The organism is Micromonospora sp. NPDC006766 (assembly GCF_040636055.1).
Lineage (GTDB): Bacteria > Actinomycetota > Actinomycetes > Mycobacteriales > Micromonosporaceae > Micromonospora.
Genome location: NZ_JBEYIX010000004.1, coordinates 1 through 57671, shown reverse-complemented (window position 1 = coordinate 57671; position 57671 = coordinate 1). Strand labels below are relative to the sequence as shown.

General features: G+C 73.0%; 51 protein-coding genes (1 of these 51 running past the window's edge). 34 read left to right on the top strand and 17 right to left on the bottom strand.

The window, feature by feature from the left end; translation table 11 throughout:
* A protein-coding gene (locus ABZ671_RS07485; protein ID WP_357852794.1) for a discoidin domain-containing protein crosses the window boundary here: on the top strand, positions 1-3194 show its 3' portion. The gene continues 1090 nt to the left of window position 1, outside the view; 3194 of the gene's 4284 nt are visible here — the last part of the coding sequence; the start codon falls outside the window, past its left edge; the stop codon is at positions 3192-3194.
* A 63-nt stretch (positions 3195-3257) separates the two neighbouring features.
* On the opposite strand, the gene ABZ671_RS07480 is transcribed toward ABZ671_RS07485, so the two are convergent.
* The 3 genes from ABZ671_RS07480 to ABZ671_RS07470 form a co-directional block, all read right to left on the bottom strand.
* Complete coding sequence (locus ABZ671_RS07480) at positions 3258-4361, bottom strand: SRPBCC domain-containing protein (protein WP_357852791.1); 1104 nt, start codon at positions 4359-4361, stop codon at positions 3258-3260.
* Positions 4362-4414: 53 nt separating this feature from the next.
* The gene (locus ABZ671_RS07475; RefSeq protein WP_357852788.1) at positions 4415-5740 is read right to left on the bottom strand and encodes a low temperature requirement protein A; all 1326 of its coding nucleotides are present in this window, start codon (positions 5738-5740) and stop codon (positions 4415-4417) included.
* Positions 5741-5826: 86 nt separating this feature from the next.
* Positions 5827-6429 (bottom strand): TetR family transcriptional regulator, encoded by a 603-nt coding sequence (locus tag ABZ671_RS07470; protein ID WP_357852785.1) that lies wholly within the window; start codon positions 6427-6429, stop codon positions 5827-5829.
* A gap of 110 nt (positions 6430-6539) precedes the next feature.
* Between ABZ671_RS07470 and ABZ671_RS07465 the strand changes: the two genes are divergently transcribed.
* Both ABZ671_RS07465 and ABZ671_RS07460 read left to right on the top strand, forming a co-directional pair.
* Positions 6540-7007: a MarR family transcriptional regulator gene (locus ABZ671_RS07465; protein WP_357852782.1), complete on the top strand. Its 468-nt coding sequence runs from the start codon at positions 6540-6542 to the stop codon at positions 7005-7007.
* The gene (locus ABZ671_RS07460; protein ID WP_357852779.1) at positions 7004-8647 is read left to right on the top strand and encodes an MDR family MFS transporter; all 1644 of its coding nucleotides are present in this window, start codon (positions 7004-7006) and stop codon (positions 8645-8647) included. The genes ABZ671_RS07465 and ABZ671_RS07460 overlap by 4 nt, the downstream gene beginning before the upstream one ends.
* Before the next feature lie 57 nt (positions 8648-8704).
* On the opposite strand, the gene ABZ671_RS07455 is transcribed toward ABZ671_RS07460, so the two are convergent.
* Both ABZ671_RS07455 and ABZ671_RS07450 read right to left on the bottom strand, forming a co-directional pair.
* A complete protein-coding gene (locus ABZ671_RS07455) occupies positions 8705-9880 on the bottom strand; it encodes a zinc-dependent alcohol dehydrogenase (RefSeq protein WP_357852776.1) in 1176 nt (391 codons plus the stop codon).
* A gap of 13 nt (positions 9881-9893) precedes the next feature.
* Positions 9894-10877: an SRPBCC family protein gene (locus tag ABZ671_RS07450; RefSeq protein WP_357852773.1), complete on the bottom strand. Its 984-nt coding sequence runs from the start codon at positions 10875-10877 to the stop codon at positions 9894-9896.
* A gap of 327 nt (positions 10878-11204) precedes the next feature.
* Between ABZ671_RS07450 and ABZ671_RS07445 the strand changes: the two genes are divergently transcribed.
* From ABZ671_RS07445 to ABZ671_RS07395, 11 genes are all read left to right on the top strand, one after another.
* Positions 11205-11777 carry an FUSC family protein gene (locus ABZ671_RS07445; protein ID WP_357852770.1) on the top strand — a complete coding sequence of 191 codons (573 nt, stop codon included), beginning with the start codon at positions 11205-11207 and terminating at the stop codon, positions 11775-11777.
* 70 nt (positions 11778-11847) lie between these two features.
* On the top strand, positions 11848-12429 hold the full coding sequence (locus ABZ671_RS07440; RefSeq protein ID WP_357852765.1) for a type 1 glutamine amidotransferase domain-containing protein: 582 nt from the start codon (positions 11848-11850) through the stop codon (positions 12427-12429).
* 186 nt (positions 12430-12615) lie between these two features.
* Positions 12616-13350: a lytic polysaccharide monooxygenase gene (locus ABZ671_RS07435; RefSeq protein ID WP_357852761.1), complete on the top strand. Its 735-nt coding sequence runs from the start codon at positions 12616-12618 to the stop codon at positions 13348-13350.
* An 8-nt stretch (positions 13351-13358) separates the two neighbouring features.
* Positions 13359-13994 (top strand): DUF305 domain-containing protein, encoded by a 636-nt coding sequence (locus ABZ671_RS07430; RefSeq protein WP_357853232.1) that lies wholly within the window; start codon positions 13359-13361, stop codon positions 13992-13994.
* A gap of 186 nt (positions 13995-14180) precedes the next feature.
* Positions 14181-15764, top strand: coding sequence for a DHA2 family efflux MFS transporter permease subunit (locus tag ABZ671_RS07425; RefSeq protein ID WP_357852758.1), 1584 nt, complete (start codon positions 14181-14183; stop codon positions 15762-15764).
* A gap of 193 nt (positions 15765-15957) precedes the next feature.
* Positions 15958-17157 carry a peptidoglycan DD-metalloendopeptidase family protein gene (locus ABZ671_RS07420; RefSeq protein WP_357852755.1) on the top strand — a complete coding sequence of 400 codons (1200 nt, stop codon included), beginning with the start codon at positions 15958-15960 and terminating at the stop codon, positions 17155-17157.
* A gap of 128 nt (positions 17158-17285) precedes the next feature.
* Positions 17286-17465 (top strand): hypothetical protein, encoded by a 180-nt coding sequence (locus ABZ671_RS07415; RefSeq protein WP_357852751.1) that lies wholly within the window; start codon positions 17286-17288, stop codon positions 17463-17465.
* Between the two features lie 224 nt (positions 17466-17689).
* Positions 17690-18787, top strand: a complete 1098-nt coding sequence (locus ABZ671_RS07410; protein WP_357852748.1) for a hypothetical protein — start codon at positions 17690-17692, stop codon at positions 18785-18787.
* A 73-nt stretch (positions 18788-18860) separates the two neighbouring features.
* On the top strand, positions 18861-20357 hold the full coding sequence (gene mptB, locus ABZ671_RS07405) for a polyprenol phosphomannose-dependent alpha 1,6 mannosyltransferase MptB (protein WP_357852745.1): 1497 nt from the start codon (positions 18861-18863) through the stop codon (positions 20355-20357).
* Between the two features lie 35 nt (positions 20358-20392).
* Positions 20393-20839 (top strand): phage holin family protein, encoded by a 447-nt coding sequence (locus tag ABZ671_RS07400; protein WP_357852742.1) that lies wholly within the window; start codon positions 20393-20395, stop codon positions 20837-20839.
* Positions 20840-20942: 103 nt separating this feature from the next.
* Positions 20943-21125 carry a hypothetical protein gene (locus ABZ671_RS07395; protein ID WP_357852739.1) on the top strand — a complete coding sequence of 61 codons (183 nt, stop codon included), beginning with the start codon at positions 20943-20945 and terminating at the stop codon, positions 21123-21125.
* Between the two features lie 12 nt (positions 21126-21137).
* Here ABZ671_RS07395 and ABZ671_RS07390 read toward each other — a convergent pair whose 3' ends face one another.
* The 5 genes from ABZ671_RS07390 to ccsA are packed head-to-tail and all read right to left on the bottom strand — an operon-like array spanning position 21138 to position 25782.
* Positions 21138-22052 (bottom strand): cytochrome c-type biogenesis protein, encoded by a 915-nt coding sequence (locus ABZ671_RS07390; RefSeq protein ID WP_357852736.1) that lies wholly within the window; start codon positions 22050-22052, stop codon positions 21138-21140.
* Positions 22052-22615, bottom strand: coding sequence for a TlpA disulfide reductase family protein (locus tag ABZ671_RS07385; RefSeq protein ID WP_357852733.1), 564 nt, complete (start codon positions 22613-22615; stop codon positions 22052-22054). Before ABZ671_RS07385 ends, ABZ671_RS07390 begins: the two co-directional genes overlap by 1 nt.
* On the bottom strand, positions 22612-24630 hold the full coding sequence (locus tag ABZ671_RS07380) for a cytochrome c-type biogenesis CcmF C-terminal domain-containing protein (protein WP_357852729.1): 2019 nt from the start codon (positions 24628-24630) through the stop codon (positions 22612-22614). Before ABZ671_RS07380 ends, ABZ671_RS07385 begins: the two co-directional genes overlap by 4 nt.
* Positions 24620-25030, bottom strand: coding sequence for a cytochrome c maturation protein CcmE (locus ABZ671_RS07375; RefSeq protein WP_357852726.1), 411 nt, complete (start codon positions 25028-25030; stop codon positions 24620-24622). Before ABZ671_RS07375 ends, ABZ671_RS07380 begins: the two co-directional genes overlap by 11 nt.
* Entirely contained in the window at positions 25027-25782 is a 756-nt protein-coding gene (gene ccsA / locus ABZ671_RS07370) for a cytochrome c biogenesis protein CcsA (RefSeq protein ID WP_357852723.1), read from the bottom strand. The genes ABZ671_RS07375 and ccsA overlap by 4 nt, the downstream gene beginning before the upstream one ends.
* A 138-nt stretch (positions 25783-25920) precedes the next feature.
* Between ccsA and coxB the strand changes: the two genes are divergently transcribed.
* The 13 genes from coxB (at position 25921) to ABZ671_RS07305 (ending at position 41179) form a co-directional block, all read left to right on the top strand.
* Complete coding sequence (coxB, locus tag ABZ671_RS07365; protein WP_357852720.1) at positions 25921-26949, top strand: cytochrome c oxidase subunit II; 1029 nt, start codon at positions 25921-25923, stop codon at positions 26947-26949.
* A gap of 17 nt (positions 26950-26966) precedes the next feature.
* Entirely contained in the window at positions 26967-28886 is a 1920-nt protein-coding gene (gene ctaD, locus ABZ671_RS07360) for a cytochrome c oxidase subunit I (protein WP_357852717.1), read from the top strand.
* Between the two features lie 4 nt (positions 28887-28890).
* Positions 28891-29517: a cytochrome c oxidase subunit 3 gene (locus ABZ671_RS07355; protein WP_357852714.1), complete on the top strand. Its 627-nt coding sequence runs from the start codon at positions 28891-28893 to the stop codon at positions 29515-29517.
* Complete coding sequence (locus ABZ671_RS07350) at positions 29517-29918, top strand: hypothetical protein (protein WP_357852711.1); 402 nt, start codon at positions 29517-29519, stop codon at positions 29916-29918. Before ABZ671_RS07355 ends, ABZ671_RS07350 begins: the two co-directional genes overlap by 1 nt.
* Positions 29906-30796, top strand: coding sequence for a cytochrome c oxidase assembly protein (locus ABZ671_RS07345; RefSeq protein WP_357852708.1), 891 nt, complete (start codon positions 29906-29908; stop codon positions 30794-30796). The genes ABZ671_RS07350 and ABZ671_RS07345 overlap by 13 nt, the downstream gene beginning before the upstream one ends.
* The gene (locus ABZ671_RS07340; RefSeq protein WP_357852705.1) at positions 30796-31179 is read left to right on the top strand and encodes a c-type cytochrome; all 384 of its coding nucleotides are present in this window, start codon (positions 30796-30798) and stop codon (positions 31177-31179) included. The genes ABZ671_RS07345 and ABZ671_RS07340 overlap by 1 nt, the downstream gene beginning before the upstream one ends.
* Before the next feature lie 2 nt (positions 31180-31181).
* Positions 31182-32003, top strand: a complete 822-nt coding sequence (locus tag ABZ671_RS07335) for a c-type cytochrome (protein WP_357852702.1) — start codon at positions 31182-31184, stop codon at positions 32001-32003.
* On the top strand, positions 32000-32863 hold the full coding sequence (locus ABZ671_RS07330; protein WP_357852699.1) for a Rieske (2Fe-2S) protein: 864 nt from the start codon (positions 32000-32002) through the stop codon (positions 32861-32863). Before ABZ671_RS07335 ends, ABZ671_RS07330 begins: the two co-directional genes overlap by 4 nt.
* Positions 32860-34632 carry a cytochrome bc complex cytochrome b subunit gene (locus tag ABZ671_RS07325; RefSeq protein ID WP_357852696.1) on the top strand — a complete coding sequence of 591 codons (1773 nt, stop codon included), beginning with the start codon at positions 32860-32862 and terminating at the stop codon, positions 34630-34632. Before ABZ671_RS07330 ends, ABZ671_RS07325 begins: the two co-directional genes overlap by 4 nt.
* Before the next feature lie 211 nt (positions 34633-34843).
* Entirely contained in the window at positions 34844-36610 is a 1767-nt protein-coding gene (locus ABZ671_RS07320; RefSeq protein WP_357852693.1) for a thiamine pyrophosphate-dependent enzyme, read from the top strand.
* The gene (locus ABZ671_RS07315; RefSeq protein ID WP_357852690.1) at positions 36607-39711 is read left to right on the top strand and encodes an FAD-binding and (Fe-S)-binding domain-containing protein; all 3105 of its coding nucleotides are present in this window, start codon (positions 36607-36609) and stop codon (positions 39709-39711) included. Before ABZ671_RS07320 ends, ABZ671_RS07315 begins: the two co-directional genes overlap by 4 nt.
* 4 nt (positions 39712-39715) lie before the next feature.
* A complete protein-coding gene (locus tag ABZ671_RS07310) occupies positions 39716-40795 on the top strand; it encodes an enolase C-terminal domain-like protein (protein WP_357852687.1) in 1080 nt (359 codons plus the stop codon).
* Between the two features lie 21 nt (positions 40796-40816).
* Positions 40817-41179, top strand: a complete 363-nt coding sequence (locus ABZ671_RS07305; protein ID WP_357852684.1) for a hypothetical protein — start codon at positions 40817-40819, stop codon at positions 41177-41179.
* On the opposite strand, the gene ABZ671_RS07300 is transcribed toward ABZ671_RS07305, so the two are convergent.
* On the bottom strand, positions 41176-42975 hold the full coding sequence (locus ABZ671_RS07300) for a glycoside hydrolase family 15 protein (protein ID WP_357852681.1): 1800 nt from the start codon (positions 42973-42975) through the stop codon (positions 41176-41178). The two genes, ABZ671_RS07305 and ABZ671_RS07300, sit on opposite strands and share 4 nt — an antisense overlap.
* Before the next feature lie 131 nt (positions 42976-43106).
* On the opposite strand from ABZ671_RS07300, the gene ABZ671_RS07295 reads away from it, so the two are divergent.
* Complete coding sequence (locus ABZ671_RS07295; protein ID WP_357852678.1) at positions 43107-44135, top strand: SDR family oxidoreductase; 1029 nt, start codon at positions 43107-43109, stop codon at positions 44133-44135.
* An 11-nt stretch (positions 44136-44146) separates the two neighbouring features.
* On the opposite strand, the gene ABZ671_RS07290 is transcribed toward ABZ671_RS07295, so the two are convergent.
* Together ABZ671_RS07290 and ABZ671_RS07285 are read right to left on the bottom strand one after the other, a co-directional pair.
* Entirely contained in the window at positions 44147-45379 is a 1233-nt protein-coding gene (locus ABZ671_RS07290; protein ID WP_357852675.1) for a hypothetical protein, read from the bottom strand.
* A gap of 79 nt (positions 45380-45458) precedes the next feature.
* Complete coding sequence (locus tag ABZ671_RS07285; protein ID WP_357852672.1) at positions 45459-46169, bottom strand: hypothetical protein; 711 nt, start codon at positions 46167-46169, stop codon at positions 45459-45461.
* 376 nt (positions 46170-46545) lie between these two features.
* Between ABZ671_RS07285 and ABZ671_RS07280 the strand changes: the two genes are divergently transcribed.
* Positions 46546-47766, top strand: coding sequence for an LCP family protein (locus tag ABZ671_RS07280; protein ID WP_357852667.1), 1221 nt, complete (start codon positions 46546-46548; stop codon positions 47764-47766).
* A 125-nt stretch (positions 47767-47891) separates the two neighbouring features.
* On the opposite strand, the gene ABZ671_RS07275 is transcribed toward ABZ671_RS07280, so the two are convergent.
* The 3 genes from ABZ671_RS07275 to ABZ671_RS07265 all read right to left on the bottom strand — a co-directional run bounded on the left by ABZ671_RS07275 (position 47892) and on the right by ABZ671_RS07265 (position 52078).
* On the bottom strand, positions 47892-50042 hold the full coding sequence (locus tag ABZ671_RS07275; protein ID WP_357852664.1) for a S8 family serine peptidase: 2151 nt from the start codon (positions 50040-50042) through the stop codon (positions 47892-47894).
* A gap of 238 nt (positions 50043-50280) precedes the next feature.
* A complete protein-coding gene (locus ABZ671_RS07270) occupies positions 50281-50757 on the bottom strand; it encodes a hypothetical protein (RefSeq protein ID WP_357852661.1) in 477 nt (158 codons plus the stop codon).
* Positions 50750-52078, bottom strand: coding sequence for a molybdopterin-dependent oxidoreductase (locus tag ABZ671_RS07265; RefSeq protein WP_357852658.1), 1329 nt, complete (start codon positions 52076-52078; stop codon positions 50750-50752). The genes ABZ671_RS07270 and ABZ671_RS07265 overlap by 8 nt, the downstream gene beginning before the upstream one ends.
* A gap of 144 nt (positions 52079-52222) precedes the next feature.
* On the opposite strand from ABZ671_RS07265, the gene ABZ671_RS07260 reads away from it, so the two are divergent.
* On the top strand, positions 52223-53284 hold the full coding sequence (locus ABZ671_RS07260) for an NAD-dependent epimerase/dehydratase family protein (RefSeq protein ID WP_357852655.1): 1062 nt from the start codon (positions 52223-52225) through the stop codon (positions 53282-53284).
* A 102-nt stretch (positions 53285-53386) separates the two neighbouring features.
* Here the strand turns inward: ABZ671_RS07260 and ABZ671_RS07255 are convergent, their stop codons facing one another.
* A complete protein-coding gene (locus ABZ671_RS07255; protein WP_357852652.1) occupies positions 53387-54781 on the bottom strand; it encodes a hypothetical protein in 1395 nt (464 codons plus the stop codon).
* 135 nt (positions 54782-54916) lie between these two features.
* Between ABZ671_RS07255 and ABZ671_RS07250 the strand changes: the two genes are divergently transcribed.
* From ABZ671_RS07250 to ABZ671_RS07235, 4 genes are all read left to right on the top strand, one after another.
* Positions 54917-55591: a glycosyltransferase family 2 protein gene (locus tag ABZ671_RS07250; RefSeq protein WP_357852649.1), complete on the top strand. Its 675-nt coding sequence runs from the start codon at positions 54917-54919 to the stop codon at positions 55589-55591.
* Complete coding sequence (locus ABZ671_RS07245) at positions 55588-56268, top strand: DUF2064 domain-containing protein (RefSeq protein ID WP_357852646.1); 681 nt, start codon at positions 55588-55590, stop codon at positions 56266-56268. The genes ABZ671_RS07250 and ABZ671_RS07245 overlap by 4 nt, the downstream gene beginning before the upstream one ends.
* 98 nt (positions 56269-56366) lie before the next feature.
* Entirely contained in the window at positions 56367-56969 is a 603-nt protein-coding gene (locus tag ABZ671_RS07240; RefSeq protein ID WP_357853229.1) for a class I SAM-dependent methyltransferase, read from the top strand.
* A 346-nt stretch (positions 56970-57315) separates the two neighbouring features.
* Positions 57316-57636: a TraR/DksA C4-type zinc finger protein gene (locus ABZ671_RS07235; RefSeq protein WP_357852643.1), complete on the top strand. Its 321-nt coding sequence runs from the start codon at positions 57316-57318 to the stop codon at positions 57634-57636.
* The last annotated feature ends 35 nt before the right edge of the window (positions 57637-57671 follow it).

Sequence of the window (57671 nt, the reverse complement as noted above, 5' to 3'; positions counted from 1 at the left end):
CCCTGACCTGGACCGACACCCAGCCGGCCGGCACCACCGTCTCCTACTATGTCCGGGCCCGCGACGCCGTCGGCAACCAGTCGGCCAACAGCAACACCGTCACCCGCACCGGGAGCACCGGCGGCACCACCCCGCCCACCGCGCCCGGCAACCTGACGTACACGCAGCCGGGGTCGGGGCAGATCAAACTGACCTGGACGGCGTCGACCGACGACGTCGGGGTCACCGCCTACGACATCTACGCCAACAACGCGCTGCGCGCCACCGTCGGCGGGTCGACCCTGACGTACACCGACAACCAGCCGGACAGCGCCACCGTCTCCTACTACGTCCGCGCCCGGGACGCCGCCGGGAACGTGTCGGCGACCTCCAACACCGTCACCCGGGTCGGCAGCACACCGGCCGGCCGGAACCTGGCCGTCGGCAAGCCGATCACCGCCTCCTCGGTGGTGCACATCTTCAACGCCGTCAACGCCAACGACGACGACGTGACGACCTACTGGGAGGGCGCGCCGGGGGCGTACCCGAGCACGCTCACCGTCGCGCTCGGGGCCAACGCCAACATCAGCGCCGTCGTGGTCAAGCTGAACCCCGATCCGGCCTGGGGACCGCGTACGCAGACCTTCCAGGTGCTCGGCCGGGAGCAGTCCGCGTCGGCGTTCACCACCCTGGTCGGCTCGGCGACGTACTCGTTCAACCCGGCCAGCAGCAACACCGTCACCATCCCGCTCACCGCCACCGCCGCCGACGTGCGGCTGCAGTTCACCGCCAACTCGGGCGCGCCCAACGGGCAGGTGGCCGAGTTCCAGGTGATCGGCACGCCCGCGCCGAACCCGGACCTGACCGTCACCAGCATGTCGGCCACGCCGTCCGCGCCGGTGGAGACCGACCCGATCACCCTGTCCGCCACGGTCCGCAACATCGGCACCGCCGCGTCCACCGCCACCGCGGTCACCTTCTACCTGGGTACGACCAAGGTCGGCACCGCGTCCGTCGGCGCCCTCGCCGCCGGGGCCTCGGCGACCGTCTCCGCGGCCATCGGCGTCCGCGACGCCGGCACCTACGCGATCACCGCCACGGTCGACGAGGCGAACACCGTCATCGAGCAGGACGAGTCGAACAACAGCCTGACCGGCTCGCTGACCGTTCGCCCGGTGGCCAGTTCCGACCTGGTCGCCGGGGCGGTCACCTGGTCGCCGAGCACGCCGAGCGTCGGCGCCACGGTGAGTTTCGCGGTGTCGATCCGCAACCAGGGCACGATCGCCTCGGCCGGCGGCGCACACGGCATCACCCTCACCCTGCTCTCCGACACCGGCGCGGTGGTACGCACCCTCACCGGCTCGTACACCGGCGTCCTCGCGGCCGGGGCGACCAGCCCGCCGGTCGACCTGGGCGGTTGGACGGCGGCCAACGGCAGGTACACCGTTCGGGTGGCCCTCGCCGTCGACGCCAACGAGCTGCCGGTCAAACAGCAGAACAACACCAGCGACCGGTCGCTCTTCGTCGGTCGTGGCGCGAACCTGCCGTACGACATGTACGAGGCCGAGGACGGCCGGACCGGCGGCGGCGCGCAGGTGATCGGGCCGAGCCGCGACATCGGCACCCTGGCCGGTGAGGCGTCCGGCCGCCGCGCGGTCACCTTGAACACCACCGGCGCGTACGTCGAGTGGACCACCCGGGCGGCGACCAACACCCTGGTCACCCGCTTCTCCATCCCGGATTCCGCCGGCGGCGGCGGGATCGACTCGACGTTGAACATCTACGTCAACGGGGTCCTGCACAAGCCGATCAACCTGACCTCGAAGCACAGCTGGCTCTACGGCGCCGAGGCGGGCCCGAGCGACTCGCCGGGCGCGGGCGCCCCCCGCCACCTGTACGACGAGGCCAACGTGATGTTGAACTCGACCGTTCCGGCCGGCAGCACCATCCGGCTGCAGAAGGACGTCGCCAACACCAGCACGTACGCGATCGACTTCATCAACACGGAGCTGGTGTCGCCGCGGCCCAACCCGGACCCGGCCCGCTACAAGGTGCCCAACGGCTTCAGCCACTCCGACGTGCAGAACGCCCTCGACGCCGTCCGGATGGACACCACCGGCACCCTGGTCGGGGTCTACCTGCCGCCCGGCACCTACGACACCGCCCAGAAGTTCCAGGTGTACGGCAAGGCGGTCAAGGTGGTCGGGGCCGGCATGTGGTACACCCGCTTCCAGACGCCGCCGTCGCAGCAGAACACCGACGCCGGCTTCCGGGTGGAGCCCACGGCCAGCGGGTCCACCTTCGCCCACCTGTCCTTCTTCGGCAACTACACCAACCGGATCGACGGGCCGGGCAAGGTCTGGGGCGAACTGAAGGACGTCAACAACCTCACCCTCGACAGCGTCTGGGTGGAGCACACCGTCTGCGCGTACTGGGGGGTCCACGTCAGCGGGCTGACCATCCGGGACAGCCGGTTCCGCGACACCTTCGCCGACGGGGTGAACATGACCAACGGCAGCACCGGCAACCTGGTCACCAACACCGAGGGGCGGTCCAACGGGGACGACGCGTTCGCGTTGTTCTCCGCGACCGACCAGGGCGCGTCGGCCGGCAACCACGGCAACGTGTTCGAGAACCTGACCGCCATGCTGACGTGGCGGGCGGCCGGGCTGGCCGTGTACGGCGGGTATGACAACACCTTCCGCAACCTGCACATCGCGGACATGTTGACGTACTCCGGCATCACCATCAGCTCGCTGGACTTCGGCTATCCGTTCATCGGGTTCGGGGCCAGCCCGCCGACCCAGTTCCAGAACATCTCGCTGGTCCGGGCGGGCGGCCACTTCTGGGGCGCGCAGACCTTCCCGGCGATCTGGGTGTTCTCCGCGTCCAAGGAGTTCCGCGGCATCCGGGTGTCCGACGTCGACATCGTCGATCCCACGTACTCGGGGATCATGTTCCAGACCAAGTACACCGGCAGCCAGCCGGAGAACCCGATCACCGACACGGTGTTCACCAACGTGTCGATCTCCGGGGCGAAGCGCAGCGGTGACGCCTTCGACGCCAAGTCCGGCTTCGGGATCTGGGTCAACGAGATGCCCGAGTCCGGGCAGGGGCCGGCCGTCGGCTCCGCCACCTTCGTCAACCTCCGACTGTCCGGCAACTACCAGGACATCCGGAACACGACCAGCACCTTCACCATCAACCGGAGCTGACCGGCTCGGGGCCGGGTGGCGCCGCCGGGAGGACGACCTGTCCCGGCGGCGTCCGCGCTCCCGCTACTGCACCGAGCAGGGGGAGTCGTCGACGGTGCACGCCTCGGGTGCCTTGGTCCCGCGCAGATCCCGATTCCGCACGTCGAACCGGAACGTCGTCGACCCTTCGGCTGGCACGACCGGCCCGGTGAACGTGACGACCTGCCCGTCCTGCTGCCACTCGGCCCCGCTGACGCCGCTGATCGTGGCCCCCGCGCCCAGCGTCACCACCACCGCCCAGCCCGACTTCTCCGTGCCGTCCGGGTTGCTCACCACCACCTCGCCCCGGTAGCCGAACATCCGGTCGACGACGGTCTGGTAGCGGGCGGCCAGGGGAACGGTCGGCGTGGGGCTCCCGCTGGGCTCGGTAGTCGGCGTGGGGGGCGGGGTCGAAGACGAGGACGGGGAGGGGGACGGGGACGGCGCGTCGCTGCTGCGGGCGGCGGCCGGCGCGGTGCGCGACGGGGTGCTGCGGGGGGTGGGGCTGGTGGCGGTCGGCAGCAGAAGCGGAGTCGACTGCGGTGCGGCCTCCGGGATCCGCGGCGCCGGCCGGGTCAGCCACACCGCCGCCCCGGCGGCCAGGGCGAGGCACGCCAGGCATCCGCCGATCACTCCCGCCCGCCGGCGTCCGGTCCGGGTACGGACATCGCCGAGCAACCGGACCACGGGCAGTTCGGCGGTCAGCCCGCCCTCGGCGCGTCGCAGGTCGACGCGCTGGAACGCCAGCCAGTCGAGGATCGCCGGCAACCGCACGGTCACCGCCTGCTGGTGGTGCTCGGTGCGGCGAGCCTGCCGTTCGGCGTCCCACTCGCCGTCCACCAGCACCTCGTGCACGCGCAGCCGGCAGCCGTGGCCGGTCGGGACGATGCCGAGGGTCAGCCGGGTACGCGTGGCGCCCTCCCGGCAGTCCAGCACGGACAGCGCCGGCGCCCGCCGCTCCACCACGGTCGCCTCGACGTCGGCGTCGAACCCGGGCAGTCCTGCCGTACGCAGCAGCAGTCGATCGGGTTGGTCCGCCTGCGGCGTGCCCTCGGCGAACCACTTGGCGAGCAGCGCGGGGTCCGTCACCGCGCGCCACACCATTTCGGCGGGGTGGAACAGGTCGACGTCGATGCCGATCTCAATCACGCGCAGACTCTACGGCCGACGCGCGCGGCCGTTCCGGGCGGGCGATCCCCGCGTCACTGCGCCGGCTGTCCCGGGTTGTCGTCGTGCCAACGAGCGCGCCACGCGGCCTCGCCCGTCTCGTATCTGACCTTCTCCTCGTACACGGCGCGGCGCAGCGCGTCGCGGGAGTCGGCGAGGACCACCATCTCGACGACGACGAGCGCGACGCAGGTGACGGTCAGCAGGCTGAGCGCGCCGAGCGCCGGCAGCAGCCGGCCGGTGACAAGTCCGACCGCGAGCGCGACGAGCACACCCACCCGGGTCCACGTCACGGTCCCCAACGTGCGCAGTTGGAACGCCAGGTCGGCGGCGAAATAGACCATCACGCCGCCGAACAACAGCGGCACCGACTCCGCGCGGCCCGGCTCGACCAGCCCGCCCACCGGATCGACGATCGTGGCCACCAACTCCTCCGCGCCGACCGCGAACCCGATCAAGCCGGCGATCATCGGCAGGTAGAGGTAGGCGTACGCGTCACGGGCCATCGTCACCCGCGGCACGCCCTGCGCGGCGTGCAGCGCGATCCGGGAGGCCGGGCCGATCATGTCGAAGTGCGCCCACCACAGCGCCGCCGTGGCGAGGACGCCCAACATCGCCGCCACGATGCCCGGCCAGCTCACCGGCTTGCCGAGCAGGTTGCCGCCGACACCGACGGAGATGACGGACTCGCCCAGCGCGATGATGAGGATGAAGTCGTAGCGCTCCGTCCAGTGTTCGGCGGAGGTGACATCCCAGCGCTGGATGCCGCCCAGCAGCCCGCTGGCGTACTGGACGACGACGACGGCGATCCACAGCCCGTCCCGGAGCCACTCCGCGAGCTGCGGATCGGCGATCCTGGTCGGCAGCAGCGCCGCGAGCAGCAGCAGCAGGGTCGTGATCGCCACCTCGGGCAGCATCAGCTGGCCCGGGACCTTCCGTTGGCCTCGAGCGACGTACGCGTACGGCACCAGGTGGACGGCGCGGAACACCAGATAGCTGATCGTGACCAGCACCGGCCCGCCGACACCCAGGTGGCCGGTGCCGAAGGTCTGCGGCACGGCCAGCGAGAAGGTGAACAGCGCGAGCATGCCGGCCACCATCAGCACCGGGACGAAGCCCTCGCCGAGCCTCAGCCGGGCGGCGACCATGCTGTGTACCACCCAGCACCACCAGAGCACGGCGAACACCAGCACGGCGTGCAGCAGTTGCCGTCCGGTCACGTTGGTGGCGGTGGCCCGGGTGATGATGAAGAACGAGACGACGAAGACGAGGTCGAAGAAGAGCTCGAACTTGTCCACCCGGGCGGCCGGGGCGACCGGGATTGCTGGCCCCAGCCCCCCGCGCCTCCGATCGTCGTCCACCGGACGAGTCTTTCAGCGGCGGGGCCCGTGGCGGGCCGGAATCGACGCCTCCCCGGCTGCGCCTCAGCCGCCCGCCGAACGCAGGGTCAGCTCGTGGCTTCGGGGGCCGGGGTCGCGTGGGCGAGCGCGGCCCGGAGCGTGGCGACCATCGGGGTGTCGGGGTGCTCGATCCAGTGCTGGGTGGCGACCCGCACGGTGGCCAGGAAGGTCGCCGCCATGATCCGGGCACGCAGCGCCCGGTCCGGGTCGGTGAGCCGCTGGGCGAGTTCGCCGGCCAGCTCACGTTCGAATGCGGCGTACGCGGCGGCCTGGTGGGCGAGCAGGCCCGGGTGCCCGCGCAGCCGTCGGCGGCGCTCCAGCCAGGCCAGGACCTCGCCGTCGTCGTACATCTCGGCCGTCAGGTGCAGGGCGGCCCGGCTCAGCGCGACCCATGGCGACTCGTCGGGGGGTTGCGCGCGCAGCAGGTCCAGCAACCGGCGTAGCCGTCTGGTGTCGCCGTAGAAGAGGGCCTCCTCCTTGCTGGAGAAGTAGTTGGAGAATGTCCGTCGGGAGACGTTCGCGCCGTCGGCGATCGCCTCGACGGTGACCCGGTCCGGCCCCTGCTCGGCGGCGAGGCGTAACGCCGCCTCGTGCAGGGCGAGGCGGGTTGCCGCCTTCTTGCGTTCCCGCAGCCCCGCCCCCTCGTCCATGGCCCCAGCCTAAGCGAGACGTGATTCAGTTCTCAACGAGCAAACTTGCCTGGCGGGCAAGATTCCCCGATGCTTGCTTGAGGCAACCAATGTTGGGTCGGAGGACAAGAGTGGACACCGCCATCCGAGAACTCGGTACGCGGCTGCGCGACCTGTTGACCGGCGTGCGGCTGCTCAGACAGCGGCGCGAAGACGAGCGGCCGGCCGTGCCGTCCGGCCTGGTGGGCCTGCTCATGCTCCTCGACCGTCGCGCCGGCGGCTGCCATGCCCGGGAGCTCGCCGAGTGGGGCCGGCTCGACCCGTCGACCGTCAGCCGAGCCGTCGCGGCCCTCGTCGCGCACGGCCTGGTGCAACGGCGGACCGACCCGACCGACCGGCGGGCCAGCCAACTGACCATCACCCCCGCCGGCCGGGACGCTCTGACCGAGACGGACGACTGGTACGAGCAGGTCTTCACCCGAGCACTCGCCGGCTGGACACCCGGCGAGGTGGCGGCGCTGTCCACCGCGCTCGACCGCTTCACCCGCGACCTTGAGGTCGCCCTCGCACACCACGACAACCGGAAGGACGCGCGATGAGCGCACCCACCGCAACGGCCGAAGCCGCACCGATGAGTCGGCGGCAGACGCTCGAAGCACTGAGCGGCCTGCTGCTGGTGCTCTTCGTCGCGATGCTCAGCAGCACCGTGGTCTCGATCGCGCTGCCGAAGATCATCGGCGCGCTGAACGGCTCCCAGACCCAGTACACCTGGGTGGTCACCGCGACCCTGCTCACCGCCACCGCCACTACCCCGATCTGGGGCAAGCTGGCCGACCTGTTCAACAAGAAGCTGCTCATCCAGGTCGCCATCGTGGTGTTCCTGGTCGGCTCGATCGTCGCCGGGTTCGCGCAGACCGCCGGGCAGCTCATCGCCGCCCGCGCCTTCCAGGGCATCGGCGTCGGTGGGCTTCAGGCCCTGGTCCAGGTCGCCATCGCGGCGATGATCCCGCCGCGCGAGCGGGGCCGCTACAACGGTTACCTGGGCGGCGTCATGGCCCTCGCGACGGTTGGTGGCCCGCTGCTGGGCGGCCTGATCGTCGACACGTCCTGGCTCGGCTGGCGCTGGTGCTTCTTCGTGGGCGTGCCGGTCGCCGTCGTCGCGCTGATCCTGCTCCAGGCCACCCTGCACCTGCCCACCGCGCGCCGGGACAACGTGAAGATCGACTACCTCGGCGCGAGCCTGATCGCCGCCGGCGTCAGCGTGCTGCTGATCTGGATCTCGTTCGTCGACTCCTCCTTCGCCTGGCTCTCCTGGCAGACCGCCGCGATGGTCGGCGGCGCGCTGCTCCTGCTCGCCCTGGCGACCTGGACCGAGTCGCGGGCCGCGGAGCCGGTCGTCCCGTTGAAGATCATCCGCGAGCGCACCACCGCGCTGGCCATCCTCGGCAGCCTCGCGGTCGGCATGGCGATGTTCGGCGGTTCCGTCTTCCTCGGCCAGTACTTCCAGATCGGTCGCGGCTACACCCCCACGGAGGCCGGCCTGCTGACCATCCCGATGATGGCCGGCGTCCTGCTGTCGTCGATCGTCGCCGGGCGGCTGATCACCCGCAGCGGACGGATCAAGCCCTACATCGTGGCCGGCTCGATCATCCTGGTCGCCGGGTTCGCCCTGCTCGGCACCATCGACCACGAGACCTCGCTGCTCGTGCTCGGCACCGCCATGTTCGTCGTCGGCGTCGGCGTCGGCATGACCATGCAGAACCTCGTGCTCGCCGTGCAGAACACCGTCCCGCTCAGGGACATCGGCGCGGCCAGCTCCAGCGTCGCGTTCTTCCGCTCCCTCGGCGGCACCATCGGGGTCTCCGTGCTCGGCGCCATCCTCGCCCGCCGGGTCACCGAGCGGATCACCCACGACCTCGCCGCCGCCGGCATCCCGACCTCCGGCAGCAGCGGCGGTGGCAGCCTGCTCAACCTGGGGGCGCTGCCGGCGCCGGTCCAGCACATCGTCCGCGCCGCGTACGGCGACGCGACCGGGCACATCTTCTTCATCTCCGCGGCCATCGCGGTCGTCGGTGTCATCGCCGCGCTGCTGCTCAAGCCGGTCACCCTGCGCTCCAGCCTCGACCTTCCCGACCCCGCGCGGTCGGCCGCCGTCGCGGCGGACGCGGTCGACGGCGCGCCCGCCTTCGACCAGGTGGCCGTCGATGCCGCGGGTCCGGAGCAGCCCGTCCGTCGCTGACCCCGTTTCCCGGTCGCGGGCCGCCGCCGGTGACGGCGACGGCCCCGCGACCGCGATCTAGGGCTTGAGCACCACCTTGACGCACTCCTCCTGCTTGTTCTTGAAGATGTCGTAGCCCTGGGGCGCGTCCTCCAGCCGCATGGTGTGCGTGATGATGAAGCTCGGGTCGATCTCGCCGTTGCGGATCCGTTCCAACAGCGGTCGCATGTAGCGCTGCACGTGGGCCTGGCCGGAGCGCATCGTCAGCGAGCGGTTCATGAACGAGCCCATCGGGAACTTGTCGATGAATCCGCCGTACGCGCCGATGGCCGAGATGGTGCCGCCGTTGCGGCAGCTGAGGATCGCCTCACGCAGCGCGTGCGGCCGGTCGGTCTCCGCCTTGACCGCCTGCTTCGCCCGGTCGTACGCGTGCAGGGCTGCCGACGCGTGGTGGCCCTCCATCCCGACCGCGTCGATGCAGGCGTCCGGGCCCCGGCCGGCGGTCAGCTCCCGCAGCGTGTCCAGGACGTCGGTCTCCTCGTAGTTGATGGTCTCCGCGCCGACCCGGTCCCGGGCCATCAGCAGCCGGTACGGGAATCGGTCGATGACGATCACGCTGCCGGCGCCGAGCAGGTAGGCGCTGGCGGCGGCGAACTGCCCCACCGGCCCGGCGCCCCACACCGCGACGGTGTCGCCGGGCTTGATGTCGCACAGTTCCGCGGCCATGTAGCCGGTGGGCAGCACGTCGGACAGGAACAGCACCTGCTCGTCGGGCAGGTCGTCGGTGATCTTCAGGGCCCCGACGTCGGCGTACGGCACCCGCACGTACTGGGCCTGCCCACCCGCGTACCCGCCCATCATGTGCGAGTAGCCGAAGATGCCGGCGGGGGTGTGCCCCATGGCCAGTTCGGCCATCGCCGCGTTCGGGTTGGAGTTCTCGCAGACGGAATAGAGGCCGCGCTGGCAGGAGCTGCAGCCACCGCAGGCGATGGGGAAGCCGACGACGACCCGGTCGCCGACCCGCAGCCCGTCCCGTACGCCCTCGCCGAGCTCGACGATCTCGCCCATGAACTCGTGCCCGAGGATGTCGCCGCGTTTCATGGTCGGGACGAAGCCGTCCAGCAGGTGCAGGTCGGATCCGCAGATCGCCGACGAGGTCACCCGGACGACGGCGTCGCGGGGATTGAGGATCTGTGGATCCGGTACCTCCTCGACCGCGACCCGGTTCGGGGCGATCCAGCAGTTCGCCTTCATGGTGGCCTCTCCCTCACACGCTGCGGTGCGTCGCCAGCGGTCGCGCGGGACGCTGCTTCACCTGGCTCCGGACGCTCGGGCCGTCCGGCGTGCCGTCCGAACGGGTGATCTCACCGGTCTCGATCACCTGCTTGAACCGCCGCAGGTCGTCGGAGATCTGCTGCTGCGGGTTTTCGCCGAACGCCCGGGCCACCAGCGCGCCCAGGACGCGGCCCGGCGGGGCGTACTCCAGTTCCACCCGCACCTCGGTGGCCTTGCCGCCGGCGACCGGGGTGAAACGCACGACTCCGGAGTTCGGCACGCGCGCGCCGTCGACGGACCGCCACCGGATCAGTTGGTTCGGCCGATCCTCGATGATTTCTGCCTGCCACTGCACGCTCCGGCCGCCGGGGGCCTTCGCGATCCACTGCGACCGCCGGTCATCCGTGATCCGCACGGACTGCAGGTGGTACATGAACCGGGGCAGATTCTCGAAGTCGTGCCAGAAGCCGTACGCCTGCTCCGGGGCGCGGTTGATCGTCACCGAGCCGTACGCCCGGCCGGTGCCCGTCATGCCCCGGCGACGCAGTGTCGCGCGCACCGAGACGTACAGGTCGACCGCGGTGATTCCGGCGAGCGCGGTCATGACGTACGTCAGCCGGCGCTGGCGGTCGCCGCGGCGGTGGCGCAACGCCTGGCCGGTCGCGGCCAGGTCCATGATGTCGCCGGCCACCCGGGTCCACGCGCCCAGCCCGGGCCGGCGCGGAACCAGCAGCGCCGCGGCGTGGCCCAGCTCGCGGACCCCGGCGGCCCGCAGCACCACCGGGGCGGTACGGGAGTCGTCGACGCCGGTCATTCTGCTCAGCCGGGACCCCGCGGCGAGCGCGGTCACGCCCAGACCGAGGCTGAACCAGCCGAGGAGGCGGGCCAGACCCTCGGTGCCACGATCCTGGGTCGCGCGCTCGATCCCGAGCGCGTCGGTCGCCGAGCGGACTCCCATGGTCGTCCTGCGTGTCATGCCTCGTCTCACCCCGTGTTTCGAGTCGTTCGTGGCGGCTGCACCGCTCGGCGCCGCATCCCAACCGTCGGCTGCCATTCCCGTTAATCCCGGCCGCACACCTGTGGTCCCCATCGGCCGTGACCGCGGCCGCCGGCGCTGTTGTGCCCGATATGCTCCATCCGGGAACCCGGCCGGACGGGGGGCGGGATGGCCGAGCAGCCAGGGCCCAGGGACGGAGGCCGGTCCTGGGCTGACGCGGTAGCCGGTCGCGCCGGTTCGGCGGTGGCCATGGCTCCGCAGCACGCCGAGCGTGCCGGCCGGCTTCGGACGCGGCAGCTGGGGGTCATGGCGCTGATCTCAATCCAGGCGGGCCTGGCGGCCGCGCTGTCCTGGGTGATCGCCCGCGACCTGCTACACAACCCGAGTCCGGTGTTCGCCCCCAGTGCGGCGGTGGGCACGATCGTCTCCGCGATCGGGCAGCGCGGACGCCGCACCGCGGAGACCATGCTCGGCGTCGGGCTGGGCATCGTGGTCGGCGACGCGGTCCTGCTCAAGATCGGGTACGGGCCGTGGCAAGTCGGCTTCGTGGTGGCGGTGGCACTCCTCGCCGCTTTCGTGCTCGTCGGGCGCAGCGGCGCTCTGGTTGCCCAGGCCGGTGGCACCGCGGTGCTGCTTGCCACCCTCGCACCTGTCACACCCAACCTCGAGTGGCCCCGGATCGTGCAGGCCAGCGTCGGCGGCCTGGTGGGGCTGGCGGTGTGGTGCACGAGGCGGCGACGGGGCACCCACGGTCGGACCGGTAAGGCTGCGGCCGCCCACCCTCGACGTGCCGATCGGCGGCGGATCCAGCCGAATTATCCCCTTGCGGGGCGGCCGTGCGGACCGGTTTGGTCACACCAGCCTCGGGAACGCGAATGAGGAGGAGCACGCCGCCTTGAAAAAGCAGGAGCGCGCCGCCGAAGGGGGCGCCGCGAAGGGAGTTCGCATCATGACCAACGCCCAGCAGCCGTTGCGCGGCAAACGAGTCGCCTTTCTCGCCGCCGACGGGGTCGAGGACATCGAATACACGCAGTCCCGGGCCGCCGCCGAGCAGGCGGGTGCCGAGGCGCATCTGATCTCGATCAAGTCCGGCGAGATCCAGTCGATGGACCACGACATCAAGCCGGCAAGCCGATATCGGGTGGACCGGACGGTCGATCAGGCGGATCCCGCCGACTACGACGCCCTGGTGCTGCCCGGCGGGACGGTCAACCCCGACCGGCTCCGGATGAACCCGGCCGCGATGAACTTCGTCCGGGCGTTCTTTCAGCAGGCCAAGCCGGTGGCGGCGATCTGCCACGGCCCGTGGTCGCTGGTCGAGACCGGGCTCGTCAAGGGGCGGACCGTCACCTCGTATCCCAGCCTGCGCACCGACATCGTCAATGCCGGTGGGAACTGGGTGGACCAGCAGGTGCAGGTGGACAGCGGGCTGGTCACCAGCCGCAACCCCGGCGACCTGCCGGCCTTCTGCGCCAAGATGGTCGAGGAGTTCGCCGAGGGCCGGCATGCGCGCCAGATGGCGACCGCCTGACCCGGCAGCGACGCCGGGCCGGGACCCGAGCCCGGCCCGGCGTGGCGTTTCCGGGCGGTGTGGGCGGACGGCCGGTGGTGACGAGCAGGTGCCACCTGGATTTATAGACAAGAGTCTTTACTGTTAACAAGGTTTAATTTATGTTCGTGGCAGCTCCACGTGTCGTCCCCCGAAGGAGTTGCCGTCATGCGTCGAAGAATCACCCTCCCGCTTCTCACCACGGGCGCCGTCGCCGCCACCCTGGCCGTCGCCGTGCCTGCCCAGGCCCACGGTTACGTCTCCTCGCCGCCCAGCCGCCAGGCGCTCTGCGCGCAGAACAAGGTGCCGGACTGCGGCCAGATCAAGTACGAGCCGCAGAGCGTCGAAGGGCCCAAGGGCCTCCGTACCTGTCACGCCGGGATCGCCCAGTTCGCCGTCCTGAACGACGACAGCCGCAACTGGCCCGCCACCTCGGTCGGCAGCTCGGTCACCTTCACCTGGATCAACACCGCCCGGCACGCCACCAGCAACTGGGAGTACTGGATCGGCAACACCCGCGTCGCCGTCGTCGACGGCGGCGGCCGCCAGCCCGACGCCACCGTGTCGCACACGGTCAACCTCGGCGGCTTCTCCGGCCGGCAGAAGCTGCTCGCGGTGTGGAACATCGCCGACACCGCCAATGCCTTCTACTCCTGCGTGGACCTGCAAATCGGTGGCGGCGGGGGCACCCCGTCGCCCAGCCCGAGCCCGTCGCCGACGCCCCGCCCGACCGCGAGCCCGACCAGCTCACCCGCCCCCGGCGGCACCTGGACCGCCGGGCGGGCCTACCAGGTCGGGGACCAGGTCACCTACAACGGCCTGACCTACCGCTGCCGCCAGGCGCACACCGCCATCCCCGGTTGGGAACCGCCCAACACCCCGGCCCTGTGGCTGCAGGTCTGACCGTACGGGTGCGGCCACGCCCGTCGTGTGCCGGACCCCGGGCCGATCGCCGCCCCGGCGTCCGGCAGGCGCTCACCGCCGGCCTGGTGGCGGTCCTGCTGGCCGCCACCGGCTGTACGCGGCCGTCGGGGTCGCCCGCCGCGCGGGCGACCCCGTCCGGGGCGGTCGCCGACGCCTCGGCCAGCGGCATCGACGTGCTGTTCCTGGCCATGATGGTGGCGCACACCGAGCAGACCCTGCAGCTCGTCCGGGTCGGGCTCGAGCGCACCGCGGACCCGGAGATCCGGACGCTGATCGCCGCCATCGAGGCCACCGAGACCGACGAACTGTCCACCATGCGCGGCTGGCTGCGCGACGCCGGCCCTTCGGCGGTGGCCGCCGCCGCCCGGCACGACCACTCCGGGCACAGCGACGCCGCCGCCGGGCTGGCCCGGCTGCGGGCCGCCCCGGCCGCGCAGGCGGACCGGGTGCTGCTCGACGTGCTCGCCGCGCATCAGGCGACGGCGGCGCGGCTCGCCCGCGCGCAGTCGGACGCCGGCACCAGCGCCCAGGTGCGTGAGTTGGCCCGGCGGATCGAACAGTCGCGGACCGCGGAGGTCGCGCTGATGGCGAAGCTCGCCGCCGCGCCACCGTCCGGGCGGTGACGAGGCGCCGGCCGCGACGCAGATCACGTCGCGGTGCCGACCCGGCGGGCGGTAATCCGACGCGAAGTGTCGGTGGTCATCGGTAGGCTCCCGTGCGTTGCCCCTCGCCGCATGCGGCACCCGCACGCGTGACACGCGTGGTGCCGCCACCGGCCCCCGCAGCCAACGGATTTCAGGAGACCTTTTGTGACCCAGCAACCTGTCGCGACATCGAACAAGCTCGACGCCGCGGTGCTCAAGGTGGCGGGAGTGGTCGTGCTCGGCGCGATCATGTCGATCCTCGACGTGACGGTCGTCAGCGTCGCGCTGCCGAAGTTCATGCAGGAGTTCGACGCGTCCTACGCCCGGGTGGCCTGGACGATGACCGGTTACACCCTCGCGCTGGCCACGGTGATTCCGCTGAGCGGTTGGGCGGCGGACCGGTTCGGCACCAAGCGCCTCTACATGACCGCCCTGGCGCTGTTCACCATCGGGTCCGGGCTGTGCGCCACCGCCGACACGATCGGTGAGTTGATCGCCTTCCGCGTCCTGCAGGGCCTCGGTGGCGGCATGCTCATGCCCCTGGGCATGACGATCATGACCCGGGCGGCCGGTCCGCAGCGGATCGGCCGGCTGATGGCCGTGCTCGGCATCCCGATGCTGCTCGGGCCGATCTGCGGTCCGATCCTCGGCGGCTGGCTGATCGACACGGCGAGCTGGCACTGGATCTTCCTGATCAACCTGCCGATCGGCGTCATCGCGCTCGGCTACGCCCTGCTGGCGCTGCCGAAGGACAACCCCGAGCCGTCGGAGTCGTTCGACTTCCTCGGCATGCTGATGCTCTCGCCGGGGCTGGCCCTGTTCCTCTACGGCATCTCGTCGCTGCCCGAGGCCGGTACGATCGCCGAGACCAAGGTGTGGCTGCCCATGCTGGTCGGCGGCGCGCTCGTGGTGAGCTTCGTCCTCTACTCGTTCCGGCCCCGGCACCCGCTGGTCGACCTGCGGCTGTTCGCCAACCGCAACCTGACCATCGCGACGATCACCCTGGTCGTGTTCATCGTCGCGTTCATGGGTGCCGGCCTGCTGTTCCCGAGCTACTTCCTGCAGGTTCGCGGCGAGTCGACGATGACCGCGGGCCTGCTGATGGCACCGCAGGGCATCGGCGCGATGCTCACCATGCCGATCGCCGGGATGCTGGCCGACCGGGTGCCGGTCGGCCGGACGGTGCCGTTCGCGCTGGTGCTCATCGCCGCCGGGTTCTTCACCTTCACCCAGCTCGACGCGCACACCTCATACTGGCTGCTCTGCGGCTCGCTGTTCGTGATGGGCCTGGGCATGGGTGCCACGATGATGCCGATCATGACCTCGGCGCTGAAGACCCTGCATGCGCAGGAGGTGGCCCGCGGCTCCACGCTGGTCAACATCCTCCAACAGATCGGCGGTTCGGTCGGCGCCGCGGTGATGTCGGTGCTGCTCACCAGCAAGCTGAACGGCTCCCAGCTGATTCCCGGCGTGACCGATCCGAGTGGCAAGCCGGTCACCGAGGCGGGGCTGGCGATCGCGGCTCAGCAGCAGCCGGAACTCACCCAGCAGTTCCCGGTGCCGCAGGCGCTCATCGATCGCGGCCTCGACTTCGCGGCCAACTCCTTCGCCGGGGTGTTCCTGGTGGCCTTCGTGCTCGTGCTGGTCACGTTCATCCCGGCCGCGTTCCTGCCGCGCCGGAGTAAGCCGTCCGACCTGCTCGACGGCCAGCAGGGGGAGCAGCCGCCGACCCCCGTGGCCATCCACTGAGTTGCCGGTCGGGCCGTCAGGTGCGCCCTGGCGGCCCGACCCTCGTCCCGGACATCCCTCGGGGGCGGCGATCTTCGGATCGTCGCCCCCGAGCCGTTGGCGTGATCAGTTCTTCAATAGACAAATCTCGATGCTGTCGGTACTGTTCCCACACCTCGGTTGCAATGATGCATAGCCATATCCGGAGGTGCGTGTGTTCAGAAGTCTCACTCGAGGTCGGGTCGGCGTCGCCGCGCTGGCCGCAGGGATCGTTATCGCCGTCCCCGCCGCCGCCGGTGCCGCCCCCGGTGCGGCCGCACCGGCGGACGGCGGCGCCACGGCGGCGGTGACCGCCCGGCTGCTCGACCATGCGGCGAACGCCAGCGACGCGGGACTGCGGTCCGCCGGCGCCGACGACACCCGGGTCACCGTCACCCGCCGCCAGGGTCAGGCGTGGGCGTTCGGGACGGCCGTCATCGTCGCCCCGCACCAGGAGGGCGCCTACCCGGCGGGCTGGGTGTTCCTGGCACACCGGGAACGCGCCAGCTGGCAGGTCGCCTTCGACGGTGAGGCCGGCTTCGGCACCCTCGCCGACCGCGCGCCGGCCACCGTGGTGTCGTCGAGGGAACGTGGCCTGTTCACCGATGTCCACCCGATGTACGCCGGGGGCGACTACCGCACCGGCATGCGCCTGCCGTACGCGCTGGGCCAGTCCTGGTACTTCACCGGCGGGCCGCACGGCTGGGGCGGCAGCGAAACGCCGTGGAGCTCGATCGACCTCGCCGGCGGGGACCAGCGGGTCCTCGCGGCGCGCGGCGGCACCGCGTACACCATGTGCCGGGGCTGGATTCGGGTGTACCACGACCGTGGCTACGCCACCGACTACTACCACCTGTGGAACAACATCAGCGTCAACGGGGCGAGCGTGGGCGAGGGCGCCTACCTCGGCGACACCGGCACCGACGTCACCTGCGGCGGCGCGGCCAGCGGCCGGCACGTGCACTTCGCCCTCCGGCAGAACGACGCGTACGTGCCGATGGTCGGGCACAACCTCGGCAAATGGGTCGTGATGGGTGGCGGCGGGACCTACCAGGGCTACGCGCTGCACGGCTCGGCGCAGGTGAACGTCGGTGGGGCGCTCTACAACCACGGCGCGCTCGGGCTGAACCAGGGGATCATTGACGCCAACGGCGGCGGCACGGTCAACCGGCGCACCGGCCCCGGCACCGGGTACGCGGTCGCCGGCTCGATCGCCGACGGCGCCACGGTGACGGTGGCCTGCTCAGCCAACGGCACCTCGCACAGCGGCCGGTGGGGCACCACCGCGCTGTGGAACAAGCTGACCGACGGCACCTGGGTCAGCGACGCCTTCATGTGGACCGGCTCGGCCGGCACGATCAACGGCTGGTGCTGAGCGACCGGCCCGCGTGTCGGCACGGCGCGAGACTCCCGGCGCAGCGGCGGTCGCCGATGACCGTCCCGGACGGGGAGCCTCGTCGCCTCCGCCCGGCGCTCCCCGAACCGTTCGTACACTGACGCCGGTTGCACCTCCGCCGGCCGCTCCGGGTCCCGCCGGATCCCCGCCGGCCGAGGGGTCGGAAACCGTGGGCCGTCGTCAACGCGCTCGTCGCGGGTAGGGATATGACCGGGCGGGACGGGCACCGCGTACCCGGGCTGCCGCACGCCCGCGTGGCCGAGCTGCTCCGCGCCGCCGCCGAGTGACGCCCCGGCGGCCGGGGCGGGTGGTGGCCATGCGGCGGCCGGCGGCCCGGACGCGACGCTGGCCCGTCATCCACGCCCCCGACGCCCCCTGAGGTCGTTAGAGTGACCCCGTTCCCACCGCCTCGCCAGCCAGCGAGGTCCCAGGGGGAGCCCGATGTCACGGAGGCGGTCGTGACGACAGCCGCGCAGCGACCACCCGGGCGTAGGCCCGTTCGGGCCGCCTGATGCGGTGGATCTCAGGCGTTGCCGGCCTGGCCGTGCTGGTGATCACGGTGGGCAGTGTCCTGCGCAACCTGGTGGTGACGCGCGGGCTGGGCTCGGCCCTGGTACGGGTGCTCTGGCGGCTGACCCGATGGTTGCTGCGGCGGGTGTCGGCGCCCCTGCGCGGCTACGAGGCGCGGGACCGCTTCCTCGCCTGGTTGGCGCCGATCGTGCTGCTCGCGATGCTGTGGTCCTGGCTGATCGGGCTACTGGCCGGGTACGGGCTGCTCATGTACGCGTTCTCCGGGCTGTCCTGGGCGGACTCCTTCCGGGAGGCCGGATCCAGTCTGTTCACCCTCGGGTTCGCGTCCAGCGTCCGTAGCCGGCTCAACGCGCTGGACTTCGTCGCCGCCGCGAGCGGACCCCTGGTCATCGCGCTGCAGATCGCGTACCTGCCGACGCTGTACGGCGCCTACAACCGACGGGAGCTGGAGGTCACCCTGCTGGAGTCCCGGGTTTCCCCGCCCGCGTGGGGGCCGGAACTGCTGGCCCGGCAGGCACTCGTCGGCACCGTCGACGAGCTGCGGGGGCTGTACGAGGACTGGGAGCGGCTGGCGGCGGACATCGGCGAGACCCACACCAACTATCCGGTGCTGCTCGCGTTCCGTTCGCCGCGCCCGTACCGCAGCTGGGTCGTCGCCCTGATCGCGGTGATGGACGCGGCCGCGATGCACATCTCCCTGGCCCCGACGGCGGCGACCGTGCCCGCCGCACGGCTGATGCTGCGCTCGGGCTTCACCGCGCTGCGCGACATCGCCCGGGTCGTGCGTATCCCGTTCGATCCCGATCCCCGCCCGGACGGCCCGCTGCGGCTCACCTTCGAGGAGTACGCCGAGGCGGTGGCGCATGTGCAGCGGGCCGGCTTCCCCCTGGAACGGTCCGCCGAACAGTCGTGGCCGGATTTTCGCGGCTGGCGGGTCAACTACGAGAACATCGCGTACGCGCTGGCTCACAGCGCCGACGCGGTGCCGGGGCTGTGGAGCGGCGACCGGGACTTCCCCAGCGAGCCCCTGGCGCCCCGGCGGCCGACCGATCGCCGGCCCCAACCACCCACGCGGTGATCAGAGGTTAGGCCGGCCGTGCGCGGGGAATCCGCGCCCCACACGCCCCGCGCGGACGGATGAATGATTACTGATGGCTGTGCGTGATGCGCTCGTACCGGCTCGCCTGGCGTCACCCGCACGGTCGCCGGTACCCCGCTACCGGTTGCTCGGCATGCTCGGTTCGGCCGTGATCGCGCTGGGCGGGCTGCTGTCCGGCGTGACGCCCCTCGGCGAGATCGCGATCGACCTGCCGCTGCTGCACGACCTGCGAGCGTCGACGACGCTGTCGGTGTTCGTGGTCTACGTCGGCCTCGCGCTGCTCCTGCTGGCCTGGTGGCGCGTCGGCGTCACGGTACGCGCCGCCAACGGCCCGACCCTGCGGGAGTTGATGGTGACGGCGGCGTGGTGGGCGATGCCGTTCGCTCTCATCACCCCCATCTTCAGCGGTGACGTGCACAGCTACCTCGCACAGGGCGCGATGACGATGGCCGGCCTGGACGCGTACCGGGTGGGACCGTCCGCCCTGGGCGGCCCGCTCACCGTCAACGTGCCCGACATCTGGCAGCACACCCCGGCGCCGTACGGTCCGATCTTTCTCTGGCTCGCCGCGGCGGTGACCGCGCTGACCGACAGCGGCGTCTGGGCCGGCGTCATCGGCATGCGGGCGTTGGCGCTGCTGGGCGTGGGCCTGCTGGCCTGGTCGGTGCCCCGCCTGGCCGGCCTGTGCGGGGTGCGGCCGGTGGCCGCGCTGTGGCTGGGCGTGCTCAATCCCCTCGTGCTGTTGCACCTGATCGCCGACGCCCACAACGAGGCGGTGATGCTGGGCCTGATGTGCGTCGGGCTGCTCCTGGCGCTCCGGCGGCGACCCGCGATCGGCATCGTGGTGATCACGCTCGCCGCCCTCGTCAAGGCTCCGGCGGCGATGGCGATCGCCTTCGTCGTCCCCATCTGGGCGCGGCACCTGGCCGGCCGACGCCGGCGGCTGCGAGCGGCCCAGCGCACCGTCGTTGTCACCGTCGTCACCGGCCTGGCCGCCGCCGCCGCGACCAGGAGCGGCTTCGGCTGGGCACGCGCACTCGACACGCCCACCCATGCCCACACCTGGATGTCCGTCACCACGGACGCCGGCTGGGCGGCCGGGACGCTGCTGCACCGGCTGAGCGGCCTCACGGTCGAGCACACCGTCCGCGCCTTCTGGTTGGGTGGCCTCGTCGTCGCCGCGGCGGTCAGCCTGATCCTGTGGCGGCGCGCGGCCCGGATCGGACCGGTGACCGCGCTCGGCCTCTGCCTGGCGGTGGTGGTCCTCGCCGGCCCGGTGGTGCACCCGTGGTATCTGCTGTGGGCGCTCGTGCCACTCGCGGCGGCCGCCAGGGGCGCCGCGCTGAGGCGGGCGATGGCCATCGGCTCGGTCGTCCTTGTCCTGGTGGTGCTGCCCGGCGGCGTGGAGCCCGGCCTGCCGGCGTTCCTCGGCGCGGCGCTGGGCTCGTCGGCGGTGCTGGTCGCCGCAGCCGGGAGACCAGGCCGGCGGCGTGGGCCAGGGAGGAGGAATCGCCCCACCGGCACGCATGCCACGGCCGTTCCGGGGTAGCCAGCCGGGAAGCATACGAGGAGGGGGAAGCCTCGATGGGTGACGCCGTCGCGAATCAGGCCGCCGGGTCGGGCCGGCCGGCCAGTCCGACCGATCGCCTGGCCGAGGACGTGGCCGAGGTGGTCCGGGCGGAGGTCCGTGCGGTGCGCGGCCAGCTGGCGGACGCCGCCCGGCCGGCCGGGCTCGGCGTGGCCCTGGTCGCCGTCGCCGGCGGCTGTCTGGTGCTGGGCGCGGGGGCGGCTTCGACGACCGTGCTGCGCATGCTGGAGGCGTTCCTGCCGCGTCGGTTGGCGGCGGCCGGACTCACCGCCGGCTACCTGGCGACGGCGCTGGTGCTGGGCCGGCTGGGGTTGAACCAGCTCCGGGCGGCGGGGGGTGGTTCCGCCCGGCTCGCCGACGAGGTCCGCGACGCCGTCTCCGCCACCGCCGGGCGGGTGGTGCCGGCCGGGTCCGCCGCCGTGCGGAGCGGGCTCAGACGTTGAGCCGCCGCCCACGATGACCGTCCGGGCCGTGAGGCGGTGTGACGGCGGGCCGGCCGGGCCACGGACACCGGCGGCCGGTAACCGATGAGGAAGGCAGCGGACAATGCAGACGGATCGGCTCGGTGACCTGGTGGTGGGTACGGCCGGCGACATCGCCGGGGCGGTCGTCGACCCCCGCCAGGGGCTCAGCAAGCTCCGGTCGGTGGTGACCGTCCGGTCCCTCGTCGCCGTCGCGGCGGGCCTGGCCGTCGGCTTCCTGCTGGCCCGATCCGCTCGGCGCGGCTGACGGTCGGCCCGCTCAGGAGCCGGCCGACAGCAACCGGCTGATCTCCGGGGCGGCCGGATGCTCCGGGGCGACGGCCAGGAACCGGCGCAAGGTGGGCGTCGCCTCCGCCGAATGCAGGCCGCGCTGCGCCAACCCCAGCACGAGCAGACCGTCCGGCGATGTCGGCGTCTGGGCGAGGACCTCCCGCGCGGCCTGTGCGGCGGCGGCGGCGTCGCCGGCCCGGAGCAGGGCGAAGGCGAGCCGCAGCCGGATCGTGTCGTCCGGCCGGTCCTGCAGCGCGTCCCGGTAGAGCTGGGCCGCGGCCGCGTACCGGTCCTGGCTCTCCAGGTCGCGGGCCAGTTGCACGGTGACCGCGACCGGGTCGACCGGGGACTGTTCCGCCGGCCGGTCCAGGCGGTCGGCGGCGATCGCGACCGCGGCCACCAGGGACACCAGCCCGGCCGCGCCCGCCCACCAGGCCCGGCGGGTGGCCGTGCCACCCGGCACCGGTCGAACCGTGCCACCCGGCACCGGTCGAACCGCGCCGCCACGCGCCGAGTCCCGGCGGGGGCGCAGCGTACGCAGGGCGGCGTAGCCGGCACCCAGCAGGGTCAGCGCGGGCACGGCCCAGAGCAGCACGGTCGCCCCGTGGGCGGGTGGTTCGGCCAGCACGTCCGGCCCGTACCGCTGGACGAACCACTGGCGGATCTCGGCCCGGTTCCGCCCCTGGGCGAGCTGGTCGGCCACCACCTGGCGCATCGCGGCCGCGATCGGCGACCGGGAATCGGCCACCGACTCGCCCTGGCAGGCCGGGCAGCGCAGCCCGGCGGCCACCGCACGGACCCGATCCTCTTCGCCGGTGCCCCGGACCGAGCGCAGCAGCCCCACCGCGGCGCCGGCGGCCAGCGCGGTGAGTACGAACGCGACCAGCGCCGCCCGCCACCTCATCAGCCGGACAGCAGCGGCGCCACCCGCTGCTCCAGCCAGGCCTGCGTCACCACGCCCCGCTGCCGCTCCACGATCCGGCCGTCCCGGTCCACCACGAACGTCTCCGGCACACCCCGTACGCCCCACTCGACCGACCGGGTGCCGTCCGGGTCGGGCAGCACGGTCAGCCCGGTCGCGCGGGTCTCGTCGAGCAGGGCCCGGACGGCCTCGGTGCCGTCCCGGACGTTCAGCCCGACCAGGCGCAGCCCGTGCGGCGACCAGCGGCGCTCGGCGTCGACCAGTAGCGGCAGTTCGTCGCGGCAGGGGCCGCACCACGAGGCGAAGACGTTGACCAGCACCACCTGCCCCCGGGCGGTGGTCAGGTCGAACCGTCCGCCGTCCAGCGTGTCGCCGGACAGGGCGGGGGCGGGCGCCGGGGTCGACGGGCCGCTGTCGGTGGTCGCCGACGTGCCCGATGCGTGCAGGCCGAGGGCGAGCAGGGTGCCGACGGCGACGGTGACGGCGACCACCAGCGCCGGCCCGGGGCGCAGCCCGGCCGCCATGCGCGAGGCCCGGCGGCTCATCCGGCGGCTCCCGCTCCCGCCGCGGCGCCGTCGCCGACCGTGGCTGCCGGCCCGGTGCTAACCGTGGCTGCCGGCCCGGCCGGCCCGGGCGGCGGTGGCCGGTCTGCGGCCGGTTCGGTAGGCCGTCGCCGGTCTGCGGCCGGGTGTGCTGGCCGTCGCCGGGCGCGGGCGGCGCCGACCGCCGCGACGAGCCCGCCGGTGGCGGTGAGTGCCCCGCCGGCCCAGAGCAGCCCGACGAGCGGGTTCACCGCGAGCCGTACGGTCGCGCTGCCGCTGTCAGCGGCGACCGCGATCAGGGTGACGTAGGTGTCCCGTAGCGGCCCGGTGTCGATCGCCGGCACGGTCACCGTCGCGTCCCGCGCCGGGTGGTAGCGCAGCTCCGGAGTGATCGTCCGCGGCGTGCCGTCCGCCTCGGCGAGTCGGAGCCGGGCGCGTACGGTCATGCCACCGTCGTCGGCGGCCCGGTCCACGCCCTCCAGCCGTACGCTCGCCCTGGCCACCCGCAGGGTCTCGCCGGTGTGGATGGTTCCCTCGGTGTCCCGGCCGTACGCCGAGGAGCCGGCGACGCCCACCGCGACCAGGGCGATCCCCGCGTGCGCGACGAGTCCGGCGACGCCGACCAGCCGGTTGCCGGCCCGCAGCCGGTCGACCAGCTGCCCGGCCAGGCCGGCGAGCACGAACGCGGCGGCGCCGAACGCGGTGAGCGCGGACGGCCCCGGCCGGCTGAGCAGGCCCACCAGGGCCACCGTGGCCAGCGCGGCGCCGCCGGGCACGGCGAGCCGGCGTGGTCCCCGTGCCCGGTCGCGCAGCGCCGGCGCCACCCCGGCGAGCAGCAGCACCACGATCGCCAGCGGCACCGCGGTGCGCTGGTAGTAGGCGGGTCCAACGGCGGCGCGTACGCCGAGCGGCGCGGACAGCAGCGGGAAGACCGTGCCGATTAGCACCACCGCCGCGATGGTCACCAGCAGCACCCCGTTGACCAGCACGGCCGTCGGCCGGGACAGCACCGGCGCGGCCCGGCGGGCCGGCCGGGCGGTACGCCGTCCGGTCGCCACGGTCGACACCACGACGGTCAGCAGGACGAACCCGAGCAGCATCGGTCCCAGCGGCGAGTCGGTGAAGGCGTGCACGCTGGTCACCGCGCCGGAGCGGGTGAGGAAGGTGCCGACCAGCACCAGGATGAAGCTCGCGGTGGCCAGCGTGGTGTTCCAGGCCGTCCGCCCGGCCGCCCGCCCGAGGGCGGTGTGCAGGAACGCGGTGGCGGTCAGCCAGGGCAGCAGGGAGGCGTTCTCCACCGGGTCCCACGCCCAGTAGCCGCCCCAGCCCAGCACCGCGTACGACCACCAGGCGCCCAGCCCGATGCCGGCGGTCAGCGCCGCCCAGGCCGCCAGCGCCCACGGGCGGGCCAGCCGGAGCCAGCCGCGACCCTCCGGCCCGGCCAGCGGGGCGGCGAGCGCGAGGGCGAACGGCACGACCAGGCCGAGGTAGCCGGCGTAGAGCAGGGGCGGGTGCACCCCCATCGCGGGATGCTGTTGCAGCAGCGGGTTCGGTCCGGGACCGTCGGCGGGCACCGGGTCGACCGGCCGGAACGGGTTCGCGGCGAACCGGGACAGCGCGAAGAAGAACATGGTGACCCCGCTGACCACCGCCATCGCGTACGCGTGCAGCCGGGGCGGATACCGCCGCCGGGCCAGCAGCGCCGCGTAGCCGCCGAGGACCAGCAGCCAGAGCAGCAGGGAACCGTCCAGTGCCGACCAGAGGCTGGTCAGCGCGTAGTACAGCGGCACCTGCCGTCCGCCGTTCTGGGCCACGAACCGAACGCTGAAGTCGTGCCGGAGCAGGGCCGTCTCCAGCAGCGCGCAGGAGGCGGCGGCCGCCGCCAGGGTCGCCGTGGCGCCGAGGCGGGCCGGCCGGGCGGGCGCGCCGAACAGCGCCACCCGCAGCCAGAGCAGGGCGGTCAGGGTGGCGCAGGCCAGGCCGGCGGCCAGGCTGGCGGTGCCGAGCTCACCGAGCATCGACCGGTCCTGTCGGGCCGGGGGAGGGGCGGTACTCGTTGCCGTGCCGGACCAGCACCTGGTCGGAGTGGAACACCCCGTCCGACGCCAGGGTGCCCTCGACGACCGCCCCCTGGCCCTCGTGGAACGTCTCCGGCGGCACGCCGCGTTGCCGTACGGTGATCTCATGGCCGTCCGCCGCGAGGCGGAACACCACCAGGTCGCCGTCGTGGCGCAGCGACCCGGGCACCACGTCGCCGCCGAGGCGGATCCGCTGCCCGGCGGCGGTCGGGTCGTCGAGCACCTCGGCGGGGGTGCGGTAGTAGGTCAGGGTGTCCCGCAGGGCCCCGGCGACCAGCAGCCCACCGGCGGCGAGCAGCACGGCGACGAGGGCGGCCCGGCCCGCCCGGCGACGGATCATCCGACCCGCGCCGGCGCGCGCTCGGGGGCGGGGGAGGCGTCGACGGCCAGCCGCCGCTCCAGCCGGACCACCCGCTGCAGCACGACGCAGAACGCGACGAGCGTGGCGGCGGCGACCGCGAGCAGCAGCGCGGCGCCCATCCGCGCGTCGATCGGCGGGCGTTGCGGGGCGAGCACGGTCGCCTGCTGGTGCAGCGAGCGCCACCAGAGCACCGAGAAGTGCACCACTGGGACGAGCAGGAAGCCCACCGCGCCCACCACCGCCGCCGGCCGCGCCACCCGGTGGTCGCCGCCGTCGCGCGCCCCGGTCCGCTCGCCCACCGTTCGGCGCAGGGCCAGGTAACCGGCGTACGCGAACAGCAGCAGGGCGGTGCTGACCAGCCGGGGATCCCACGCCCACCAGGTGCCCCACACCAGCCGCCCCCAGAGCGACCCGGTGCCGATGGCGACGGCGGTGAGCACCACCCCCACCTCGGCGGCGGCCCGGGCGAACCGATCCCAGCGCAGGTCGCCCCCGATCAGGTACGCGCAGCCGGCGGCCAGCACGACCGCGAACGCGACGTACGCCACCCATGCGGCGGGGACGTGCAGGTACATGAGCCGTTGCGCCTGGCCCTGCACCGCGTCCGGGGGTGCCAGCCAGCCGCCGGCGACCGTGGCGGCGGCGCTCAGCCCGCCGGCCAGCCAGGCGGTCGTACGGCGTGCGGCGGCGGCTCGGGCGGTGTCCGCGACCAGGTCCACCGTGGATTGCATGATCTCCCTGTCCGCGCCCGGGGGCGCTTGCCGGAGGAGCGGAACTGCGGGCTCCACCATAAGGTGCAAACCCGGCTTTAGCCCTATATCTCTGCAAAAGGCGGGTAGGTGGTTGAATCGGGTCTACTGTCCGTTTCGATGGAGCCGACAGCGCATACGAACCCGAGCGCGAACCGGCGGCGCACGCGACCGCGTCCGGTCGCCGCCGCGCTGCTGAGCCTGTGCCTGCTCGCCGGCTGCGCCGGCGACTCCCCGTCGGCGCTGAACCCGGGCGGCACCGGGGCAACCCGGATCAGCGGCCTGTGGTGGCTGCTGTTCTGGATCGCGGTGGCCGTGTTCGTCGAGGTCATGGCGCTGATGACCTGGGCACTGGTGTTCCGGCGCGGATCTGTACGGGTGCGGCACAGCCAGCCCATGCGGTTCGTCGCCGTCGCCGGGGCCGGGCTGCCTTTCATCATCCTGGTCACCGTCTACGGGTTCGGCCTGCGCGACCTCGCCGCGCTCGGCAAGAGCCCGGGCCGCGACGCGCCGACCATCGAGGTGATCGGCCACCGGTGGTGGTGGGAGGTGCGCTACCAGGGGGCCTCCGGGGCGACCGCCAACGAGCTGCACATCCCGGTCGGCGAGCGGGTGCGGGTGCGGCTGCGCACCGATGACGTGTTGCACAGCTTCTGGGTGCCGCAGCTGATGCCGAAGATGGATCTGATCGCCGGCGAGGAACGCCAGACCTGGCTGGAGGCTCAGCGGGCGGGCAGCTATCGCGGTCAGTGCGCGGAGTATTGCGGCACCCAGCACGCGCACATGGCGTTCATGGTGGTGGCGGAGTCCCGGGCGGACTTCGACGCCTGGGTGGCCCGGCTGGACGCGCCGGCTCGGGCCCCGCAGACCGATGCCGAGCGCCGTGGGCAGCAGGCGTTCGTGCAGGGCACCTGCGCCGCCTGTCACTCGATCCGGGGCACGGGCGCGCAGGGGAAGGTCGGGCCGGACCTGTCGAACGTCGGCTCGCGCTGGAGCATTGGCGCGGGCGCCGTGCCGAACGATCCCGGCCACCTGGGCGGCTGGATCGCCAACTCGCAGACCGTCAAGCCCGGCAACTACATGCCGCCGCAGCCGGTGAACGCCGACCAACTGCCCGACCTCATCGCCTACCTGCGGTCACTGAAGTAGGCCGGGGGAGTGTGAGCATGTCCACGACGACCACGAAACCGCCCGGCGCCAGTCAGGAGGACCTGTCGCGGCTGGAGGAACACTGGGGTGAGCCGCCCTCGCTCCGGGCCTGGTTCAGCACCGTCGACCACAAGAAGATCGGCCGCCGTTACATCGTCACCGCCGGCCTGTTCTTCGTGTTCGCCGGGATCAGCGCCCTGCTGATGCGCACGCAGCTCGCCACACCGGAATCGGGCATCCTGTCACCGCAGGAGTACAACCAGCTGTTCACCATGCACGGCACGTCGATGATCTTCCTGTTCGCCACCCCGATGTTCTTCGGTCTCGGCAACTTCCTCGTGCCGCTGATGATCGGCTCGCGGGACATGGCGTTCCCCCGGCTCAACGCGTTCGGCTACTGGGTGTTCCTGTTCGCCGGGCTGTTCATGTGGGTGAGCGTGCCGTTCGGGGAGGCACCCAACGCCGGCTGGTTCAACTACGCGCCGCTGACGAATCTGACGTTCGAACCCGGCCTCGCCATCGACGTCTACAACCTCGGGCTGCTCTTCCTCGGCATTTCCACCACCGCCGGTGCGATCAACTTCATCGTCACGGCACTCAAGCTGCGGGCCCCGGGGATGTCGCTCAACCGGGTGCCCCTGTTCGTCTGGGCGATCGTGGCCACCTCGTTCATGGTGGTCTTCGCCCTGCCCGCGCTGAACCTGGACAACCTGCTGCTCTTCCTCGACCGCCGGTTCGACACCCACTTCTTCGACCCGTCCGCCGGCGGCAACGTGCTGCTCTGGCAGCACCTGTTCTGGATCTTCGGGCACCCCGACGTCTACATCATCGTGATGCCGGGGCTGGGCATCGTGTCCTCGGTCCTGCCCGCGTTCGCCCGGCGCGGCGTGGTCGCGTACCCGCTGGTCGTGCTGGCCATCGTGTCCATCTCGATCCTCTCGTTCGGCGTCTGGGTGCACCACATGTTCGCCACCGGCCTGCCCCAGCTGTCCTACAGCTTCTTCAGCGCGGCCAGCACGATCATCACCATCCCGTCCGGCATTCAGTTCTTCGCCTGGCTGGCGACCATGGCGCTCGGCCGACTGGTGATCAAGGTGCCGCTGCTGTTCCTCATCGGCTTTTTGTTCACCTTCCTGATCGGCGGCCTCACCGGCGCGATGTTCGCGGTGACCGCGTTCGACCAGCAGGTCACCGACTCGTACTTCGTGGTGGCGCACTTCCACTACGTGCTCCTCGGCGGCGCGGTCTTCCCGATGCTGGCCGGCCTCTACTACTGGCTGCCCAAGGTGACCGGCCGGATGTACCACGAGGGGCTCGGCCGCTGGGCCTTCTGGCTGGTGCTGGCCGGCATGCAGCTCACCTTCTTCCCGATGCACCTGTACGGGCTGTTCGGCATGCCGCGGCGGGTCTACACCTACCGTGGCGACCTCGGCTGGGACGTGGGGAACCTGATCGCCACCGTCGGGGCGTACGTGCTGGCGGCGGGGCTGCTGCTGGTGCTCATCGGGGTGGTGCACGCGATCCGCCGGGGGCGGCCGGCGCCGAGCGACCCGTGGGGCGGCGACACCCTGGAGTGGACGACGACGTCGCCGCCCGAGTCGTACAACTTTCCCGTGCTGCCGCAGGTGCACAGCCTGCATCCCACCTGGGACGAGCGGACCGCCGAGAGCATCGGCGCGGGGGCCACCCAGGACCGGATCCTCAGCGAGGGACGGCGGACGCTGTTCACCAGCGAGTTGGACGCCCGGTACGAGCGCGCGGTGGAGATGGCCGAGTCCACCCTCATCCCGTTCGTCCTCGCCTGCTGGCTGCTGCTCTTCTTCATCTCGATGCTCTTCTCCTGGTGGCTGGTGGCGGGCTTCGCCGCGGTGGCAGTGGTGGTGACGATGGGTGTCTGGCTCTGGCCGTCGCGTCGGCCGGCGGAGAAGACGGGGTGACGCGATGACCGACCGGGGCGGCATCGTGGCGGCGGCCACCGGCGCCGAGGCGTTGAGCACCGAGGAGCCGGTGGGCCGTTCCACCGGCTGGTGGGGAATGGTGCTGTTCGTCGCCACCGAGAGCACCTTCTTCGCCTGCCTGCTGGGCAGCTATTACTACCTGCGCTTCCAGGTCGGGCCCCAGTGGCCGCCGGACGGGATCGGGAATCCGGAGCTGACGCGACCGCTCGTCATGACCGGGCTGCTGCTGTTCAGCAGCGTCCCGCTGTTCTGGGGCGTACGCGGCATCCGGTACGGCCGCCGTTGGCGGCTGCGCGCCGGGCTGGTGGCCACGATGGTGCTCGTGGTGACCTTCCTGACCGTGCAGGGCACCGAGTACGTGGACGACCTCAAGATCCTCACGCCGACCACCGACGTCTACGGCTCGTTGTACTACCTGATCACCGGGTTCCACTCGCTGCACGTCCTGGGCGGCCTGGCCTTCGTCGCCTGGTTGTTCGCCGCCTCCCTGGTCAACAGCTTCGACCCCCAGCACTACGACCGGGTCCGCAACGCCGGCATCTTCTGGGTCTTCCTCGACGTGGTGTGGGTCGCCGTCCTGTTCACCATCTACCTCAGTCCGCGGTTGTGATGGGCACCCAGGTCGGTCCCCGCGTCCGCCTGGTCGGCGGCCTGCTGCTCTGGTACGGCGTGCTCGGCGGCGCCGTCGCCTGGGCGGTGCACCTGATGGCGGCCTGGAGCATGGACGAACTGACCTGCGCCGCCGGCTCGGCGGAGATCTCCGCCCTGCCGCTGTGGCAGGCGGTCGGGCTGGCCGTGATCATCCCGGCCCTGGCCGCCGCCGGATCGCTGGCCGTCGCCGCGCTCGCCTGGACCCGGATGCGGCAGGCCCAGCGCGCCGGGGCCCCGGACGGCGCGTACGGGCGCGCCCGGCTGCTCGCCGCGGTCGGCATCTGGGCCAACCTGCTCTTCCTGTCGATCATCGTGCTCGGCGGGGTCGCCCTCCTGGTGCTGCCGGTATGCCAGCGGTGAACGCCGTCGGGACGGCGGACGGGGTCGCCGAGGGCCTGCTCACCATGGCGTCCATGGTGCTGGTCTGCCTGCTGGTGGCCGGCTACGGCCGCGGCGTGCAGGAGCTGTGGCGGCGCGGGGCGGTGCGGCTGGTTCCGCCCTGGCGGGTGGCCGCCTTCGGGGCCGGTCTGCTCACCGTGCTGGCCGCCGAGCACGGGCCGATGCACGCACTCGCCGAGGGCTCCTTCGCCGGGCACATGACCCAGCACATGGTGTTCCTGCTCGGAACCGGGCCGCTGCTGGCCGCCGGGGCCGCCGGCCTGCCGCTGAGCCTCGCCACCCCGCTGGCCCTGCGCCGCCGGCTGGCCCGGTGGCGGGTCGGCCCGGCCCTGCGCTGGACCCGCCGGCCGGTGACCGGCGCGCTGGCGGCCGGGGCCGGGCAGACCGTCGTGCTCTGGGTCTGGCACCTGCCCGGGGCGTACGTGGCTGCGGTCGACCATGCGGTCCTGCACGCCACCGAACACCTGTGCTTCGTGGCGATGTCCTGGTGGTTCTGGACTTCGGTGCTCGGCGCGGCCCGCCACCGGCCACCGGCGCCGGTGGCGGTGCTGCTGCTGGCGGGCACCATGCTGCCGGCCTCCGCGCTGGGCGCGGTGCTGACCTTCGCGCCGGAACCGGTCTACCCGCTGCGGGTGTTCGGCGCCCACCCGCTGGCCGACCAGCAGCTCGCCGGCCTGCTCATGTGGGCACCGATGGACGCGGTCGTGATCCTCGTGTCGCTCGGTCTGTTCCTACGGTGGCTGATTCGCCTCGACCAGACCCGGCCCGAGGGCCGGCGGCCGGGCCCGGCGGAACGGCCCACCGCTGCGGCGGACGCCGAAAGGGAAGGGGCGCTGTGATGAGACGTCGACGGCTTCCGGCCACGGCCCTGGCGGTGCTGGCGCTGGTCACGGCGGGTGGCTGCGCCTCGTCGCCGCCGCCACCGCCGCCGCAGACCCGCGCCGGCCACCCCGAGCGGGGTGCCCAGCTGATCGCCCAGTACGGGTGCGGTTCGTGCCACACCATTCCCGGCATCGACCGGGCCGACGGCCTGGTGGGGCCGCCGCTGACCCGCTTCGGAGCCCGCTCCTACATCGCCGGGAAGCTGCCGAACAGCGACGACAACCTGCGCCGGTGGATCTCCGACCCACAGGCCGTCGTGCCGGGCAACGCCATGCCGAACCTGGGCATCGACCAGATCGACGCCCAGGACATCGCCGCCTACCTCTACACCCTGGACTGACCGTGCCACGACGAGGAGACGACGGAGTCCCCGGTTGGCGGCTCGACCCACGGCCGCGCCGGGCGCTGGCGCTCGGCGCGACACTGCTGCTGGCCGCCGGTCCGGCGGCCCTCGCGCCCGCCCCCGGCGGCACCCCGTCGCCCAACCCCACCGCGAGCGCCAGCGGCGCGGCGCCCGGCGCGGCGGACCGGGGCGGGCAGCTCTACCTGGCCAACTGCGCCAGCTGCCACGGCAGACAGGGCGAGGGGTCACAGCGCGGACCATCCCTGATCGGGGTCGGAGCCGCCTCGGTGGACTTCCAACTCTCCACCGGCCGGATGCCCGCCGTGCAGACCGAGCCGCAGCCGCCGCGCCGGTCCCGGCCGGTGTTCTCCCCCGAGGAGATCGCCGCGCTGGTCGACCACGTGACCAGCTTCGGGGGCGGCGGACCACAGATCCCCCACCCGGCGGCCGGAGACGTGAACCGCGGCCGGGACCTGTTCGCGGCCAACTGCGCCCCCTGCCACAGCGCGACCGGCGCCGGCGCGGTGCTGACCAACGGGTGGATCGCCCCACCGCTGTACGACGCCACACCCGTCCAGGTCGCCGAGGCGATCCGGGTCGGACCCGGGCTGATGCCGGTCTTCCCGAGCCAGGTGCTCACCGACGCGCAGGTCAACGACCTGACCACCTACGTGGGGCGGCTGCGCAGCCCACGGCTGGACCGGGGCGGCTACTCACTCGGGCGACTCGGCCCGCTCGCCGAAGGACTGGTGGCCTGGGGGGTGATGCTGGTGCTGCTCGTCGGAGCCATCCGGTGGATGGGGCGGAGGGCGGGGCAGTGAGCGCCCGGCGTCCCCCGGCGGCCGAACGCGCGGCCGGCCGCCGCATCATCACCGCCTTCCTGGCCAGCGCGGCCGGAGCGGCCGGCTTCGCGGTGGTGTACGCCCTCAACGCCGGCCCCCAGTGGGAGGGGGTCAGCCTGGCGGTGGCCTTCGCCGGCCTGGCCGTCGGGCTCGCGCAGTGGGGGCGGCACCTTGTGCCGGTCGGCGGATACGTCGAGGAGCACGAGGGCTTCACCCCGCCGCCGGACGAGCAGGCGATGACGGCCGCCGCGCTCACCGCGCCGGACAGCCCGATCCGGCGGCGTGGCCTGCTGGCGGCCCTCGGACTGGCCGCGACCACGCTCGGCGTCGCGGTGCTGTTTCCGCTGCGCTCGCTGCTGCACTGGAACCACCGGCAGCCGAACGAGGCGTTCTCGACCACCCCGTGGCACCCCGGGGTCCGGCTGGTCGACCATCAGGGCCGCCCGCTGCGGCCCGAGGACGTGCCGGCGGGCACCGTGGTCGGGGTGTTCCCGGAGGGCGCGATCGACTCCGGAGACGCACCCGCCTTCGCGGTCCGGCTGGAACCGCAACAGTTCGCCCGACCGCCCTCCGGCGGTCACCTCGGCGGCCTGGTGGTCTGGTCGATGTTGTGCACCCACGCCGGCTGCCCGGTCCGGCTCTACCTCAAGGGCACCGGGCGGGTGCTGTGCCCCTGCCACCAGTCCTCGTTCGATTTGCTGGCCGACGCGCGCCCGATCGCCGGGCCGGCCGCGCGCCCGCTGCCCGGCCTGCCGTTCGAGGTCGGCCCGGACGGGTTCCTCCGGGCCACCGGCGATTTCACCGGCCCGCCCGGTGCCGGCTTCTGGAGGCGGCAGTGATCATCGACCGGCTGGCCCGGGCGCTGGACGACCGGCTGCGGCTCTCTCCCATCACGCGGCGCGCGCTCGCGAAGATCTTTCCCGACCACTGGACGTTCATGTTGGGCGAGATCGCGCTCTACTCGTTCGTCGCGCTGATCGCGACCGGCGTCTACCTCACCTTCTTCTTCGACGCCAGCTCCGCCGACCGGGTCTACCACGGCGACTACGCGCCGCTGGACGGCGCCAGCACCTCCGCCGCGTACGTCTCGACGGTCCGGCTGAGCTGGGACGTGCGGGCCGGACTGCTGATCCGGCAGACCCACCACTGGGCGGCGCTGCTCTTCGTCGCGGCGATCCTGCTGCACCTGATAAGGATCTTCTTCACCGGGGCGTTCCGGAAACCGCGCGAACTGAACTGGCTGATCGGCCTCACCATGTTCCTGCTCGCCCTGGCCAACGGGTTCACCGGCTACTCCATGCCGGACGACCTGCTCTCCGGTCTCGGCCTGCGGATCATCGTCTCGGTCGTGGAGTCGATCCCCCTGGTCGGGACGTGGCTGGTGGCGCTGGCCATCGACGGCGAGTTTCCCTCCGACGCGCTGATTCCGCGGATGTTCATCACCCACGTGCTGCTGGTGCCCGCCGTGCTGGTCGCCCTCGTGTCGCTGCACCTGGGCATCCTGGTCCGGCAGAAGCACAGCCAGTTCCCCGGCCCCGGACGGACCGAGCACAACGTGGTGGGGTCCCGGTTCTGGCCGAGCTACACGTTGCGCTCGCTCGCCCTGTTCGCCTGGGTGCTGGCGGTGCTGTTCGCGCTCGGTGGCCTGGTGCAGATCAACCCGATCTGGCTCTACGGCCCGTTCGCGCCGTCCCAGTCCAGTTCGCCGTCCCAGCCGGACTGGTACGTCGTCTGGGGCGACGGCGCGTTGCGCCTGTTCCCGCCGTGGGAGTTCCGGATCGCCGGGTACCTCGTGCCGCAGCCGTTCTGGCCGGGCGTGGTGCTCGGTGCGGTCACCTTCCTCGCCCTCTACGCCTGGCCGTTCGTCGAACGGTGGCGCACCGGCGACCGCCGGCCCCACCAGCTGCTCGACCGGCCCCGCGACCACCCGGTCCGGCTGGCGGTGGGTATCACCGCGTTGACGTTCTTCGCGGTGCTCGCGATCGCCGGCGGGGACGACATCCTCGCCCGGCTGCTGGGGGTGCCCGTCTACGACCTGCTCGGGCTGTTCCGGGTGCTGGTGCTCGTGCTACCCCTCCTGGCCGGGCTGGTCGCCTATCTGATCGCGCGGGCGTTGCGGCGTGGCGACGCGGCCAGCCTCGGCGAGCTGACCCGGGCGGATCTGCGGCGGGCCGGCGGCGCCGCCCCGGTCCAGCGCGGGGACGAGGGCGGACCCGAGACGCCCGCCCCGGACCGGCCGGGGGAGCGGATCGAGCTGTGGCCGGAGGGCGGGCTGTGGCGGTGGCGCTACCGCGACGAGGCCGGGCACGTCGTGCTCACCGGCAACCGGGCGCTGCGCTCGGAGGAGGAGGCGGTGGAGGCGTCCCGGCTCGCGTACCCCGGGGTCGACCGGGTGGTGGTGCCCGGCCCGCCGCCGCCCCCGCCGCCCGGCCGGGTCCGCACCACCCTGCGCCGCTGGGGCCACGCCGCCGCCGCCGGATCGCTGCTGCTCGGCCTCCTCATCGACCGCCGGCGGCGCGGCGGCGATCGCGGGCCGCAGCCGCCGGAACCGGCCGAACCCGAATCGCCGCCGGCGGACGAGCCGGCCACGCCGGGCGGACGGACATGAATGCCTGATCGGGCACCCGCCCGAGCTGATCCGGGTCGGGCTCACGGCGGTGCTGCGCTACCTCACCGCCGAGGCCACCAGTTCGGAGGTTTGCCGACAGAGGACGCGGGTAGCTGGCGGGACATCGGGCCGTCCGACGCCCGGCTCTGCCCCGCCGCCCCGGTGCCCGCTGCCGGCAGGCCGCGCGACAGCCCAGATCAGGAGGCGTGAGGTGCAGGAGATCGTAGGCGACAGCCTGGCCCGACGACTGGTGGCGTGGGGTGTCGACACCGTCTTCGGCCTGCCCGGCGACGGCATCAACGGCCTGATGGAGGGTTTCCGCCGGCAGCGGGAGAAGTTGAAGTTCGTGCTCGTGCACCACGAGGAGGCGGCGGCCTTCATGGCCACCGGCTACGCCAAGGCCACCGGTCGTATCGGCGTCTGCGCCGCCACCTCCGGCCCGGGGGCCATCCACCTGCTCAACGGTCTGTACGACGCCAAGCTCGACCACGTGCCGGTGCTGGCCATCACCGGCATGCAGGAAACCTCGGTGCTCGGCTCGCACTACCAGCAGGAGGTGCACACCCCGCTGCTCTATCAGGACGTGGCGGCCTACAACCTGATGGTCACCAACCCGCAGCAGATGCCCGGGTTGGTGGACATCGCCATCCGCCACGCCCTGGCCATGCGGACGGTGGCCCACCTGACCTTCCCCAACGACGTGCAGGTCGCCGCGGCCGGCGACGACCCGTACCGGCACGTCAGCCCGGGCGCGCCGCCGACGAGCAGCCCGGTCGCGTCACAGCCGCCGGTGCCGGCGGCGCAGGCCGATCTGGCCCGGGCGGCGGAGGTGCTCAACGCCGGCAAGAAGGTGGCCATGCTGGTCGGGGTGGGCGCCCGGCACGCCCGCGACGAGATCATCGCGGTGGCGGAGGCCCTGGCCAGCCCGATCGTCAAGACGTTGCCCGGCAAGATGGTGGTGCCCGACGACCACCCGCTCACCACCGGCGGCCTCGGCCTGCTCGGCACCAAGCCGAGCGAGGAGCTGATGGAGGAGTGCGACACCCTGCTGATGGTCGGCACCTCCTTCCCGTACGGCAAGTACCTGCCGAAGCCGGGGCAGGCCCGGGTGGTGCAGATCGACATCGACGCCAGCCTGCTCGGCCTGCGGCTGCCGTTGGACGCGGCGGTCACCGCCGACGCCCGGCTGGCGTTGCAGCAACTGCTGCCGATGCTGCAGCCCCGCTCGGACCGGTCCTTCCTGACCAAGTACCAGCGGGAGCGGGACGCGTGGCGCTCGGACATGGTCGCCCTGCAGGATCCGTCGCGCCACCCGATCGCCCCGCAGTACCTGATCAGCTGCGTTGACGAGGCGGCCACCTCCGACGCGATCCTGACCTGCGACTCCGGCACCATCGCCACCTGGGCGGCCCGGCACTGGACCATCCGCGGCAACCGCGAGTTCTACCTGTCGGGGAACCTGGCCACCATGGCGCCGGGCCTGCCGTACGCGATTGCCATGCAGCACGCGTACCCGGGCCGGCAGGTGATCGCCTTCGTCGGCGACGGCGGGTTCGCCATGCTGATGGCCGAGTTCCTCACCGCCGTCCGGCACGAGCTGCCGATCAAGGTGATCATCAACAACAACAACGCGTACGGGCAGATCCTCTGGGAGCAGATCATCCTCGGCTATCCCGAGTACGCGGTGCGGCACCGGCAGCCGGAGGCGGACTTCGGCGCCTGGGCCCGGGCCTGCGGCGGCTACGGCGCGAAGGTCACCGACCCGAAGGCGTTGCCCGGGGTGATCCGGGAGGCCCTCGCCCACCCGGGTCCGGCGTTGGTGGACTGCGACGTCAACCCGAACGAGCCGCCGATGCCCGGCAAGGTCCGCTACGAGCAGGCGAAGCACTTCACCGAGGCGTTCCTGCGCGGGCAACCGCACCAGGCGGCCACGGTGGCGACCGTCGCCCGCGACAAGATCAACGAGCTGCGGTCGTGACCCGGGTCGCCGCACCGGCGGTCGCGCTGCCCGACCCGGTGCTCCGGGCGCCCGCGCCCGCCGCCGACATCGACCTCGACGCCCTGGCCGCGGCGCTGGGCCCGGTGGTCGACGGCGAGGTCCGGTTCGACGCCGGCTCACGCGGCGCCTACTCCACGGACGGCTCGAACTACCGGCAGATCCCGCTCGGCGTGGTCGTGCCGCGTACCGTCGAGGCCGCCGTCGCCACGATCGCGGTGTGCCGCCGGATGGGCGTTCCCGTGCTTTCCCGCGGCGGCGGCACGAGCCTGGCCGGCGAGTGCACCAACACCGCCGTCGTGATCGACTGGTCGAAGTACTGCAACCGGCTGCTCGAGGTGGACGCGGAGGCGAAGACCTGCCTGGTCGAGCCGGGCATCGTGCTGGACACGCTCAACGAGCTGCTGGCCCCGCACGAGTTGGAGTTCGGGCCGAAGCCGGCGACCCACAACCACTGCACCATCGGCGGGATGATCGGCAACAACTCCTGCGGGTCGACGGCGCAGCGCACCGGCAAGACCGTCGACAACCTCGTCGAGATGGAGGTGCTGCTCTACGACGGCACCCGGATGTGGGTCGGCGAGACCAGCGACGACGCGTACGCCGAGATCCAGCGCCGGGGCGGCCGGCAGGCCGAGATCTACCGCCGGCTGCGGGCCCTGCGGGACGAGTACGCCGGAGACATCCGCACCCGCTACCCGGACATCCCGCGCCGGGTCTCCGGCTACAACCTGGACAGCCTCCTGCCGGAGAAGAACTTCCACGTGGCGCAGGCGCTGGTCGGGTCGGAGAACACGCTGGTCACCGTGCTGCGGGCCCGGCTGAAGCTGGTCCCGGTGGTCCCGGCCAAAGTGATGGTCTTCCTCGGCTACCCGGACATCGCCACCGCGGCCGACGACGTGCAGCACATCCTGCCGCACCAGCCGATCGCGCTGGAGGGCCTCGACGACAAGCTGATCAGCTTCGAGACACGCAAGCACCTGCACCCTGCCGCCCTGCACCTGCTCCCGCAGGGCGGCGGCTGGCTGATGGTCCAGATGGGGGGCCGTACGCCGGAGGAGGCGGAGGACACCCTCGCCCGGATGCTGCACGCGTTACGCCGCGAGGACGGGCCGACCGTGCACCGCTTCGACGACGAGGCCCACGAGAAACAGATGTGGCAGGTCCGCGAGTCCGGCCTCGGCGCCACCGCCCGGGTGCCGGGCGAGGCGGACACCTGGGAGGGCTGGGAGGATTCGGCCGTGCCGCCGGACCGGCTCGGCGACTACCTGCGCGACCTCAACCGGCTCTACCAGGAATACGGCTACGAACAGGCCTCCCTGTACGGGCACTTCGGGCAGGGGTGCGTGCACACCCGGATCCCGTTCCGGCTCACCACCGCCGACGGCGTACGCCAGTTCCGCTCGTTCATCGAGCGTGCCTCGGACCTGGTGGTCTCCTACGGCGGCTCTTTCTCCGGTGAGCACGGCGACGGGCAGTCCCGGGGCGAGCTGCTGCCGAAGATGTTCGGCGACCGGCTGATCCGCGCGTTCGGCCAGTTCAAGGCCATCTTCGACCCGGACGACCGGATGAACCCGGGCAAGGTCCTCCCGCCCTACCCGTTGGACAGCCACCTGCGTCTGGGCGTCGACTACAACCACGGCGACGTGCCGACCCACTTCCGCTACCCCGACGACTCCGGCAGCTTCGGCCGGGCGGTGCTGCGCTGCGTCGGCGTCGGCAAGTGCCGGCGGCAGCACGGCGGGGTGATGTGCCCGTCGTACATGGTCACCCGGGAGGAGGAGCACTCGACGCGAGGTCGGGCCCGCCTGCTGTTCGAGATGCTCGACGGCACCGCCCGGGGCGGGGTCATCGGCGACGGCTGGCGCTCCGACGCCGTCCGGGACGCCCTGGACCTCTGCCTGGCCTGCAAGGGCTGCAAGCGGGACTGCCCGGTCAACGTGGACATGGCCACCTACAAAGCCGAATTCCTGTCCCACCACTACGCGGGCCGGCTACGCCCCCGATCGCACTACTCGATGGGCTGGCTGCCCGTGGCCGCCGCGCTGGCCGCGACCGCGCCCCGCACCGTCAACGCGCTGGCGCACGCCCCCGGCCTGAACCGGCTCGCCAAGGCGGTCGCCGGCATCGACCCGCGCCGCGACATCCCCCTCTTCGCCCTCGACTCGTTCCAACGCTGGTTCACCCGCCGGGCACCCCACGGGGACGGCTCCCGTGGCGAGGTGCTGCTCTGGCCGGACACCTTCACCAACCGCTTCCACCCCGCCATCGGGCAGGCCGCGGTCGAGGTGCTGGAGGCGGCCGGCTGGCGGGTACGCGTGCCGGACCGACCGGTCTGCTGCGGCCTTACCTGGATCTCCACCGGCCAGCTCGGTGTCGCCAAGCGGGTGCTCCAGCGGACCATGGACGTGCTGCGCCCGCACCTGAGGGCCGGCACCCGGGTGGTCGGGCTGGAGCCCAGCTGTACGGCCGTGTTCCGCGGCGACGCCCACGAGCTGTTCCCCGACGACCAGGACGTCACCAAGCTGCACGAGCAGACCGTCACCCTGGCCGAGCTGCTGCACGACCACACCCCGGGCTGGCGACCACCCCGGCTGCCCGCGCACGCGCTGATCCAGACCCACTGCCACCAGCACGCGATCCTGGGCACCACCGCCGACCAGGCGGTGCTGACCGACGCCGGCGTGCACGCCGACTTTCTCGACTCCGGCTGCTGCGGCCTGGCCGGCAACTTCGGCTTTGAGCAGGGCCACTACGAGGTCTCCGAGGCGTGCGCCGAACGGGCGCTGCTGCCCGCCGTACGCGACGCCGCCGACACCGACGTCATCCTCGCCGACGGCTTCAGCTGCCGTACCCAGGTCGAGCAGAGCGCAGCGGCCGGCCGCCGCGCGATCCACCTGGCCGAACTGCTCCGCGCCGGCCTGCACGGCGGGTCGGTGCCGCCGCGACCCGAGCAGAGCTGGACCCAGCGGCCCACAGCGCCGGCGCGGGCCACCCGATGGGCCGCCGCCGGGCTGGTCGGCCTGGCCGCGCTGGCCCCGGTGGCCGCGCTCGCCGCACGGGCGGGCCGGCGGGGACGGTGACCGGGTGCGGCTGACCGCGGCGGCGTACCGGGTGCCGACCGACGCCCCGGAGGGCGACGGCACCCTCGCCTGGTCCGCCACCATCCTCGTACTCGTCACAGCCGAGGCAGACGGGCACACCGGCCTCGGCTGGACCTACGGCCCGGCGGCCGTGGTGCCGGTGGTGACGGAGCTGCTCGCCCCGGTGGTGGCCGACCTGGACGCCGACGACGTGCCGGCCGTGTGGACGGCCATGCAGCGTCGGCTGCGCAACGCCGGGCGGCCCGGGGTCGCCGGGCTGGCGCTGTCGGCCGCCGACTGCGCGGTCTGGGACCTCAAGGCCCGCCGGCACAGCCTGCCGCTGGCCCGGCTGCTCGGCACCGCCCGCCGCGCGGTGCCGGTCTACGGCAGCGGCGGCTTCACCACGTACGACGACGAGCGGCAGCGCCGGCAGCTCGCCGGCTGGGTGCACGACCAGGGCATCCCCCGCGTGAAAATCAAGATAGCGGAGTCCTGGGGCGCCGACGTGCCACGCGACCTGGCCCGGATGACCGCCGCCCGGCGGGTCATCGGCGACGACGCCGAGCTGTACGTCGACGCGAACGGCGGCTACCAGCGTAAGCAGGCGGTCCGGGTGATGCTGGCCGCCGCCGACCTGGACGTGCGCTGGTACGAGGAGCCGGTCAGCTCCGACGACCTGGCCGGCCTCGGGCTGGTCCGCGACCAGGTCCGGCCGGACGTGGCGGCCGGGGAGTACGGCTACGACCTGGTCTACTTCCACCGGATGGCCCCGTACGTCGACTGCCTCCAGATCGACGTCACCCGCTGCGGCGGCATCAGCGAGTTCCTGCGGGCCGCCGCGGTGGCCGCCGCGGCCGGCCTGCAGGTGTCGGCGCACTGCGCGCCGCACCAGCACCTGGCGGTCGCCGCCGCCGCGCCGAACCTGCGCCACCTCGAGTGGTTCCACGATCACGTCCGGATCGAGTCGATGCTCTTCGACGGGACGGTGCCGGCCACCGGAGGCGCCGCCGCGGTGAACCTGGACGGGCCGGGCAACGGCCTCGACCTGCGGGCCGCCGAGGCGGAGAACTACCGGGTGGCGTGAGCCGAGCGGAAGGAGACGGCGATGGACTCGACGACCCCGGCGCCGGTGTGGCACACCAGCAGCCTCGCCCGGCTGGTCTGGGGCGCGACCCTGGTCGTCGCGCCGCGTCAGGTGCTGCGCCGCTGGGGCCACCCGAGCGGGCTCGCGGTGGGCACGCTGCGGGTGCTCGGCGTACGGCACCTGGCCCAGGCGGCGATGACCCTGCGCCGGCCGGTCCCGGCGGTGCTCGTCGCCGGGGCCGCGGCGGACCTGCTGCACGCGACGAGCGCGCTGGCGCTCGCCGCCGTCGACCGCCGGCAGCGTCGGCTCGCCCTGCTCGACAGCGCGATCGCCGGCGGCTGGGCCGTGCTGGACCTGTGCGTGGCCCGACGACCTCGGCGCTAGTGGGCGGCCGGGCAGGCCTCCGCCTGGCCGAGAGTGACCGCGGTCTCCAGCATCAGCGCGTGCACGAAGGCCTGCGGGAAGTTGCCACGCAACTGCCGTTGCTGCACGTCGTACTCCTCGGTGAACAACCCCGGCGATCCGCACGCGGCGCGGTTGCGCTCGAACCACCGGTTGGCGCCCACCGCGTCGCCGGCCTGCCAGGTGGCGAGCGCCGCGGCGAACCCGCAGAGCAGGAAGGCGCCCTCCGCGTCGCCGAGCGGGCGGCTGTCCGGGCGGAACCGGTACAGGTAGCCCTCGCGCCCCAGCTCGGTCAGGACCGCCCGGCGGGTCGCCTCGGTACGCGGATCCCCCGCCGGCAGCGCACCCCGGATGCCGGGAAACAACAGCGCCCCGTCGACCCGCTCGTCGTCGTACGCCCGCTGCCACCGCCCCGACCGGTGCAGACCGTGTGCCGCCGCGTCGGCGAGGATCGTGTCGGCGAGTGACGCCCACCGCCCGGCCGAACCGCGCGGCGCGATCCCGGCGGCCGCCCGCAGCCCGGCCACGCACATCAACTTCGAATGCGTCCACTGCCGGGCCGGCAGCTCCCACACGCCCGAATCGGACTCCTGCCAGCGTTCCCCGATCGTCCGCGCGGCCAGCTCCATCGCCCGCCAGGAGGCGTCGTCCAACCGGTCGTGCCGCCCGGCGGCCGCGAGCAGCAGCAGGGTCTCGCCGAACGCGTCGAGCTGGAACTGCCCCCGCACCCAGTTCCCGACCCGCGGCGACGCGCCCGGATAGCCGGGCAGGAAGTCCAGGCCGTGCTGCGGGGGCACCGGGTTGCCGTCGACGGTGTAGGCGGGGGCGAGCCGGTCACCGTCGGCGAGTAACCGTTGGGTGAGGAAGGCGACCGCGTCGTCCAGCAGCTCGTACCGGCCGACCAGGGCGGCGGCCTGACCCGCGAAGGATTGGTCCCGCACCCAGGCATAGCGGTAGTCGTAGTTGTGGCCGGCGAGCGCCCGCTCGGGCAGCGCCATGGTCGCCGCCGCCACCGTGCCACCACCCGGCCGGGTCAGGCCACGCAGCACGGCGTACGCGAAGACGGCGTCCCGCTGCGCGGGGCCGCCGGCGAGCGGCGGCAGCGCCTCCCGCCAGGTGTGCCCGGTGGTCCGCCACAACTCGTCCGGCCGGGGTGGCTCGGCGTCGAGCGGCTGCGTCGAGATCTCCAGCACCAGGTCGTGCCGCCCGCCGGCCGGGATGGTCAGCTCGCCGCAGAGCGGCCCGTCGTCGGTGGGCCGCAGCTGCTCCCCACCGCTGTGCCGCAGGTACAGGCCGCCCGTACGAGCCCACCAGCACCGTCCCTCCCGGCGCACCTCGCGCACCGGTTCGCGGCCGAAATCGGCGCGGGGGTCGAGCCGAACGCGGACCACCGCGTCCCGGTCCACCGCGTGGATCTGCCGCAGCAGCACCACCCGCCGCTCCTCCCCGGGAAACAGCAGCGCCTCGCGGGATTCGATGATCGCGTCCGTGGTCACCCACCGGCTCACCCACACCAGCGAGCCCGGCTCGTAGTAGCCGCCCCAGACGAACCGCCGGTTCGCCGGTGTCACGAGGTAGTCGCCCCGTCCGCCGAGCAGACTGCTGAACACGGGTGGGTCCGCCCACCCGGGTGCGCAGAGCCAGGTAACGTTCCCGTCCGGCCCGACGAGGGCGCCCCGGTGGCCGTCGGCGAGCAGCGCGTACTCGCGCAGCACGCTCGGCTCGTGACCAACCGGGGCCATCGGCCCGGACGACCACTCGTCCCGTCCCACCGGCATCACCTCACCAGCGGCCCTACCCGTCGCGGGACGGCCCACACCTGTCCCGAACCCCGATCGCCGCCGGCCTGACTAGCCCGCCGGTGCCGGGGTACAGCCCTGGGCAGGACGCGACGACGCCGGGGAGTGAGATGAGCCGGAACCGACAGAACGCACAGGTGGCCGTGATCACGGGGGCCAGCGCCGGGGTCGGGCGGGCCACCGCCCGCCTGCTCGCCCGACGGGGGATCGCCATCGCGCTGCTGGCGCGGGGACGCACCGGCCTCGACGCTGTCGCCGAGGAGGTACGGGCGGCCGGCAGCCGCGCCCTGCCCGTCGAGGTGGACATGGCCGAGTACGACCAGGTGGTGGCCGCCGGCCAACGGATCGAGGCCGAACTCGGGCCGATCGACCTGTGGATCAACGACGCGTTCAGCTCGGTCTTCGCACCGTTTCAGCAGATCCGACCGGAGGAGTTCCGCCGGGCCACGGAGGTCACCTATCTCGGCTTCGTGTACGGCACTCGGGTGGCCGTGGACCACATGGTGCCCCGGGACCGGGGGACCGTCGTCCAGGTCGGGTCGGCGCTGGCATACCGGGGCATCCCGTTGCAGACCGCGTACTGCGGGGCCAAGCATGCCATCGTCGGGTTCACCGAGGCGCTGCGCTGTGAGCTGCTGCACGACAAGAGCAACGTCAAGGTGACAATGGCGCACCTGCCCGCGCTCAACACCCCGCAGTTCGACTGGCTGTTGTCCCGGCTGCCCCGGCACGCCCAACCGGTGCCGCCGATCTACGACCCGGAGGTCGCCGCCCGGGCCATCGTCGGCGCCGCCGACCGGCCCGGCCGCCGGGAGTACTGGGTGGGCGCCTCGACCGCCCTGACCATCCTCGGCAACCGCATCGTCCCCGGCCTGCTCGACCGCTACCTCGGTCGGACCGGCTACCGGTCGCAGCAGACCGACCAACCGACCGACCATGACCGGCCGGTCAATCTGTGGCAGCCGGCGGACGGCCCGCAGGGCCGGGACTACGGCGCGCGGGGGAGCTTCACCGACCGGGCGCACCAGCACAGCGCGCAGGCCTGGCTGTCCCGGCACCGGCTGGTCACCGCCGCCGGCCTCACCGCCGCTGGCCTCACCGCTGCGGCGGTCGGCGTTCTCACGCCGCGCCGCCACTGACCCGCCAACGCTCAGCGGCCGGTCACCGAGCACAGCAGCGGAGCCACCAGCGGCAGCCGGAGAAGAAGGTCCGGGCAGTCGCTTCGCGCCGGTGGCGCCGGGCTGGGCGCTGTGCTCGGGCTGGGCACGCTGGCCGGTGGGTCCGTCGCGGGTGGCGGTGCGGCGGCCGGCCCGGACGGCGCCGGCGCGGCGGCCGGGTCGCGGGTCGCCGGTACGGTGCCTCGGCTGGTCCCGGGCTGGGTGACCGGCTCACCCGAGGTGGCGGCCCCGCCCACGGGTCGGTTCGCCGTGGTGACCGCCGCAGGCCGTGACCCCGGACCGTCCGGCGGCCCGGGGTCGGTGGGCGGGCTCGGGACCGGGCCGCCGGTGCCGGGGGCCGTGGCGATCGCGCCCGTCGGCGCCTGCGCCCGGTACGGCAGGTCGGCCGGAGCCGCCGGGACCGGGCCGGTGGTCAGCGCCGCCAACATCAGCACGACGAGGACGGCGGCGGCCGCCGTCACCCGCCCGGGACGCGGCAGGGGGAGCGGAGCATGCTCCGGCGTCACCGCCGGCGGTGGCGTCGGCCGGGCGTCGCGGTGGGCCGCCAGCAACGCATCGAGCTGGGAGACGACGGCCGGGCGGGCCCCGACGGCGGTGGCGTACGCGAGGGTGAGGTAGAAGCGGGTGTTCACGGCGGTGGCCGCCGGGATCCGTAACCCGGCCGGCCGGCGGCCCTGCGCGGTGTGCAGCAGGGTGATCGGCAGGTCAGGGTGGTGCCCCGGGCCCAGCATGCCGGTGTACGTCCACTCGCGTCGGCCGTCGCGCCCGGCGAAGACGACGCGACGGTCGGTCACCACGGCCATGCCGGCGTCGACGACCCGCAGGCCCGCCGGCAGTGCCCGCCCCGGCTCCGCGACAGCGGTCACCGCGACCGTCAGCCCCGGCGCGGGCAACCCGGTGAGGTGCCGGGCCTCGGCCTCGACCAGCTCCGCGGCCGGAAGTATGCGGTAGACGACCTCGTCGTGGTCGAGGTCGGCCGGCAGGCCGGCCCGGGGCTGAGCGCACCCGAGGAACCCGGTGGCCTCGATTCGCAGCCGGATGAGATGGTCCCCGTGCCGGCGCCAGGCCCCGGCCTCCGCGTCGTACGCCCGCCGCCGTCGGTCGTTCTCGCGCCGGGCCCACTCGACCTGCCGCCGGGCGGGTCCTGCTGTGGGGATCGTCGCAACGGCGGATCCTTTCGCCTGCACGTTCCATACAACGGACACCGTCCGAGAAGGACACGCGGGCGGGGCTGGCGCGGCGCGCCCGAAGCCGGCTTCATGGTTCGCCGGCGTCCGCGCCGGATCAGCCGGCCTGCGCGCCGGCGCCGTCCGGCGGGGTGACCCCTGCCGGGGTGGCCGCCCGGTCCGCACCCCGGCGACCGCGTCGCGCCCACAGGCCGACGCCCAGCAGGACGACGATGCCCACCGCCTCCAGGGTCAGCAGCAGCCATTGCGGGACGCGGTCGCCAGCCTCGCCGGGTTTACCCAGCCAGCGCAGCTGGCCGGTGATGGCGAACGGCTGCCCGCCGGCCGTCGCGTGCACCGTCCAGTCGCCGACCATGTGCGGGTGTCCCGGGTCCGCCTCGACCGCCGGTGGCCGTGCCTGCCCCATCCAGTGGATGCGGTGGTCGTGCCAGCGGGCGGTGCCCTTGGCGCCGATGGTCTTCCAGGCCGGCGCGAGCGCGCCCGGATCCTGCCCTGCGGGCAGGGCGTCGGCGAACAGGCTGCGGTTGAGATAGGTCGTCTGCGACAGCTGGTTCTCCTGTACCGTCGTCGCGGTGATCCGCAGGTACGGCTCCCGGCTGTAGCCGAGCACGATCACCTCGTCCGGCCCGGAGTTGGTGATCTCGATCCACTCACCGCCTTGGTCGACGCTAACCCGAATGCCCGCCGGTTGCGGGGTGACCGCGCCGAGATCCGCCCGGTAGTAGGCCGCGTCGGGAATCGGCTGGCCGCCACCGTGCGCCGCGGCCGGCGCCGGACCGGCCGCCACGGTGATGACAGCACCCAGCATGGCTACGGTTCTGCGTGGCCATCCGTTCACGGCTGCGATTCTGGCCGGTGTCGCGTGTCCGTGGTCGGTTCATGAACGGAATGTCATCGACCACCCGGTTCCACGACCTGCGCGCGGCGGGCGTGACGCGCCTGGCTGGCGGGCTGCCCCTCGGACGCGGGCCAGCGGCAGTGCTCGTGATCCCACCACTGTGACCCGGCCCACAGGCACCCGTCTGGGTGGTGGCGTTACCTGGCGGGCCGTCCCGTGTGTGGCCGGATGCGGAGCCTGCGCAGCGGCTTTACCAGGAAGTTCGCAGCGCGGTGACCTGTCCGCCGGATCGCGGCCGGCATAGCCTGGAGCGACTTGTGTTCCCCCGGTTACGCAAAGGAGTCACGTGTCGCACGCCACCACGACTGTCTCTGAGCCGAGCGACGGGCCGGCGGAGCGCCGTCGGCCGGCCCGCCGGCCGTGGCCCCGCTGGGCCCGGTGGTGCGTGGCCGTCGGTGCCACGCTGGCGATGCTCAGCGCCGTGGCGCTGGGTGGCAGCGCGTTTCTGCTGCACAGTGCGACCAGCAAGATCACCCGGCAGGACCTGCTCGGCGCCGCCGCGGCCCCACGCCAGCACCAGACGATCACGGGGGCGAAGAATGTTCTGCTGGTCGGGGTGGACGCCCGCCCCAACCAGGACGCCAACGAACTCGTCCGGTCCGACTCGATCATCCTGTTGCACATCCCGGCGGACCACAGCCAGGCGTACCTGGTCTCGCTGCCCCGGGACTCGCTGGTCACCATCCCCGCCTACGACAACGGCGCGACCTCGTACGCCGGCGGGCAGAACAAGATCAACGCCGCCTTCGCGTTCGGTAGCCGGGGGCTCACCGGCGCGTCGGCGATGTCGCACGGTTTCGAGCTGCTGGCCCTGACCGTTCGCGACCTCACCGGAATCACCCCGGACGCCGGCGCGATCATCGACTTTCAGGGCTTCAAGAAGATCGTCCAGGTCCTCGGCCAGGTCTGCCTGTACGTCGACGAGACCACGACCTCGATCCACGTGGGGCATGACGACAAGACCGGCGAGCGGGCCGCGCCGTACAAGATCAATCCCGACGGCACGGTGAACCAGCGCATTCCCGGGGTCACGCCGAACGTCTACGCCAAGGGCGACCAGTGCCTGGACCCGACACAGGCGCTGGACTTCGTCCGGCAGCGGGACCTGCTGGCGAACAACGACTTCGACTACGGTCGGCAGCGCCACCAGCAGCAGTTCATCAAGGCAGTGCTGCACCAGGTGGTGACCGAGGGCCTGAACTCACCGACCAGGCTGCCGGGCCTGCTGTCGGCGGTCGGCCAGGCCATGACAGTCGACGACGGTGGCATCCCGCTGGAGGACTGGGCCTTCGCCATGCGGGGCATTCGCCCCGACTCGATCACCACGATCAAGACCAACAACGGTACGTTCAACAGCCGTACCGTGCCGGGCGTCGGCAGCGTCGAGGTGCTCAGCCCGACCAGCCTGCAACTGCTGCAGGCGGTCCGGGACGACGCCGTCGACGCGTTCGTCGCCGCCCACCCGGACTGGGTGGCCGACTCCGGGCCGACGGCGCCCGCCCATTAGTCAGGCCGCCACGGATGACCACGTGAATCGGTGGGCCGCGACGCCGACCTCGACGTCGCGGCCCACCTTTCCCTGCACCGCGGCTCGACCTTGGTCAAGCCGCGTCGAACCTAACGGGTCAGGGCCTACTTCCCGTTGTTCGGCACCGGGTGCATGACGGTGAGCGTCATGCTGTTGTTCTTGTAGGACACCTTGAACAGGTAACCGCCCACATTCAGGGCCCGGTTCTGGGGCAGCGCGTGGAACTCGCCCTTGATCGAGCTACCGCTCATGATCGTGAAAACGGCGCCCGTGGTCAGCTTGCCCCGCACGTTCAGGTCCAGTTCGCCGTCCAGCACCAGCTTGCCCGCGGCCTTGATGCTGGTGTAGTCGTTGTCGCCGGAGATGGTCACAGCGACGCGACCGGCCCTGCCGACGGTCACGTTGCCGTCGACGTTCAGGACATTGCCCGCGGGCACGTTGGCGATTTGCGCGGCCTCGTCGGAGGTGAGCCCGGGCCGCAGCACGCCGCCGGTGACGTTGACGTTGCCACCCACGCGGCCGCTGCCACCGAGCGTGCCACCACGTACATCGATTGAGCTCTCGTGCGAGCCGACGACGGAGAGCTTGCCGTCGAGAACGGTGCTCGTCCCGTGCCAGGTCTCGTTGCCGGTGAGGAACAGGCTTCCGGCGCCACGCTTGGTGAGGCTGCCCTCGTAGGCGCGGGCCTTGCGGGCCTGCTCTCGGCGGATACCGATGGCGTAGTCCGACTTGTCGACGTCGCTCGCGTTGGCCGGCAGGCCCGTCGTCCAGCCCTTGGCGACCTTGGTCGCCTCCCAGACGGCCGCCTCGGCGGCGTCCTCCTGCTGGCGGGCCCGGATCGCGACGTCGGAGATGTCGTTCGACCACACGTCGTCGCGGCCCTGCGTGTCAACGACGAACGGCCCCAGGAACTGGCCCGGGCCCTGCATGGCCTCGCGCAGGCTGACCGTGCCCCAGCCGTTGCGGCTGTCGGGAACCTGCACGATCTGACCGCGGGTCGGGTTCAGCACGGCGGTACCCGCCGCGTCGCTGATCGTGTTGTTCTGCCGGCCGGTGGTGAACATCGTGTAGAGCGCCTGCTCGTTGGTCAGGTACGGGAAGCGCTGCATGATCAACGAAAGGGCGGCCGCCGAGTGTGGCCCGGCCATCGACGTCCCCGACGAGCTGCCGTAACGGGCCTCCGGCACGCCGTTGACGACCGAGACGGTCGTGCTGTTGATGCTGTTGCTCGGCGCCGTCACGCAGGACCACTTCGCGATGCCGCACTGGTTGAACGTCTGCTGGCCGGGGACCAGGACCGACCCGTCGGCGTTGAACGTGCGCCCCTGGGTGGGGTTGATCCCCGACGTCGTGTACCAATGCCCCTCCAACTCGGGCATGAAGTACGGCGCGGCGGCCCGCGGCGACGGGTTGGTGTAGCCGTTGTTGCCGGCGGTGAACTGGAGGACCGTGCCGGTACGCGCGGCGTCGAGCGCGCCGTTGAACCAGTGGGCGGTCTTGCCGTTGGCGTCGGCAACGCCGTCCGGGGTGGACAGGTGACGCCACGACGCGTTCAAGCCGAGCACCGAGCTGCCGGCGGGCGTCTCGTAGGTGTTGTAGTTCTCCGTGTTGGGCTGGCTGCCCCAGCTGCTGGTGATGATCCGGATGGGCTTGCCGTTCGCCGTCTCGGCGGCGTTCACGGCCCGGTAGACGTTGGCGACGTAGCCGCCGTCCGGTGTCTGCGCGACGGTCGCGTTCGCCGGCAGGAGACCGAAGAGCACGCCGTCCGTCTTGCCGGTGTTGCCCATGTACACGTTGCCGTTGAACGCGACGCCGTGCATGTTGGCGGCGGGCCCGGACGGCTGCGTCTCGCCGACGCCGTCGCGGCTCGCCGCGACGGTTCCGCTGACGTGGGTGCCGTGGCTGTCGTTGAACGCCGGGTTGTAGAAGCCCGACGTCGGACCCGTGTTGCCGCCCTGGGCCTCCACTGCGTGGAAGCGGTCCCCGATCTCGTAGTTCGTGTCCAGGCTGCCGTGCTCGCGGACGTGCCCGGCGAAGACGCCCGAGTCGACGATGCCGATGTTCATCCCCGTGCCGGAATAGCCGGCGGCGTAGGCGAACTCCGCGCCGATCGACACCAGGCCGGCGTCCCGGTTGAATTCAGGGGTACGCCAGCTCGCCGGGTCGCCGAGTCGGCCGGGGTCCCCTTCGTAGGTCTTGATCGGCGGTGGCACGGGCACCTGTCCCATCGTCGGCTGCGCGGCGACGCTGAGCACGACTATCGGTGTCAGGGCTGCGACCAGCCCGCTTCTCACACGCTTCTTATTCGACACTCCGACCCCTTCCAAGATCGACTGGGCGGGATGCTAGCCCCCTGTCCGGGGCGGATCAATGCGTCGACGGACACGGTTCGGTCTACCTAGCAAGTAAGCACCAGAGGACGGACGTGCCCTGAGGCGGCAGCGCCGGTGAATGCCAACGGGACAGGGCGGTGCGGGCCAGGCGGGGCACCGGTCACCGGTGCCGGGCCCACCACCACCGGCGCAGCACGTAGCCGAGGGCGCTGGCCAGGAACAGGGCAGCGGTGGCGAGCAGCCAGCGGGCGAGGAACGGCCGCTGGTCCTGCCCGGACGCGGCCAGATAGGTCGGCCGTCCCAACCGGAGGATGCCGGGCAGGTAGACCAGGAACAACAGCCCCGAGGCCAGCGCCGACACGCGGACATGGTTCAGCGGCGCGGGACCCGAGGCCGGTGCCGCGCGGGCGCCCAGCACGCGTCGCGCCGCGCGGTCGGCCAGCCCGTAACACGGGAACAGCACGAAGTCGTGGGCGACCGCCGCGCCGACGAACCAGAGCAGCATCCGGCCGACGGCCGGTTCCCCGGCGAGCCGCAGCGCCACCCACCCGGTCAGCGCGAAGCTGCCGGCGAGCCGCAGCAGGTGCCCGGGCGGCGCCCCGTACGCCGCCCGGAGCCGGCCCACGACGTCACGCACCGGCACGCCCCCGGAAGTCGATATCCGTCACCCATTTCGTGCAGTGCACCCCGGGCAGGGCCGGCACGATGACCCGCGCCGGATAGCCGTGGTCGAGGGTGAGGTCGACGCCGTTGACCCGCAGTGCGAGCAGGGCGTCCGCGTCGAGGACCTGGTTGGCCTGCAGGGTCGCCTGCCGGAACAGTCCCGTCTTTTCCAGCGAGCGGACCTGGGCGGCGGTGACGCCGTCGGCTCCGGCCAGCGCGGCGAGGTCGCGCAGTCGTACGCCGGTCCAGGTCTGCCTGGTCGACCACCCCTCCACGCAGGCGATCGGCAGCGTGACGGTGTGCTGGGCCATGGCCAGCAGAGCGGCGCGGTCCACGACGGTGGTGCGTCCGTCCGCGCGCAGGGTGAGCCGCCAGCCCGGACCGGTGGCGGCGGCGCTGACGCCGGCGGCGGCCGCGGTCCGGTTGATCGGGAAGCCGGTTGGGCCGGTGCCGGGTTGCCGACCCCGGGGCAGCAGCAGCGCGGTACGCCGCCAGGGCCCGTTGAAGTGCTGGCCCACGGTGAGCGCGGCGAGCAGCAGCGACAGGCCGCCGACCAGGGCGAGCGCGCCGCGCCGGCTCATCGTGGCCGGCGCCGGTCGAGCGGCCACCAACTCGTCCGGGTCCGGCGGCTCGGGTCGGGTGTCCGCGCGGGAGGTGATCAGTTCCTGCCGCAGCGACCGGGACCGCAGCGCGGTGAACATTCGTCGCAGCCGGAGCGTCACGTGCGTGACCAGCACGGCGACGAACACCCAACCCCCGAAGTAGTGGGCGGTGTAGAAGTCGAACCCGAACAGGTACGCGTACTGGATGTCGAGCAGGCCGGTGGCGATCTCGAACAGGATCCCCCCGACCAGCAGCAGCAGGGACAGCCGTTCCAGCACCTGCGCCACCGAGCGCGCCGGCGGCCAGGCGAACAGTTTCGGCAGCACCGACCAGAGCTTGGCCAGCACGACCGGGACCAGCGTGATGCCGAGCCCCACGTGCAGGCCCTGGGTGAGGCGGAACAGCCAGGACGGGCGGGTCGGCCAGTCGAACTGCGGCAGCCGCAGCCACCCGACGTCGCCCGGGAACGCCTGGCCGAACTGCGGGGAGTAGGCGAGGTAGTCCAGCAGCCCGGTGAGGAACACCAGCGGCAGACCGACGAGCAGGACCACCCCGTACACGGAGGTGAGCCACGGGCCGCGCAGCGGGCTGCGCCACCGTCGGTTCACGGTCGCCGCGCCGGGCGGGGGATGTTCGGCCAGGAACGCCCACCACCGCCCGGGGAAGCGCTGATCGCGTTCACGGGATGCCACCCCAGCAGGTTAGGCACTGAACTGATCTGGTTTGTTGGAATTGCGGAGGGTTGCCGGCGGCTGGGGTGACAGTCATGTTGCGAGGTCCTTACGGCCGCGCCGACCCGGCCCCGGGGCGGCCCGCGCCGGCCTACGCTGCCCGACATGCGGGTACTGGTCACCGGCGCGGCCGGTTTCATCGGATCCCAGGTCGCCGACCTGCTCGCCGACGACGGGCACGAGGTGGTGGCGTTGGACGCGCTGCTGCCCCAGGCGCACGGCGGGGAACTGCCGCAGTGGGCCCGGCGGCACGCCCCGGTGGTCGGCGACGTCCGCGATCCTGATCTGCTCGACCGGCTGCTGCCGGGTGTCGACGCGGTGTGCCACCAGGCGGCGATGGTCGGGCACGGGCTCGACCCGTCGGACGCGCCCGGCTACGCCAGCCACAACGACTACGGCACCGCGGTGCTGCTGGCCGCCATGCACCGCGCCGGGGTGCGGCGGCTGGTGCTGGCCAGCTCGATGGTCGTCTACGGCGAGGGGCGCTACGAGTGCGGCCGGCACGGCCCGGTGCGGCCCGCCCCACGCCGCCTCGCCGACCTGGCCGCCGGCCGCTACGACCCGACCTGCCCGCGCTGCTCGGGCATCCTCACCCCGGCGCTGGTGCCCGAGGACGCCCCACTGGAGCCGCGTAGCACGTACGCCGCCAGCAAGCTTGCCCAGGAACACCTGGCCGCCGCCTGGGCGCGCCAGACCGGCTGCGGGGTGTGGGCGTTGCGTTACCACAACGTCTACGGGCCCCGGATGCCCCGCGACACCCCGTACGCCGGGGTGGCGTCGATCTTCCGGTCCGCGCTGGCGTCGGGTCGGTCGCCCCAGGTGCTGGAGGACGGCCGGCAGCGGCGCGACTTCGTCCACGTCACCGACGTGGCGCGCGCCAACCTGTTGGCGCTGGCCGCGTCGCCCCCGGAGCCGCTGGCGCCGATCAACGTCTGCTCCGGCGAGGCGCGTACCGTCGGTGACCTGGCCGCTGCCCTGGCTGCCGCGATGGCCGGCCCGGCACCGATGGTCGTCGGCGGGGCGCGGGCCGCCGACGTGCGACACGTCGTAGCCGACCCGCGTCGGGCGACCGAGCTGCTCGGCTACACCGCCCGCGTCGGGTTCGCCGAGGGGATCGCCGCCTTCGCCACCGACCCGCTGCGCGAACCGGCGGCGCTGCCGGCCTGACCCTCGACATCGGTGAAGGACAGCGCGGTCCCCGTGCCGCACCGCGCCACACCCCGGCACCGCCAACGCCCGAACTCGATCCGTGGTCGGGTGCTGACACGTTCAGGAGACCGTCCAGAGCAGGTGGTTGACCGCGAGGCAGGTCGCCGCCTGCCCGACCAGCCACCAGCGATGGGTCGCCGCCGGCAGGTGCGCGGCGGCGGCCAGCAGCCACACCGCGAACGGCAGCCAGATCCGCTCCACCTCGGCCTTGCTCAACCCGGACAGGTCGGCCGCGAGGATCACCACCGCCGCGGCGACCGGCAGCAGCACGCACGGCCCGGCGGCGACCGCCGACCGGGCGCGCCGGGTGCCAGGTCCGTGCAGCGCGGGGCGGATCGCCGCCAGCCCGGCCCGCACCGCCTGGCGCAGCGCCGGCCCCAGCGCCGGGCCGGCGGACAGCACCAGCGCCGCCAGGTCCGCCCACACCCAGTAGCCGTACGGGCGGTCGGCCGCCCAGCCTTGGTCGTACCGCTGCACCACCCGCTGGTAGCCGTCCCACCACCAGAACCCCGCCGCCGTGAAGGCGACCACGACCGCGGTGGCCCCGGCGATCGCGGACAGCAGCGCGGCGACCCGGTCCGCCGGGCGCAGCGCCAGCACCACCAACGCCAGCAGACCCACCAGCACGAAGCCGTACGACAGGTACAGCGCGAAACCCAGCACCAGCCCACCGGCGGCCGGGGCCAGCCGGCCGCGTACCGCCAGCAGCGCCAGCCCGGCCGCGACCACGCCGGCGAACAGCCCGTCCGCCGACGCTCCCACCCACACCGCGCCGGGCGACAGCACCAGGAACGGCAGGACCGCGCGGGCCGCGGACTCGGCACCGAGCGCCCGCAACGCCACGGGCACCGAGACCGTGACGCTCGTGCCGACCAGCACGCAGGCCAGCGCGGCCGCGGCGCCCCCGCCGAGCCCGATCCGGTCCAGCCCGACGAACACCAGCAGCGCACCGGGCGGGTGACCGGCGGTGTGGGTCGACCACGAGTCGGGCCGGAAGTCGAGGATGCGCCCGGCGAACCCGGCCAACGTGGCGGGAACGTCCCGGATCCCGGGCACCTCGTGCAGGTACTCCGCCTGCACGGTGAGCCGTTCGGCCAACCCCGCCGACCAGCCGTCGATCAGGGCCAGCGACAGCGTCCACGCCGCCGATGCCAGCCAGGCCACGCCGAGCAGCGGTCCCCAGCGGGCGACCCGCGCCCACCGCACCCCGGATCCGATGACCGTGACCGCCACCAGCACCCCGGCCGGCGTGCCCCAACCGGCATGCGGTCGCCAGGTCGCGTACAGCGGGGCGGCGTCGGCGTGCAGACCCACGCCGTGGGCATTGAGGACCGCGCCCACCACCGCGGCGAGGACCACCAGCGCGACCTCGACGCCCAGCACGGCCAGGTCGCCCTGCCACCGGCGGGTCGGCGTCTGCCCGGGCGCGGCGGGCGATCTCGTGGTCGTTCCCATGCCGATCGGACGGTACGACCTTCCCGGGACCGGCGACGAGTGAACGGCCGGATCGTCACCCGTCGGTACACGGCGATTGATCCGTAAGGTCCGATCTGCCTGCCGGAGCCCGGATGGCGGCCTAGCGTCGGCGGTATGCCGACACCGATCGACGTGGTCCTGCCGTGCCTCGACGAGGCCGCCGCCCTGCCCGGCGTCCTCGCCGCACTGCCTCGCGGGTACCGGGCGATCGTGGTGGACAACGGCTCCCGGGACGGCTCGGCGGAGGTCGCCGCGCGGCACGGGGCCCGGGTGGTGCACGAACCCCGCCGGGGGTACGGCGCGGCCGTGCACACCGGGCTGCTGGCCGCCGACGCGAACCTGGTCTGCGTCCTCGACGCCGACGGCTCCTTCGACCCGGCGGAACTGCCCGCCCTGGTCGACCCGGTCGCCCGTGGCGTCGCCGACCTGGCGGTGGGCCGGCGGCGACCCGTCCGCGTCGGCGTCTGGCCCTGGCACGCCCGCGCCGGCACCGCACTCGTCGCGGCGCTGCTGCGACAGCGGGGCGTACCGCTGCGTGACCTCAGCCCGATCCGGGTGGCCCGCCGCGACGCCCTGCTCGCCCTCGGCGTCACCGACCGGGCCTTCGGCTACCCCCTCGAACTGCTGATCCGCGCCGCGGCCGCCGGCTGGCGGATCCGGGAGCTGGACGTCAGCTACGCGCCGCGCGCCGTCGGCACCCGGTCCAAGGTCTCCGGCTCGGTACGCGGCACGCTGCGCGCCACCCGCGACTTCGCCGGCGTCCTGCGTACCGTGGGCCGACCTCGATGACGGTGCTGCTGGTGATGGCCAAGGCACCCGTGCCGGGGGCCGTGAAGACCCGGCTCTGCCCGCCGGCCACCCCCGGCGAGGCGGCCCGGATCGCCGCGGCGGCGCTGCGGGACACCCTCGACGCCGTCCGTGCCGTGCCCGGGGTGACGCCCGTGCTGGCCGTACGGGGGCGCGTCGCCGAGGCCGAGGACGGTGCCGACCTGGCGGCCGCCGTCGCCGACTGGTCGGTACTGGCCCAGCGGGGTGGCGACCTGGCCGAGCGGCTCGCCAACGCCCACGCCGACGTGGCCGCGGCCTGGCCGGGGCGGTCGGTGCTGCAGATCGGCATGGACACCCCGCAACTGACGCCGGGGCAACTGCTCGCGGCGGTGCGGCGCCTCGACCTGGCCGACGCCGTGCTCGGTCCGGCGGTCGACGGCGGGTGGTGGGCGCTGGGGCTGCGCGATCCCCGGCAGGCCGCCGCGTTGCGGGCGGTGCCGATGTCCACCGCGTCGACCGGCCGGCGCACCTGGGCGGCGCTCGCGAGCCGCGGGCTGCGCACCCTGCCGCTGCCGGTCCTGCGGGACGTCGACGAGTGGCGCGACGCGCTCGCGGTGGCCGCCGAGGCGCCGGCGAGCCGCTTCGCCCGTCAGGTCGCGCGGCTGGGTCCCACTCTGGTCCCGGACGGCGCACGGTGACCGTCGACGCCGTCGGGGCAGGCGGGCGGCCCGACCGCCGGGCGGACCCGGACGAGACCGAGGACGTCTTCGCCGCGGCCCTGCGCGGGCGGCCGGGAGTGCACTGGCTCGTGCCGGGTGACGGCCCGCGCATCCGGCTGCCGGTACGGCGCTGGCATGGCCCTCCCGAGCCGGCGACCGCCGCTGTCGTCGCCCGGTGCGCCGGCCCGACCCTGGACGTCGGGTGCGGCCCGGGCCGGCTCGCGCTCGCGCTGGCCCGGGCCGGGCACACCGCGGTCGGCGTCGACATCTCCCCGTACGCGGTGCGGCTCACCCGGGCGCGCGGGGTGGTCGCCATTCACCGGGACGTCTTCGCCGCCCTGCCGGGCGAGGGCCGGTGGGCGCACGTGCTGCTCGTCGATGGCAACATCGGCATCGGCGGTGACCCGCAACGCCTGCTCCGGCGGTGCCGGGAGCTGATCGGCGCCGGTGGGACCGTCCTCGTCGAGTTGGAACCTCCCGGGCCGGGCCTGTGGCGCGGACACGCCCGGCTGACCTCCCGTTCCCCGGCGGGTGACGTACGCCGCAGCAAGGCCTTCCGCTGGGCGCGGCTGGACACGGTGGCGGTGCACGACACCGCCCGCGCCGTCGGGCTGGCCGTGCGGGACGTGTTCGCGGTGGGCCGGCGCTGGTTCGGCGAGCTGGTCCCGGAGCGGTCGTGACGCGGCCGCCGTCCGGTGGGCCGCGCGAGCGGCGATCCCGGCACGCCGGACAGATGCCACCGCGCCGGCCGAAAGTTCCAACGGGAAGTGGCAATGCGGTTGGCGTTCTGGCCCGGTCCGCCTATGGTGTACAGATGTATCGGGTCCGGCAGTTGATCAGCGTCACCACGGTGACGCCCGCTGTCGTGCCCTGTTCGCGGCACGCGGTCGCGCCCATCCATGGCCTGCCGAGCCCGATCCCTACCGACCGTGGCCCTCCGGGAATTCCTACCACCCCCGAGTAGCGGCCACCAGGGCGAAGCCAATTCGGCTTCGGCCTTTTTCTTTTTCCGGAAGGGATATCGACATGAGCACCGACCTCCGAGACGCCACCGGCCAGCAGCGGATCACGCGACTGCGGGACACGCTGACCACCGAGTTCGAGGCGCAGACCGCGCGGTTGACCGAACTGACCGCGGACACCGGCGACCCCGGCGAGGCGCACACCCAGGCCGCGATGATCGCCGCGACCCGGCAGAGCCTGGCGCAGATCAGCGACGCGCTGCGCCGGATCGCCGAGGGCGGCTACGGCATCTGCGAGCGGTGCACCGCGCCGATCCCGACCGAGCGGCTCGAGGTGCTGCCGCACGCCCGCTTCTGCGTACCGTGCCAGCAGAAGCAGGGCTGAGCTGACCATGGCGACGCCGGACCGCCGCCCGGCGG

What these genes read in the sequence shown, in the direction of transcription:
- ABZ671_RS07470 (WP_357852785.1), bottom strand. Translation starts at nt 6,429, where the DNA reads ATGGACGAGGGGGCGGGGCTGCGGGAACGCAAGAAGGCGGCAACCCGC.
- ABZ671_RS07460 (WP_357852779.1), top strand. Translation starts at nt 7,004, where the DNA reads ATGAGCGCACCCACCGCAACGGCCGAAGCCGCACCGATGAGTCGGCGG.
- ABZ671_RS07455 (WP_357852776.1), bottom strand. Translation starts at nt 9,880, where the DNA reads ATGAAGGCGAACTGCTGGATCGCCCCGAACCGGGTCGCGGTCGAGGAG.
- ABZ671_RS07450 (WP_357852773.1), bottom strand. Translation starts at nt 10,877, where the DNA reads ATGACACGCAGGACGACCATGGGAGTCCGCTCGGCGACCGACGCGCTC.
- ABZ671_RS07445 (WP_357852770.1), top strand. Translation starts at nt 11,205, where the DNA reads ATGGCGCTGATCTCAATCCAGGCGGGCCTGGCGGCCGCGCTGTCCTGG.
- ABZ671_RS07440 (WP_357852765.1), top strand. Translation starts at nt 11,848, where the DNA reads ATGACCAACGCCCAGCAGCCGTTGCGCGGCAAACGAGTCGCCTTTCTC.
- ABZ671_RS07435 (WP_357852761.1), top strand. Translation starts at nt 12,616, where the DNA reads ATGCGTCGAAGAATCACCCTCCCGCTTCTCACCACGGGCGCCGTCGCC.
- ABZ671_RS07410 (WP_357852748.1), top strand. Translation starts at nt 17,690, where the DNA reads ATGCGGTGGATCTCAGGCGTTGCCGGCCTGGCCGTGCTGGTGATCACG.
- mptB (WP_357852745.1), top strand. Translation starts at nt 18,861, where the DNA reads ATGGCTGTGCGTGATGCGCTCGTACCGGCTCGCCTGGCGTCACCCGCA.
- ABZ671_RS07400 (WP_357852742.1), top strand. Translation starts at nt 20,393, where the DNA reads ATGGGTGACGCCGTCGCGAATCAGGCCGCCGGGTCGGGCCGGCCGGCC.
- ABZ671_RS07395 (WP_357852739.1), top strand. Translation starts at nt 20,943, where the DNA reads ATGCAGACGGATCGGCTCGGTGACCTGGTGGTGGGTACGGCCGGCGAC.
- ABZ671_RS07390 (WP_357852736.1), bottom strand. Translation starts at nt 22,052, where the DNA reads ATGAGGTGGCGGGCGGCGCTGGTCGCGTTCGTACTCACCGCGCTGGCC.
- ABZ671_RS07385 (WP_357852733.1), bottom strand. Translation starts at nt 22,615, where the DNA reads ATGAGCCGCCGGGCCTCGCGCATGGCGGCCGGGCTGCGCCCCGGGCCG.
- ABZ671_RS07380 (WP_357852729.1), bottom strand. Translation starts at nt 24,630, where the DNA reads ATGCTCGGTGAGCTCGGCACCGCCAGCCTGGCCGCCGGCCTGGCCTGC.
- ABZ671_RS07375 (WP_357852726.1), bottom strand. Translation starts at nt 25,030, where the DNA reads ATGATCCGTCGCCGGGCGGGCCGGGCCGCCCTCGTCGCCGTGCTGCTC.
- ccsA (WP_357852723.1), bottom strand. Translation starts at nt 25,782, where the DNA reads ATGCAATCCACGGTGGACCTGGTCGCGGACACCGCCCGAGCCGCCGCC.
- coxB (WP_357852720.1), top strand. Translation starts at nt 25,921, where the DNA reads ATGGAGCCGACAGCGCATACGAACCCGAGCGCGAACCGGCGGCGCACG.
- ctaD (WP_357852717.1), top strand. Translation starts at nt 26,967, where the DNA reads ATGTCCACGACGACCACGAAACCGCCCGGCGCCAGTCAGGAGGACCTG.
- ABZ671_RS07355 (WP_357852714.1), top strand. Translation starts at nt 28,891, where the DNA reads ATGACCGACCGGGGCGGCATCGTGGCGGCGGCCACCGGCGCCGAGGCG.
- ABZ671_RS07350 (WP_357852711.1), top strand. Translation starts at nt 29,517, where the DNA reads ATGGGCACCCAGGTCGGTCCCCGCGTCCGCCTGGTCGGCGGCCTGCTG.
- ABZ671_RS07345 (WP_357852708.1), top strand. Translation starts at nt 29,906, where the DNA reads ATGCCAGCGGTGAACGCCGTCGGGACGGCGGACGGGGTCGCCGAGGGC.
- ABZ671_RS07340 (WP_357852705.1), top strand. Translation starts at nt 30,796, where the DNA reads ATGAGACGTCGACGGCTTCCGGCCACGGCCCTGGCGGTGCTGGCGCTG.
- ABZ671_RS07305 (WP_357852684.1), top strand. Translation starts at nt 40,817, where the DNA reads ATGGACTCGACGACCCCGGCGCCGGTGTGGCACACCAGCAGCCTCGCC.
- ABZ671_RS07300 (WP_357852681.1), bottom strand. Translation starts at nt 42,975, where the DNA reads ATGCCGGTGGGACGGGACGAGTGGTCGTCCGGGCCGATGGCCCCGGTT.
- ABZ671_RS07295 (WP_357852678.1), top strand. Translation starts at nt 43,107, where the DNA reads ATGAGCCGGAACCGACAGAACGCACAGGTGGCCGTGATCACGGGGGCC.
- ABZ671_RS07285 (WP_357852672.1), bottom strand. Translation starts at nt 46,169, where the DNA reads ATGCTGGGTGCTGTCATCACCGTGGCGGCCGGTCCGGCGCCGGCCGCG.
- ABZ671_RS07260 (WP_357852655.1), top strand. Translation starts at nt 52,223, where the DNA reads ATGCGGGTACTGGTCACCGGCGCGGCCGGTTTCATCGGATCCCAGGTC.
- ABZ671_RS07255 (WP_357852652.1), bottom strand. Translation starts at nt 54,781, where the DNA reads ATGGGAACGACCACGAGATCGCCCGCCGCGCCCGGGCAGACGCCGACC.
- ABZ671_RS07250 (WP_357852649.1), top strand. Translation starts at nt 54,917, where the DNA reads ATGCCGACACCGATCGACGTGGTCCTGCCGTGCCTCGACGAGGCCGCC.
- ABZ671_RS07245 (WP_357852646.1), top strand. Translation starts at nt 55,588, where the DNA reads ATGACGGTGCTGCTGGTGATGGCCAAGGCACCCGTGCCGGGGGCCGTG.
- ABZ671_RS07235 (WP_357852643.1), top strand. Translation starts at nt 57,316, where the DNA reads ATGAGCACCGACCTCCGAGACGCCACCGGCCAGCAGCGGATCACGCGA.